Below are 57,671 nucleotides of genomic sequence, written 5' to 3'. Positions count from 1 at the left end.
AAACGCTGCTGATGGCTAACGCCAGCACAGTTTTAGTGTTAAACATTGAGACCCCTAAATGTATTGTTTTAATATTTGGTATTTAATTGATGCGCTTAGATGCTTCAAGGTGATATCACCTCGAAGACTGACGATACTATAGGCGGTCAAGGTTACAAATTGGTTGCATCAAAGTTGCAACTTAAGGTGGATATTATTCGCGCGATTTAGCGATCAGAACTAGGAAGAAAGCAGTACGGAAGATGCAGGCCGCACTACACAGTGCGGCTAGAGATAAATCGAGGTTAATCAAGTAAGCAGAACCAATGGATGACAATCCTGACACAGGGTTATAAGGGCTGAAGCTTTTCATCGAGTAAACTGACGAGCAGTAACTCACCTTGCAAATTCACTCTAAACTCACCGTATTTAGCTGCACTAAAATGATCGGCTTGTCCTTCTTCAAAGAAAAAGCTGTTCGATGCGAGCTTAATTTGATTACCACGGACACGAAACTGCACTCGTAGTTGATCTTTACCGAGTGCTTGGTCGGTATAAAAGTCCACAAAACGCGCCACTTTTTGCCCATCGACAGCCAGCAATAACTGGCCCTGCATTTGTTGCGGCGCTAAGGCACTACGCACATCGCGCGCAATGGCATATTCAAGCGCCATGTAATCACCCTGCATTAATGAGCGCGGATCGACCGGTGCTAATGCAAAACGCACCACTTGGCCGTGATTAAGCAGTTGTTCGAATTTGAAAATTCGCCAATTCACGCCAGCGAGAATCGTCACTGTTGTGAATAATACGAGCCCAAGCGCCCATTTATGTGAAGCCGACAGTTTTCCCATCACATAGTCTCCTTGGCATTTTCATTAGCAGGAAATAACCGCCACATCACTAACCTTGCCACTAACAGCAAGGCGCCTAAGCCCATCAAATAACCAGATTTAAGTAACAGAGTCGTCTCTAGGGAATAATAATACCCGCTGACAAATAACAGCGCCGACACCATTCCCATACCTTTCAACCAAGACTCGTTGCAATAATGACCAAGCAAGATCAATAGAATAGCCGTTGATAAACCCTGCATAGGTAAGGATAAACCGCTAACGATGACTAAACCGATAACACACCCCAGCGCCGCTGGTGAGCTTAGTGATTGCTGGCGCTCGCGCAAGATTGTCACCAATAAAAATCCGCAAATAGCGAAAATAATCAACAGATGAGTCAGTGTCAGCCACAGGCTTTGCTGCCAAGGGCTAAATAAGGCTTCAAAAATACTGTCCATACTAAAAGCGTGCATCAACTGCAACGAAAGCAACGCGAGTGCGAAACCATAGATGAGCATCCGAGCCCTGCGATAATGACGCCCGAACTGATTGATATTTAATAACACTAGACTAATGACTACGGCAAAAAGGCTTGGGCTAAAATTGAGCAGTTCAAATTTTGCCATCAGGCCAATCACGCACCAACTTAAGCAAAAAGCGAATACAAACTGGGCTAACCCATGGGCAATCAAGCCCCACAGTAACAATGTAATACCCGCCATACAGAGATACCATGTAAGGCTAAAATCATTGTTAATCAAATCAAATAATCCCCATGCCACACTGATCAAACCACTCAAACAGGCGGCAAAAGCAAATTGTTCAATAAAAATCTGTTGCCGCGGTAAAAAATACAGCCCAATCCCCAAGGCTAAATAGGTTAAGCCAATAAATAAAATGACATCTTCTTCAACATGCTCAAAAATGGCACCAAACACTGCCATCATGAAGCTCAATAAAAACAACGCCGCTATCCAAGCAGCAAACGCCTGCATAGTGGCAATATACCAAGGGGTATCATGGTCTTCTGGCATTTGAGCTGCACTAACATTGCCTTCGGCATACAAAGCTTGCCAGTGTTTGATTAGACTTAATTCACTCGAAGCGTCGATTGACGTAACACTATCAGTGCAGGGTCGAGTGATCATTTCGCTATCCTGTAAACCATTATTGTTGCTCATGAACATCTCCCACGCCCACGCTCCCTTGGGTGGCGATTCCTACAAACTGAGGTTTAAGTTTCCGGCTTAGCTCCCTCAACCAAATACTCAAACCTGTGCTTGCCAAAATGATATAAAGCCCAATAAACAAAAATCCACCTATGGGGTCATTATCCTCAAACATCAGCTTTATCAGTAACGCGGCGCCTACGGCAATCAGGCTAAAACCGCCCAAGGCCAAGGGATATATGCGTGGTAATCTATAACGAAAAATAACGAATCCGAATATCAGATGGGCAAAATAACCACAGAAAATCCCAGTGCTGAAGCTATCACGTTCAAGGAAATCGTCGAAAATAAGCCAAGTGATTAACCAAGTAAAACAGCCCATAGCAAACAATGAACAGGCATATTCAAGGATTGGCGCATGCCAGCGCCCCGCGACTTTGTGATCTAAAAGTACAAAAGCATAATAGATAACTAAATTCAAACAGATAAAGATCAGCAATTGTCCTTGAGCGCCCCAAAATAATCCCCAGAAATGGGAAAAGGAATCCAGAAATATCCCTATGCTGAGGTTTAGCAATCCCACCAGCAACAGCCACAAACCATCAAATCCCGCCACCCAAGCAAAGGGTAAGATAACGAATGCCCATAGCGCGAATAACTGCCAAGGATCGGCGCCCGTTTGATAGGTTTGCCCAACTAACGCTAATAAGCCACCAACTAACACACTTGCGGCCAGTAGCACACCATTGGCGGTCGTCGCACCAAAAGTGCTGTCTTTACGATAAGAACTAACAGGGGAATAAATGTTGGCACGATAATAGAGCCAAGCAAATGCGCTGATAGCGAGTATTATCGCCACTTCAATCAGTCCAAATTTGGCAAATCGCCCCAAAGATTGCCAATTATAGGCAAAGAAAAAAATCACCCCACAGGCAAAACTTAACGCACCGAACCAGAGTAATAAATGAGCGATTAAGCGACGCCAACTCGACCCATCCGGCAAGACTGTCACCTGTCGATAAAGCTTATTCGCCTGCTCTTGCGTGATATGTCCCTGTTCAACCCAACCACACACTTGAGATTTTATCTTGCTCAATGTGAAATCTCCCTCATCCTGTTTGCGCTAGCTTACTATGACAGATTTAAAATTCGCACTTTATCGACAGCATTGAACAAATTAAATTGTGTATACTTGTAAAAAATCATTCATGCTAAAAATAACAAGGGGTGACTATGATATTGAGCCAGTTGTGTCGCCTACTCTTTTGTTTAGCCTTAAGCATTAGCGCATTTACCACGGCTATCGCCCAAGATAAAGTTCAGTCGCCAGCGATTCCCGAGTCAATTCCGACAATTCATGTCGGTGGTTATCAATTTGCTCCCTATGTCCATCAACAACAAGACGGCCGTTACACAGGTCTCACACTCGATATCATTAATGCATTAAATCAAGTACAACAAGAAGTGGTCTTTAAATTTGCCGTCACCAGTATTGAGCACAGATATAAAGCCTATTCCTTAGGTCGCTTCGACATAATGCTCTTTGAGAATCCCGCTTGGGGATGGCAAAAAATAGCGACTCAGTTTATTCCGCTACATATGATAGATGGTGAAGTCTTTATTGCACTTAAAACTAAAGCTCATAACCAAAGCTATTTCAAAAACTTAACCAACAAGTCAATTGCGTTCATCAAAGGATATCACTACCAGTTTGCCCACTTTGAAACCGATGCGAATACGCTGGCAAAGCAATTTCGTCCCTTGTTCGTCAGTCACAATAACGCCTCTATCGAAAGCATTCTGCGTGAACGCGCCGACCTAACGCCCGTGACGAACTCTTACCTACAGTATTATTTAAAGGTTCATCCAGAAGAGAGAAAATTACTTTTAATATCAGATGAATGGGACCAAAAATACGCTAATGGCATTTTACTCAACCCCAGTTCACAGCTCGATAGCAAAAGGCTCTCACACTGGATTGAACTGCTCATCAATAATGGTAAACTCGCTGAACTCGCCGCCCAATACGGTATTCAATTAACCCCATAATTCGCTGTTTATTTTTTCAAACTCTGACGCTTCAATCGCGATGATTTATCAAGCTATCATGAGCAATTTACGCGGCAGACAAGAGTGGCCCTAGCATAGCCAAAATACCAATGAGTAAGAAAATCAGCGCTTGCACTATGATCATCTGGCCACTATTCGGTGGACTCAGAGTGGCAATATAAAACTGCCAAATCGCAAAGATCCCATAGTTCATCCCGAGGAATAACAACAGGCTAAAGGCATACATCCCAGGGATAACCTTTAGTGCACAGGCTAAAAGTGCAACCGTTGAAACCACAAAAAATACCGATTGGCAGTGAAATAAGCACAGTAGCATTTGCTTGCTTTGCTGTGACACATTTGCCTTCAAGAGTGGCGCCAATAAAACCCGCTTACCATAGATTAAATGGTACCCACAGACTCCAGCACTCAAGACAGTCGCTGCCATTATTGTTAATACCATAGTGCTCCTATTTAGTACTCATATTTGATTATCTTTGAATATCGTAAACTGAACTAAGAATTTAAAACTGAGGAGAATTTAAACCCAAGGCTTAAATACTTGACCATGTAACTAGGACCCTAAAAACTGCGGTTGAGTTTCAGCCGAGCGAAAATAAGCAACTTGGTTCTCAGCCCCTAAACCAAACGGGGCTAAAATCTATGGGGAAACCGACTCAATATGAATGCTCCATCAGCTCCTTAGTGATTGTACTTTAACGCAAAAAGGAGCCATCAGGCTCCTTCTCTTCACAATCCGTAAACGATTACCCTGACTAAAACCTACGATTACATAGTCGCCATAGTCCAATAATTTAAACGCTTTTGTGGATCGGCTAACAGGTTTTTACATTCTTCTTTATATTTACCCATTAACGCACCTAAGTTACTTGACCCCCCTAAGCTTTCGATTTGACGGGCTTTAGCATCGGCAACCGCTTGAGTGACCTCAGCTTCAGAGCTGTATTTCTTAGCTAAATTCTCAGACTCAATTTTAGAACTTTTTAAACGCTCACCCACGGCCTGCATTTGCGGTGCATTCATCGCCCCAATGGCTTCTGAGCTAATTTGATAGTAAGCGGCACATTCAATGGCTTCTTTACTAAACGCTTTTTCTGCTTCATCAGCCCAAACTGCAGTACTGGCACTTAAGACTAAACCACCTAATACTAACGTTTTTACCTGAGTTAACATGTTACTTTTCCTTTTAATCGCCATAAATAAACCTACTCAAGCCCTCGGTGGAGCTCAAGTTCGTAGATATAAAAATCTTGGTTACGCACAAAGCCTAAACCTTCATACAAGCCCTGCGCGCGCTGGTTTTTTTGCTGTGTTTCTAACATCAAATAACTCATATTATGCGCTTTGGCATAACTGGCGGCCTGTAGCACTAACGCCCGCCCAATACCGACACATCGGGCATGTTGAGTCACATACACATCATTGAGGATCAACATAGGGGCCAAACGTAACGATGAAAAACTGGGATACATTTGAACAAAACCTAATCCAAGCCCTTGATTATCTTTGGCTATAAATATCACCGATGAGCCATCTGACACTCTTGAATGAATAAACTGCTCCGCAGCCGCGAGATCATCCCTACGCCCATAAAACTGTCGGTACTCATTGAACAACACTGCAACCTCATGGACATGAGTCACATCTACTCGAGTTATAATGCTTGCCATGGGCCTTTCCTATTTATCATTAGAGTGTTGGCGGTCGTTGTCGCAATCGAAATTGCAGACTGTTTTTCACCGTTGGCCACTCGATATCAATAATGGAATACACCACGGTATCGCGGATCGTGCCGTCCTTAAGAATCTTATGATTTCGCAATACACCATCTTGCTTAGCGCCCAGTCTTGCAATGGCTTGTCTCGAAGCTTGATTATGCCAGTGAGTACGGAACTCAACGGCAATGGCGTCTAAGGTTTCAAAAGCAAAGGTCAATAACAGCAGTTTAGCTTCAGTATTAATCCCAGTGCGCTGGGCACGTTTAGCATACCAAGTGTATCCAATCTCAAGACGGCGATTATCAGACTCCCAGTTGCAAATTCGCGTGCATCCGACGATTTCCCCTGACACTCTATCCCGCACCGCAAAGGGAAAACTCTGGCCCCGCGCTTTTTCTTCGAGTGCTTTAGCCACATAGAGCTTCATCTCAGTTGGCTCAGGGACACTGGTAAACCATAAACGCCAAAGTTGACCATCTGTGACGGCTAGACTCAATGCCGCCACATGGGACAAAGATAAGGGCTCAAGTACAATATGCTCACCACTTAAACAACCTAAGTTATCTTCACAGCCCACAGTATCGCCTCCGTTAGATGATAGAAAAGTGTGTTGTAGCGCACGTTTTTATCTAGCCTAACATTAAACGAGAATAAAAAAACACCCTATTTTCAGCATGATTGGACAAATTCATTCCATTTTCGGCGGCTTAGATTACCTAAAGCTTAAGAGTGTAAAAAAATTTGAAAAAATGAGTAGAAGGCAGTTAACACAGGTTGGAATAAATACTGCTGCGGAAGAACACGCCGTGATGGCCAATCAATATTCGAGAAATAGGCAATGACATTGCGCAGTCGCGATAAGTGATTGGTGATTGGTGATGACCAAAAGTGGCAATCGAGAGCAAAAACACCTAAACCAGTGGGCAGCATTTAGGCGTTTGTTATCAGGTGAAGTTAAAAGCCATGCACGCTATTACTGACCCTAAACCAACCCGCAATGCTATTGCGCTGGGCCAAGGTTTTGGTCACTTCATGGGGAAAACGCTCACTGAGGAAAATCACAAAATGGCCCATTTTAGGCGCGATGCGTTCAATCTCAATGTCAGCTTCATCATAGATAATCAACTCACCACAATCTGCCGCTTTCCAGTCAGGATTTAAGAAAAACACTGTGGTTAAAATACGATTTTGGCTGCCCTTAAGTGCATCAACATGTTTTTTATAAAAGGCCCCAGGCTGATATACCGCATAATGGCTTTCATAATCGAATAAGCCCATAAACAAGCGACGATTCAAGCCATTTTTGAGTTGTGTCATCAACTCAAGATACTGGGCATCGGGCTCATTTTGCTCTTCTAGCCACTGTATTCTGTCACGACGAATGTCTGGATTTAAGTGCTGTTCAGAACCTCGACCAATAGAGGCAGCTTTTAATTCATATATTTCAGTTGATTGAATTTTTTCCAATAGTACTTGGCTAATACAGGAAGGAACTAAGTCAGATAAAAAGATATAGCCTTTGTCTACCAAGGCATCAGCGATCACGTCCAGCATTGCTTCACTTAATTGCGAAACCATTATGCTACATCCAAAAAAGGGCTACGCTTTTGCTGTACTCAAGGGCTCAAGGAGGGATTAAGTGAGCCTGATTTTCGAGGGGCGTCGATAAGAGATATGATTGCCATATCTCAACGATAAAATTTGCGAAATTCTAGAATAAAGAAGACGGAATTACAATAAAATAAAAACCTATATAAACAATACGTTAAGGTTGGCCAAACAGTTCAACAGGCGCATCATGATCACTAAGCTGCAAACAACGCTCAAAGTGTAATCCAAGTTTGTTCAGCAAAGCTTTTGAAGCACTATTATGGCTGCTAACAATCGCGACAATACGCTCAATACCTAAACTTTTACCTAAGTCAAAAGCGGCTTTAGCCGCTTCGAATGCATAGCCCTTGCCCCAATATTGCGGCAAAAAAGCATAACCTATATCGACATTGTCCAGTGTCGGCCGTTTGATTAAACCGCAGATGCCAATGGTGAATCCATTCTCGGCGAGTACTACAGCATAAAAACCAAAACCGCACTCGGCATAACTTTTTATCGGTCCATTGACGATATAATCCTTAGCCTGCACAAGTGTGCGTACTCCTCTATCCCCGATATTCTCTATAAAGCCTTGGCTGTTGAGCAAGACTAACATAAAAGAAGCGTCGGCTGGGGTTAACTGCCGCAGGATAAGTCTAGGAGTACGCGCAACTTGCATAGAATTTCTCCACTAAAAAAGAGGCGGATTTATAAATAACGGGCGTACTGACTGCCGTCCTTTTGCGGTTTCTTAGGAGCAGTAACGGCTGGCGTACCCACATACAAAAAGCCGACAATTTGATCGTGTGGCTCAAGACCTAAAGCAACATTCACATTCGCATCAAAGGCAAAATCCCCTGTACGCCACACGGCACCTAAACCTAAGGCGAAGGCAGCCTGCTGCATCGCCATGGTCGCGCAACCCGCTGCAATGAGCTGTTCAAGTACGGGGACTTTGGAATGTTGCTGCGTTTTCGCCACGACAGTAATCACCATAGGCGCGCGCATTGGCATGCCCTTAGCTTTATTGACAAAATCCTCATCGGCACCGCTCGCTTTCGCTGCCTCAACAAAGATATCTGCCAAGGTATCTAACCCTTGTCCTGCGGCAATAATAAATTCCCATGGCGCTAAGGCGCCATGATCTGGCACACGAATGGCTGCATCTAAGATGATTTTTAATTGACTCGCATCTGGAGCAGGAGCAGTTAATCGTGGAGTTGATTGGCGAGTGAGTAAAAGTTCAATAGCGTCCAAGTTCTTATCCTAGTTCGATATAAATTGCGCTCAAGCATAGCAAATTGCTGACAAAGAGGCATAAAAAAATCCCACCGCTTGAGTGGGATTTAACTTGTTGAGTGCACTTACCATCGAGTGTACTTAAAAATTAAATGCGCTTGAAAATCCGATGCAGTTAACAATTGAGCCCGCTTGAGAAAGACTTACTTAATCCTACAGCGCTTAGCGATGAAATAATCTAGGCTAGTGTAACGACCACCGCCTAAGGTAAAAAGTGTCAACAACATAATAAAATAGGTGATCGCAAACTCAATACCATTATTAAGCACAGCAAAATTACCTGAACTGGTCAGCCAGTCATAGTTACCGTGCTCCTGCAATAACTCTTTGGCTTTTATCAGTTTATCCCCTGCCTCAATCACTCTGTCATTCGCAAGCCAAGAACTACCATCGGCAATCGCTAACCAACCATTTGGCCAATGCACAGTCAATGCGGCGACCAACATAGTGACCATTAAAGGGATTGAAATCAGTCGCGTCGCGAGCCCAAGCAGTAACAAGATAGCGCCAAAGAACTCAGTTCCCGCCGCCAGTCCTGCCATTAACGCCGGCATTGGCAGACCTAAGCCCCAATCGGGATTGGCAAACCAAGCAACCGTATCTTCAAAGTGAGCGAGCTTGTTATAGCCTGCTTGCATTAACACAGGTGCAAGGTAAATCCTAAGGGCTAATGGCGCTAAGCCTTCGAAATAGCGGCTCATATTGAGTAGTTTCTGGTAAAGGGATACGAGTGGCATAAGGTCTCTATTTAGTCGTTAGTAGGCTGATTTATTGGCTTGCAGAAATAGACCCTAGCAAGGCAATAAATCTTTCATGACCTAGGCTTCTTTTTCAATCGCTTCCTGATTCAGTTCCTTGAGATCTTGAATGAGCCCACCTAACTTTTTATAAAAATGCTTAGACTGCTGCTCCGATAAGCTCGCATTCATCGCCAACAACAAAGTCCCAAATGCCTCAGTATTTTTACGTAAAAACACTTTATGTTGTTCTGACTTAAGCTCATCGGGCTGCGTCATCAGCAAGGTTAAACGCTCGGTTAATAATGTTTTATCGGCGCGCTGACCCAGTGCAACTTCAAACTGGCGTAACCATTCGTGTCTGTACTCAAGCCACATATCTAAGGTGGATAAACGCTGTTGATTATATTGGTGAATAAGCACTTTTTGCTCCACAGTTACACTTCCAAGCCAATCATCAAATTGGGTTTGAAGGTTTTCATCGGCATCTTTTTGTAACTGTTCAGGGGTTTTTCCCGCAAATTCTTTAACGAGCTCCTGCTCTTCCTCCCGTAATTTTGTGAGGATCTGCTTCACCTGTTCATCGGACAAAGACATTATGATAGGTAGAAGCTCGGGCAAGGCGAACTCAAACAATCGAAACCAATGCCGCTTAGCAATATTCACATGATCTGCCCATAGCACTGGCGTTAACGTATTGGTTTTTATGAGGCCTTCGACTTCGGTCAATTGCACCACATAATGAGCTAACTCTTTGGATTGATGCCAAATGACAAATTTTTCAATGAGGGCATCAAATGCCTTTTGCTGAGATTTATCTAAGGTAACATAATCCTCTTGCTCCCAGCCGATGGCCCAGTCAAGGAAATGGTAACTGAATTTAGTGGAGCAGGCGCTTAAGCCTAAGAGACACACAAGTAGCATCACGCCTTTTTTCATACTGAATAATCCATCCTAGAATTGTTGCTAATAAGACGCTTGAGACTATATAAAGTTGCTTTTTATATCAAACAAGTTTGTCTAATAAAGGTTTTCAGTATGTTCTACCCGCATGTCCCACCATAGCGCGGTCAATGCCATAAGGGAATGAACCATTATCATCAGATGGAAACTAAGCACACGCAATAATGACTATTTGGGGGTGATCAGCGGCCAGAAGCAATCAAACCAAGCAAGGTAGTCGGCGCTACGACTGGGTTCTGTTTGCGCTGCCATCAATAATGCCCAGTAGCAAGCAAATACCCAATACATGTCAATAGCGGCAGGCACTGCCGTTACGGCTTGTGCAGTAACATAAGGATGTCCACTCAGATACTGTTTCACCAAAACACTTTGCTGATAGGGTGTTAACGCATGGGTCGCTAACACTACAGCCAACTCACACAGTGGATGCGACGCCGTCGCATACTCAAAATCAATACAACACAAGCGGTTATTTTTAAGTAACAAATTATGGGGATTAAGATCGCGATGGCAAAACTGCGGCTTGATTATGCAGGCTGCTAACTCATCACACCAATGTTTAATTTCGATTTGAATTGCAAGCAGCTTAGCCACCCGCTCATTCCAATCGTGAGTATTGCTATCACCAATATCACTACCCTGCTTCAATGGCACAGCACGCCTTAATACTGGCTCACTAAATGTTGCAGAAACCTGATAGGCAAGCATTTGCTGGTGATATTCCTGCCACTGCTCAGTGATACTAATAGCGTAAGGCCCTGTAGGCAGATCGCGTAATTGCAGCAATAACGCCAATAGCAAACAATGGGCTTGGTTAGGGTGCGTTTCTTGTTCTGCTGCCGGATACTGTAAATAATTAAACGTCGATTGCCCCAGCACAAAATCAGCTGCACTCGTTTGGCGCTCTAACGCTGGCCAGTGGATTAAGACCTCGTTTTCAATATCGTCACTTTCAATATAATCACTTTCAATAAAATCACTGAGGTAATAACGCTCATCTTCGCTCACCCACAACAGTTCAGGAGCAAGTTTAGCTTGAGCCAATTGCTGCCAGTAAAAACGCTCCTGCTGGCGGTTGCAAAAACTGTCCGCCGCATCCGCATTCACCCGCAGCACATAACTGCCTGTGGGCGAAGTGATTTTATAGTTGTGATTACTTAAGCCGCCCGCAAGCTCATGAATACTTAACACGTTAACTAGCCCTGCACTTTTGAGTATGGGGTAAAGTGCTTTGAATGGCTCGCCTGCTGAGCGTTCCATCGAGGCGTTTATATCGAGCATTAACTGAGTAACTTCAAGGTATTAGCTTCACGGGCGTCGGCTAACGCGGTTCGCCACAGGAAATACCCCACGACCGCCAGACCCACATAAAGCACGAATAACAAGGATGTCAGCATCAAGCCTTTGCTGAGATAAAGGTAAATCGACACTATGTCGATAACCACCCAATAAAGCCAATTCTCAAGTACCTTTTTTGCCACTAAATAAGTCGTCATCACGGCGAAACAGGTTGTCGCCGCATCTAGATACGGGAATGCGGCTTGGGTATACGTCGCCATACCGTGACCAACCAAAAGCGAAATCACGCCCGTTGCTGCGATCAACTTTAAATGGGTTTTCAATGGCCAAGTGGTCACTTTTACGCCTTGATGCTTATCACCACCTTGGGTCCAGAGCCAATATCCATAGAGCGCCATCGCCATGTAATAGACGTTAAGCACAGACTCCATCAGTAGCGACACCTTCCAAAACAACACAGTGTAAATAGCGGTACTGGCAAAGGCCGCCGCCCAGCACCACACGCTCGCCTTCATAGCCAGCAGTAAATATGCCATCGCCAGCAATACCGCGAGGGCTTCCCATACGGTCATCACATGGACTTCACCAAAGGCCGTATTAACGCTCTCGACCAAGGTTAACCATAAATCTGTCATAGTGTTGTTCTCATTGCCTATTTGTCGCTTACATGGCGGTCAATCATTATTCGCTGTGGGCTAAATTCAGCTCACCACCGATAAACTTACACACAAATACTGCCTTGCCCCACTTCTCATGGGCTGCTTGCATCTCGGTCGCCAGCATAGTCATCACATCTAAATAATCGCCGCACACTTGAGTAGCCATCGCATTAGTCACGCGCTCGATATTGGGATAGCTATCCACGCGGCCAATAAACCACTTGATAGGATCGAGGTAATTTTCATTAAAGGGATACATGCTAATTTCTGCGGTCAGTTTCATTTTAATTCCTTGATATTCTGAAGTAAGGCTGTAGCCCAAACACTGGGCTACAGTTCAGTTACACTTAAATGATTGTGCTCACTTTAAAATGAGCTATTACATAAACTTAACGTTAAAGGTTACGCCAATCTGACGCGGATCGCCGTAACGAATATATTGCTTTTCCGCCCAACCGTTATCTGGCTCATTGCCAAAATAGAAGCCACGCACACCGTATTCTTCATTAAACAGATTGCGTCCCCATAAATATGCCGACCATGCGCTCGCCTCATAACCTACGCGGGCATTGACGATAGTGTAGGGCTCAGAGCGGGATTCATTGCTGTCTGAATAATAGAATTCACTCTTACCGCTAAGATTCAGGTTAGCAAACCAACCCGAATTGGCACGATAAGTCCCGCCAAGGCTGTAGGTAACGTGTGGAGAATGGGCTAGATCGCGGCCAGTTAAATCCACCTCAGTGCCATATTTGTCCTGATACTGATAGTCACCGTAGGCCGTTTCTAACCAACCTAAGCTTGAGTAAACTTGCAGATTATCCGTGGCATACCAGGTTGCATCTAACTCAGCGCCATAGTTATTCGAACTGCCTGCATTTTCAGTGAACAAGATAAAACGCTGTGGTTTATCGGGATCTTGCTGTGATGCAGCCACCTGTTGATCTTGTCTGTCCATATAGAACAGCGCCAAATTAGTATCGATAAGTCCCGCTAACCAATGGGATTTAAGGCCGATTTCATAGTTATAGAGCGTCTCAGTACTAAACTCTTTTTTATCGTTCAATTCGACTGGCAAAGTCATGTTGAAACCGCCCGCCTTGTAACCGCGTGCGACTCGGACATAAGCATTGTGTGAGTCGTTCAGCACTTTACTCACAGCAATATGACCGCCCCACATAGTTTCGCTCGGGTCGAAATTATCGTTATTCGTATCAGAGTAATGGCTGTTGCGACGCTCTAAACGTAGACCCACAGATAAAGCATAATTTGAGCCCAAATCCGTATCGAGCTGACCAAACAGTGCATAGTTTGTCGCCTCATACTCTGAGTCTAAGACTTCATCCGGCCAAGCATTGTATTCAGAATACAATTGGTTATCTTCTTTCAGATTCATGGCATACACACCAAGCAACCAATCAGTACTCTCTGCAAAAATACGGCCCTGCTCGGTAGAACTTAGGCGAAACTCTTGCGACGCGGTTTTACGCTGACCCGTTTTATCCCAAAAATAATCGTATTGACACGGCGCCAGATTGCCATTGTCATCATTGCATTGCTTAGAGGCCCAATATTCTGAGTTAGCCCAATCGCCATCGTAACTGTAATGGTGATCGGTATTCGCAAAAGAGGTTAACGAAGTTAATTCGAAGTTTTCGGCGCCGGAATAGGTCGCTTTAAAACCCGCGCCTGTGGTGCGTTGGCTATCGACACCCGGTTGATCCGATGTTGTCTGGGTTGGTGAATTGGTTAAACTCCACACATCATAGCCATTATCAAAATCGGCATGCAGCACAGTTAAATCAAACTGCAAATCATCTGTCGCATACCAGCGCAGCTTAGCGCGGCCGCTGAATTCATCGCGGCCATTGGTATCATCACGGTCTAAATACAGGTTATCGTGGTAACCATTTTGCTGGTGCTGCTGCATTGACACACGATAAAGCAGCTTGCCAGAATCCGTTAATGGGCCAGAACTGAAACCGCTAAACGTGCGCAAATCATCATCGCCTAACGACACTTCGCCGCCATGCTCAAACACATCAGTTGGATCGTTACTCTTCAGATAAATCAGTCCCGCTAAAGCATTCGCGCCGTAACGCGTCCCCTGCGGTCCACGAAGCACTTCGACCTGCTGTAAATCGTACATGCTCGACACCATACCAATACCGGATAAATCGATATCATCTATGATGTAACCCACGGAAGAATTAGGTGCGCCTTGGTATTGTTCCTGTTCCCCTACACCGCGAATTTGAAAATATTTCGGCCGAGAGCTTCCACCTGACCAGTTAAAATTGGCGATAGAATTAAGCAGATCTTCAAAGTGTTGCGCACTTTCATCTTGAATTTTTTGACTGTCGATAACGGTAATGCTTGAAGGCATTTTTTCTAAACTTGAGCTGCGAAAATCCGCCGTCACCACCATGACTTCCATCTCAGTGCTGGGATCGGGTTTATCGATAGCGTCGGTTTGTGCAAAAACAGGGGTGCTCAGCGCTGCGGCGATGGCAAATGCCAGCGGCGCTCGGGCTAAAAATAAGCTTGGCGATACGGTTGAAAATGGGGATTGATGGTTTGACGTTTTACGGTTTGACATAGGACCTCAAATATAATGTTTGAGATCCGGCAACGAATAAGCGATTCAGAAGTGTGCTGTTAATTGGCCCATTCCTACGCCGGTATTAGCCGGATCAGGTTCTAAGGGTTCGTCAGATGACATCTCAGTTTACAGCCGTTAACGTTAAAATCAGAGTAACATTAATGCACAACAAACACCCCTTGGCGGCGCCTAGTATACATGACGGAAATAAAAAGTGGGCACTCTTATCTCTGCGATTCAATTAAATGTCGCGAAAACCACTGCCCTTCAGTTCGTATGATGAAAATATCTTTAGTAGCCGCCTAAATCCTTTCGTCCATTTGACCGCCTATCATGATAATGCTATAGAAGGTCGCAATTTCGAACACAGTAAGAGGATCATAGTCGATGCAGCTAAAACCTTTATCGAAAGGACGTTATAGCCAGCGATGGGAGCAAGACTATCCACTTATTGAAGCGGTTGTACTTAGCTGTATCAGCGAAATAAAAATGCTCAAAAAAGGCGCTCACCTCATGACGCAGGGGGAAGCGATGGCATCACTTGTATTGGTGAAGCAAGGTCGCGTATCACTCGGCCATACCGCGAGAAATGGTCGGTGTTTTCAATTAGGTACTATTGATTGTGATTCACAGCTGTTTGGCGAAATGGAGTTCTTCACCCAGTACCACTGTCAACTAGACATTATTACCAGTGAACCCTTAGAAATCATGTTGATTAACGCTGAAAAACTGCAACATTGCCTCGGTCAGCATCCTCAACTCGCGCTATTTTTCGCTAGTGCAATTGCGATTGACTACCAAGACACAGTGGATATTTTTACTCGGCGACTGCTCTATCCCATCAGTTATAACGTGGCATTTGATATTTACCATGAATACTTAAATGACTTGCCCGTAGATGGCTTTAGTAAACGCTATTTAGAGGCTGAACGATTTGGCACTACCGACCGAGTCTACCGTCGGGCACTACAAAATCTTGAGGAACGAGGCTTAATTGAGCGGAAAAAAGATAGCATTCGGATTTGTGATCTCAACGCACTCAAGAAATTTGTTGAAGCAGGTATATAACCGCTTTCAACATAACCCACACTCGACTTAATTTAACAACCGAGTGTGGGATGGATGCACAGGTAAATTAACTTACCGATGGCGAGTGTTGTTCCATAGCCGGTTTCATCCGACTTGAAACGATCAATAGCATAAATATCGCTGCGTAAAGCAAAGGAATCACGTACATCACTGTTTGTAATCCGATAATACGTTCAAAGAAAGAACTGATGGCTGGGCTAAACATCGCCCCTGCACTTCCACTAATAAGAATATATGACACATTTTTGCTGCTGGCTTTTTTTACAAAAGACACGCCATAAGCAATAAATGCATTATAAAGCGCGGCACATACAAAACCATAACCATAGGTTAAATAAGCTATCCAATTAAGATTATTGGTACTGACAATGGCAGCGGTGATCACCATAGCTAAAGCAATAATACCGACTAAGAAATGGTGAATTTTTACACGAGTCACAATCACAGTCGAAATTAACGCCCCAATTAGCGCAGCGGACCAATACTGGGTAATAATATTACCGGCATCTTCAAACGGGATATCAAATTTTTGTTTTACAAATAAAGGTGCCCAAGTTAAAAAAGTATATAAAGCCAGCATTCCTAAGAATAAACCAATACCCCCACTAATAATGCCGAGATTCCATTCAGACTGTTGTTTCTCTTGTGTTGTAGAAGATTGCTCGCAAATAGAGAAATGAGTGAACAAGGTAATAATGACTGTACCGAACGCCACTAAACCCACGGCTAAATAACTATAACTCCATGATAATGAACTTGTTAATGCATAAGTCGTTATCAATGGAAAAATAACGCCTGCAATATTAAACGTCGCATCTTGCACCACTAACATTGTGCTTTGTAATTTCTCTTGCCACACAGACACCACAATCGTACCTGCAATACATAAACCGATACCGCCACAAAAACCAATTAAGGTCATTGCTACCATCACAACTTGTAGGGAACCGGTTAAATGTAAAGCCAGAGCAGAAAGAGCAACCAGACTGTAACTTATCAAGGTCATTCTTTTGATACCCATTTTTTCAATAAAGAAAAATGCTGCAATCGTCCCCGCGAGTGCACCACCATTGAGCAATGAAAAGATTGATGCAACTTCGTTAACATTAGCGGCAAATTTCTCAGCTATGGGTTCAATCAACATCCCAAATTGGGTCGCAAAGCCCGCCATAATAAAATTGGCGAGAAAACTGATGGCTGTTAAAGTAATTTTATTATTCATTATGTCATTCCATAAGTGAAATGCTAAGGGTTCAAAGGATGGCTTTAAACCTAATTGAGGGCGGTTTCTAACGCGAGCTCGATCATATTATTAAAAGAGAGTTGGCGTTCTTCGGCCGTTGTTTCTTCACCGGTTAAACAATGATCCGATACCGTTAAAATGGCTAATGATTCGATACCTTGTTGGTGTGACAATCCATAAAGCCCCGCCACTTCCATATCAATACCTAATACCCCAAAACGTTCAAGTGCAGGGATCATATCTTCATCGGGATCGTAATAAAGATCACCACTAAAGATATTGCCAACTTTTACACTAATGCCTTTCTCATTCGCTGTTGTATAGGCTTTATGCAATAAAGAAAAGGTCGCAGAAGTTGCCATTTGGTAGCCGCTACTACGCTTAGCGTTAGTAGGTGAATCCGTACCTGCGGCTTGGGCTAAAATAACATCTCGCATTTGTACATGTTTTTGTGTTGCACCTAAACTGCCAATACGAATAATGCGTTTCACGCCAAAATAATTAATCAGCTCATGGCCATAGAGCACCATAGATGAAATACCCATACCATGACCCATAACGGAAATGCGCTGTCCTTGGTAAAAGCCCGTGTAACCAAGCATATTGCGAACATTCGTGACTTCTACGGCATCGGTGAGATAGGTTTCAGCGATATATTTAGCACGGAGTGGATCACCCGGCATAATAACAGTTTCAGCAAAATCAGTAGGTTGAGCATTAATATGAGCAGTCATCTTTCTATCCTCATGTGGTAATATGCTGATAGTAGTGCCCAATCACTGAATGTATTTAGGACTAAAGTCCGGATTTCATCTTGCCGTAAACCTTTTTGCTTAAAAATGGGTAATTTATCGCAACTTTCAAGGTGAAAAAGACGAAAGCTAATAACATTTGAGTGACCTTAAGGTCATTGAAAGTTGATGTAAAAAGAATAAAAAGGCTTACTCCTTAAAAGAAGTAAGCCTTTTTAGAACGGGTTTAATATCAAAAAATCAATTAAACACGGAATAAACTAAACAGAAGTAAACTCAAGCTTAGTTTGAAAAGGTTTCACGCACGTATACATCAAATTTAACCACTTGGGCATTAGGTGCAACAGCGCCGACTTGCAATTGCTGTTTACCGTGTAATTTCACCGATTTCCAGCTGGTCGCTTCATCTTCGATAGTAAAACCGCTGGCATCGTACCAAGTGAATTTATATTGCACACGCATATCGGACGAGGATTTGCTAACAATCAACGCTGAGCCCTGCACTAAATCACCGACTCGGCGTGCATCCACACTCTGTACCGCAATATCTCGGGCAAAGCTGGAATTATCGACGCGGGTTTCACCCAGTGAACTCACTGAAATCCCTGCGGTATGTGAGGCACAAGCACCTAAGGTAAGCGCTGCGGCCAGTAATAACCCTGTATAAACTTGTTTCATATATTTCTCCTAGTCACGCCACAAAATACGCAGCTAGCGCATCATTTCCCATTAAACGACAAACTAATCGAACAGTGCTGAACTCATGCTTAATAACATAGGTTAAATAAAGCATTCTCAATCTAAAATAGTGAATCAGTCATGCTTCATCAATCTAAACTTAATCAGATTAATCAATCAAAAAATGTGCCCGTGCCGTAGCAATAAGCTGCTTACGATTGGTTTGCCAACAATCAATATTCACGTTGGCGACTCGTCGACCCTGACGGGTAATACGACACTCAGCAAAACTATCCTTGTGCAGACCTGCACGTAAATAGTCGATTGAAAAATCAACGACTTTAGGCACCTTTGCCGTTTGCATAAATACCATTAACTGCACTATCGCCGACATTTCCATAAAGCCCGCAATCACACCACCATGAATGGCGGGCAACACAGGATTACCGATATTGTCATCTTTAGCGGGCAATTTAAAAATCAGTTCATCACCAAAACGCTCCACCTTCATGCCAATAAATTTGGCATAGGGAACGTGCTCAAGTAAATGGCCAAAATCATTAAGTTCAGTGGCGCGTTTAACTATGCCTTGCACATCAATAGGCGCTTTAACCTGTGCGTTTTGAGTTTTACTGGCGGCATCTAGTATCGAATTATTTGCGCTCATCACTCTCTCCTATCGCAGGCACGGCTTCACCCATTAACGCTTGCCTAAAGGCATCACCGACCATTTCAGGGCTTATCCGCATAAAAGAGCCGACGGCATGGGCGATGGGATCGTCGATACTGTCTTGGTAAGCAATTGCACGGGTAAAGGCAATATTAGAAGACAACTTGTAGCATTCCGCAAATCCAAACACTGGCTTATGGGGCTGAGCGGGCTTCATGTAGTCCACCCGTAAATCGAGCGTAGGTGATATTTCTAATAATTTGAATTTATGGAAAATAGCGCTCACGACTGCACTGCCACACGCGGTATCCATTAAAGTAGTGATCACCCCGCCATGGATAACACCGGTATCGGGATACCCAATTAATTCAGTGCTATAGGGCAACTCAATCAACACATGGTGCTCACTCGCCTCCAATACGGTTAAACCGAGACGGCGACACTGGGCTAGTTGATCCACAAACCGCTGCGCCATTTGGGTCAGCGGGAAAAAATCCGAATTGACCTTCATTTGCCTTGGCTCAACATGGGCCCCAGAGGCTCCCCGCCCACAAGGTGGAAATGAATGTGATAGACTTCTTGTCCACCGTGTTGATTGCAGTTCATGATCAGTCGGTAGCCATCTTTAGCGATACCCGCTTCCGCCGCCAATTTAGCCGCAACCGTCATCATACGGCCAAGTACCGGCTCATCAGAGGCTTTCATGTCGTTCGCCGTTGGGATCAAGTGATTCGGCACAATCAAAATATGGGTTGGCGCCTTAGGGGAAATGTCTCTAAAGGCAGTCACAAGTTCATCTTGATACAGAATATCCGCGGGAATTTCGCGACGAATAATTTTGCTGAAAATCGTTTCTTCGGCCATGGGGCGTCCTCCTTGGGTTAGTTGGCATAGTATATACCCAAACAACTTGAAGATGCATGATTCAGCGGGAGTTTAACGCACTTTAGGCAAGGCGGTTATTTGCGGACCTAGTGGGCTAAGTTAAAAATAACCAACACAGCATAAAGTGCGTTAAAACCCGCCGGGACGGAGCGTCTAGGGTACTCCACTCCCGTGTTGCATCAATTCAAAAGGTGGCCGACATTCTGTCATTGATGCGCCTTGAATTGAAGCACCCTAGGCGCTCTGAACTCGTATCTTCAGGTTGCTTGGGTATATTAACAATTCAATACTTTGTGTCTGCAGATATTTTGCTTTTCATTTGCCAGTTGCAGTCATTTTTGGCAGCATGGCCACCATTAAAATACTCAGGTTTTGCAGGATAAATATGATCCATTACCAGATAATCCCCGTCGATCCGAAAGCCCATTTATTCGCTGTCACTATGACATTATCCCAACCAAAGCCAGTGCAGGTCTTTAGCCTACCCGCTTGGCTGCCTGGCAGTTATATGGTGCGTGACTTTGCTAAAAATATCATTGAACTCAAGGCACAAGATGCTAATGGCCAAACGCTCAAGCTCATACAGCTAGATAAGCAAACTTGGTCGGTTGACAATAATAGCAGCGAAATTATTCTGACTTATCAAGTGTATGCTTGGGATCTGTCGGTGCGCACCGCGCATTTGGACATGACCCACGGCTTCTTTAATGGCAGTAGCGTGTTTTTATCCGCCCATGGTTTTGAAGACACTTTACACACCGTCTCTATAGAGCCACCAACAGAGCCAACATTAAGTGACTGGCGCCTTGCTACCAGCATAACCCGCACCAGTGGTGACGATTTTGCCTTCGGCCAATTTTCAGCTAAAAGCTATGACGAGCTCATCGATCATCCGGTGGAAATGGGTTTATTCACCTTAGGGAGTTTTGATGCCTGTGGCGTGCGGCATGATATCGTACTCAATGGTCGCCACCGTGCTTGCATGCCAAGGCTCTGCCAAGATTTAAAGACCATTTGTGAGTATCAGATTAACTTCTTTGGTACACCTGCACCGTTTAAGCGTTATTTGTTTATGACCACAGTATTAGACAATGGCTTTGGCGGTTTAGAGCACAGAGCTTCTACTGCATTAATGTGTTCACGCAAAGACTTACCACTGTCGCTAGATATGCCAATCAATAATGACTATCGCACTTATTTATCCCTGTGCAGCCACGAGTATTTCCACAGCTGGAACGTTAAGCGCATTAAGCCTGAATGCTTTTTACCCTATAAACTTGAGGCCGAAACCTATACGCCACAATTGTGGGCCTATGAAGGCATCACCTCCTATTACGATGACTTTCTTACCTATCGTGCAGGTCTGGTAGATGAACAAAGCTATTTAGATATGCTGAGTGATACCTTCACCCGTGTCTATCGCAGCCAGGGGCGCTTTAAACAAAGTGTTAAGGACTCAAGCTTTAATGCTTGGACTAAGTTCTACAAGCAGGATGAAAACGCACAAAATGCCATCATCAGTTATTACACTAAAGGGGCTCTGTTTGCGCTGTACTTAGATTTAACCCTGCGCAGCGAAACCCAGGGCAAATACAATCTCGACCATGTTATGCAGATTTTATGGCAGGAATATGCTCTGCAAGATAAAGGCACCACAGATACTTGCCATCAAGCCATCGTTGAACGACTCCTTGGTCGTGATTGCCAAGATCTGTTTGCCTACTTAGATAGTACGGACGATATTCCGTTAGCGGCTTTACTCGCCGAATTTGGGGTCAACTTGAGTCTTCGGGCCAGCCAAGGTGCGCAAGATGTGGGCGGCGGGCAAGCGAAAGGTTATGAGATTGCATTCGGCGCGAAAACCCAAGCAGCACCTGTTGGATTAAAAATCGTGACTGTCACCCAAGGCAGCCCTGCACACCTTGCGGGGTTAAGTGCAGGTGATGTGTTAATTGCCGCGGATAACCTACAAGTCACAGGACAATTTGAGGCGCAGCTACAGCAGTATCCGCTGGGTGAATCGTTGAATTTACATTGGTTTAGACGGGATGAATTGATGACAGGTGAATTGATGATAACTGCCGCGCCTAAGGATACTGTCGCCCTATCCATTCGTGACAAAAGCAAAATAGCGGCTTGGCTTGGACGTTAATAGGCTTTCGGCTTAAGACTACTTTTGAGAAATAATAAAAGGGGCTTTAGCCCCTTTTATCTGAGATAAGACTTAACTTAAATGTATATCCGTGTGTATATCAATACTGATAGCGACTTAAACCACCACATCGTGCAAATAGGTTTGTGCCCACGCAATCGCTTGACCACGGCTAGACACTCCAATTTTACGGAATACTCGGTACAAATGGGTTTTTATCGTGCTTTCACTGACAAACAACTGATTGGCGATATCTAAATTAGTACTTCCCGTCAACAATGCTTGTAATACTTCACGCTCACGGATAGTTAACGGTTCAGTGTCTTCGAACAACCCAAAATCATCATTTACCCCATTAATGAGCTGAATTGGGATGACCCTATGACCTCGTAAAATATTCGAGAGTCCTAGGCTTATCTCAGTTAAACCTGCATCGAGATAAAACACCCCTGCAGTTGTGGCAGCTTGCATTAAGAAACGAGCATCCACTTGTTTAGGGAACTGTAAATAGACAACTCGCACACTCGGTTGCTCACGGGCAAGTAAACGCTGAAATTGGTGGGCTTTTTGAAGATCAACAGTCGCTAAATCGATCACGACCATGGAGGCATTATTATCTTTGATTTTCTCACACATCTCATCAGGGCTGACTTGGGTCAACTTAACGAGAAACTCCTGCGGCCAACGTCCTGCGAGCAATTCCATCAATACTTGCGATCGTGACACTACAATCCAATGTAATATTTTGAACATCCTGCTCACTCCCTGTCTGGTTAACGATTATTCACTTTAAGGATCTAAGATCCTCCAAATACGACTTCAACATCCGTTCAATAGACTTCCAAGTCTACCGTGGTCACGATATTAGCATTAGATAAAACAGATTAAAAAGACTTACGTAAAAAATATTTACCGTACGCAAATCAAAAACTTCTAACACTTTCGTTGACTACACTATCAATCAGAAGTCTTAATTGAAACTGAAAAAAATTACTGAAATTTTAGGATAAAAGCGTAAGATCATACCAACACAAAAAATAAGGAAATTCCATGTCCAGCAGTAACCCCACCGCTTTTGAAATAAAATCCTATCCTGTGTGGGACAAACCGACACGATTATTTCATTGGATTAATGTCATTCTTGTGCTCGCACTCATCTTAGTCGGTGGCATCATGATGTATCGCACTGAGCTAGGCATATCTGAGTTAACAGGTAAAATTGGCTTGAAAACTTTACACGTGTGCATAGGATATGCGTTTGCAATAAACCTCATCGTCCGCCTTGTGTGGGGTTTTATCGGTAACAAATATGCGCGTTTCAGCCACATGTTTCCCAATGCTAATAGCAAAAGCGAATTAATAGCTTATAAGACTGAATTAGCCGCGGGGAAAAATCCGCAGTATTTAGGTCATAACCCTAAAGGTAAATTTGCCGTGCTGGCCATCATGTTGCTATTAGTGACCATAATGATCACTGGACTTTTGCGTGCAGGTACAGATATTTATTATCCGCCGCTAGGTAGTGCTGTACAAAGTTATCTTGCTGATACCAATGTCGAACCAACAAGCTTAAAACCCTATGATGCAACGGGTGTGAACGCAGAAAAAGCGGATGCACTTAAACCAATGAAAGGATTGGCAGGTCAAGTGCACGTCTATGCGGTTTATCTGTTGTTACTGCTGATGTTATTACATGTATTCGCGGTGATTTATACTGAAGTAAAACGTCAACCAGGGATTATTTCAGCCATGTTTTCGGGTAAAAAAATCATCCAAGGCCAACCCAAAGATGAGTAATGAGTGACTTTAGTCATAAAAATAACGCCAGCATTTGCTGGCGTTATTTATTTAGATTTGAAGGCTCACGCCAACGTTTCTAACATGTTTGATTATTTTTTCAGAACAGTTGCTGGGGTACGACCATCATCATGGCAACTTTCACAGGTAGGTTTTTGACCGACATTCATATCATGTACCGCATGACAATCTGCACAGACTAAATTACCGTCATGTGGCTTATGCACAGCGTCCATTTCAGCATAGGTACCATGACAACTTTGGCACTGTGCAAATTCAAAGGCACCATCCGCAGAAGGTGTACCATCTTTATGACAGCTTTCGCATCCACCCGACTCAGCATGGAAATCAGACAATTTTTGATCTGCAGCAAATGCGGTTGGCGACAGCGCTAACGCTGCAAGACTTGCCCCGAAAAGCGCACTTAATAGTTTTTTGCTCACAATAGTATCCTCCAATGGCGATTGTCAGTGGAAATTCTTGTCAGGGTGACTTCCATCTCTCAACCAAAATAAATAGCACGACTCGATATAACTTAGCTAAGGATGAACGAATAAGCAAACCCAAACTAAGCGACACAACTTTATCAACATACTCAAGGGTAAAATGTGCGCTGCATCATGTAACCACATGCTTATATAAGAGTTTTACATCTACCTAACCTAGAGGCTACATAATGTAAATCCCTAAACTGGCAAGCGACAGAATAAATCCCCCTTAATCTAAAACTAAAAGCTCGATTCATGATGATACTTAAGACAAAGTGATAATAAAAAGGAATGACAATAAGTGAATGGGTACAGAGTACTAGACGAGGATGCTTTAAATTGTGAAGGCATAACATTCAACCCAAACGCCTCTGGCACTTAATTCAAATGCCAAGAGGAATTAGCGATAACGGTTAACTCGCCCACTATAACCAATAATACAAATAGCGGTTAGACAGGTAAGCATCAACTCGCATCAAGTTTATTGTCAGCCTCAAGCTCTGTTTTAGGCCAAGCGTTAATCACGGCTTTGACCAACGATGCCAATGGAATGGCAAAGAATACTCCCCATACACCCCATAAACCGCCAAAGACTAAAACAGCCGCTATGATGATCACCGGATGTAAATCCACCGCATCGGAGAACAAAATAGGCACGAGTAAATTACCGTCGAGCGCCTGAATAATACCGTAACCCAACATTAAATAGCCAAATTCAGAACTAAAACCCCACTGAAAAAATGCCACTAGGGTTATAGGTAATGTAACTAAGGTTGCACCGACATAAGGGATCAATACCGATAACCCCGTTAACACACCGAGCAAAGCCGAATATCGCAGTCCCATCAAGGCAAACAAAATATAAGTTGCAACACCAACAACCACGATTTCGATCACTTTGCCACGAATGTAATTAAAAATCTGTTGGTGCATTTCAAACCACACTTTACGGGCTAACTGGCGATTTACGGGAAAAAATCGCTTACTGCCGCTAATCAGTTGGTCTTTATCTTTTAAAAAGAAAAACACCAGTAAGGGCACTAAAATCGCGTACACCATCAAGACGAGTAAAGAAGCTGAATAACCGATTAATTGCTTAGCAATATCCAACACATGTTGAGTATCGAGCAGTTTTTTAAGCTCACCCACCATCAGATCTAACTGCTCTGGATTGATAAATCGTGGATATTGATTGATCAGCGTTTGTATTGTCAGCAGGCCTTTATCTATCATGCTAGGCAAGTCGGCAATTAAGCTAACACCTTGACGCCACACACTCGGAATTAAGCCAAATATCAGTAAAACCACGATTCCCAAAAACAACACAATAACCAAGGACGCACCAGCGGTGCGATTAATCCCCAATTTAAGCATTTGCGCCACAGGCCATTCCAATAGAAATGCCAACACAAGAGCGACCAACAGCGGAGCAAGTAAACCTGCCGCAAAATAAATCACTAGCGCGAGCCCGACAAGAATAGCCATTAAGGTCACAGCTTGTGGATCACTAAAGCGCTCTTGATACCAACGAGAAAAAACAGTAAACATGGATCATTCCAATAGTGATGGTTGGCGATGCTTCCCAAACGCTCAGGAAAGTTTATTTATCATGATGTTATTCGAGACTTTACTCAGTTAGACTTTCGCTTCTACACGTCAGCTAAATCAAAAAATCAACTGATAGGAGTAAACAACTTAGCCTGAGCGGCACTCTGGCTCAGAATTAGGCGCTTGATGCTAGTCTAAGAGGATTTAAACATAAAAATCCTCAATTTATCCCTGAGATAGATCAACTTTGGTGACCATCAAGGCTAACAGACCTGCATCATTACGCAACTCTTGCACGACATGCCCTTGTTTTTTTAAATATTGGGGAACATCTCGCCGCGAACCAGAGTCTGAGAGTAAGATATGCAACTGCTCACCCTCTCGCATTGGCTTCAATGCAAGCTTCACTTTCACTAAGGGTACTGGACAACGAAAGAGCGTTAAATCAATAAAAATCATAATGAACTTGCTATAGACGAACTTGGGCCATTATCCTAAGTTGCACCTCAAACTACAAGCTAAGTGCAGTATCTGCCTTTAGTTGAGATAATTAGAAATAAAAGGATCCGCTTGCGTAACTTGACTTTTTTGACTCGATTCAAACCTTTTGTTGCAGGCGCACTCTCCTTGATGCTGCTAACCTTCGCCGCCAAAAGCTTTGCCAACAATGACTTACCGGATTTAGGTACGGCCGCAGTTAACACCTTCAGCCTTGAAAAAGAAATGGTTTACGGTGATGCTTATATGCGCATCATTCGCTCATCGGCACCTATGCTAAATGACCCCGTGTTGAGTCAATATCTTACCGAGCTTGGCAATAAACTGGTCGCCCATGCCACAGGCGTAAAAACGCCGTTTTATTTTTTCCTATTACAAAATGATGAAATCAACGCCTTCGCCTTCTTTGGCGGCCATGTTGCCGTGCACACAGGCTTATTTCTCAATGCCGACAATGAAAGCGAACTGGCTTCAGTATTAGGCCACGAAGTGACTCACGTTACTCAACGTCACCTTGCGCGTTCGCTTGAAGCACAGCAAAAAAGTAATCCTGCAACAATTGCCGGTTTACTCGGCGCCATTTTGTTAACTATTGCAGTACCACAAGCAGGTATGGCGGCACTTGCGACAACCCAAGCTATGGCGACACAATCGAAAATCAACTACACCCGTTTGCATGAAAAGGAAGCCGATCGCATCGGAATGCAAATTCTAGTGGATGCAGGCTTTAATCCTAATGCTGCAGCGGATTTCTTTGGTAAATTAGCCAGTCGTTATCGCTTTACCACAACACCACCACAAATGTTATTAACTCACCCATTACCTGAATCGCGGATCACTGAAGCCCGTAACCGTGCCAAGCAATACCCTAAACGTTATATCCCTGATAATCTTAATTTTCAGCTAGCAAAAGCTCGTATTCAAGTCCGTTTTTCCAGCTATAGCGACGAAGCAGTATTAAGCATGTTTGATCGGCAGCTCAACAAACAGACCTATACCTTCAAAGAGGCAGCACTTTATGGCAAAGCGCTGGCTTTATATAGATTGAAGAAGTTTAATGAATCAGAAAAAATCGTCGATGAACTGTTAAAAATCGATAATAACAACCTGTTTTATATAGACACTAAATCTGATTTACTGATCGAACGTAAGGACTATGCAAAAGCGATTACTATGCTCGAAGCCCAGCGTAAAATGAAACCAACGTCTCAAGTGATCAATGCCAACTTAGCCAATATATATATCGAAGCCGATCAAGCCCCCAAAGCAATTCCTTTGCTGGAGGATATGATTTTCCTCGATAAACAAAATGAACTGCCCTATCAATTGTTGACTATGGTGTATAAAAAAACCGGCAACCAAGCATTGGAATATTTTTCCACCGCAGAGCTGATGGCCTTAGGTGCTAACTATAAGGGCGCAATCGATCAACTTAACTTTGCCTACCGTGCATCCGAAAATAATCCATTACAGCTTGCACGTATTGAAGCACGTATTCGCCAGTTTAAAATGGCTGATAAAGAAATGGATGCGCTTAAGTAATAAGTTGTTTTACAAATAGATTAAAGACAATAACCCATTTATGCGCCCCGAACACACTGACGGGGCGCGGTTTTTTCTGTTATTATCCGCGCCATTGTTATTTCAGCCCGTATTGAGCCTCTAGTACTATGACCCAAGCGACGATTTACCATAACCCACGTTGTTCAAAAAGCCGTGAAACCTTAGCTTTACTCGAGCAACAAGGCTGCGACATTACCCTAGTGGAATACTTAAAAAATCCCCCTACGGCTAAAGACATCGGCGACATTCTGGCTAAACTAGGCATAAGTGCTCGCGAATTAATGCGCACCAAGGAAGCAGAATATCAAGCCTTGGGACTTGCAGACTCATCACTAACAGAATTGCAGTTGATTGAGGCTATGGTCAACACTCCTAAACTCATCGAACGGCCAATTGTGCTCGCCAATCAAAGCGCAGCCATCGGCCGTCCCCCTGAGAATGTGCTTACTATTCTTTAACCCATAATTTTTAAACAAAAATGGCTTTTATTTTCAACCCTTAGGTAGACTTATGACGTCCAACACCTTATTTATCCTTAGCCGTTTAGGCTACTTTGCGCTAGTGCTGCTGTTAGGCGGTTGGTTTGTTGGCCAAGGGATTAGCGGTGAATACACCCTGCTATTTAGCCTCTTATGGATAGTGCCGTTATTACTACCCGCAAAGGGTGTTTTCCAAGGTAATCCATACACTTACGCTTGGGCAAGTTTTATTCTGTGCTTATATATGTTACATGGGCTCACCCTGCTTTATGTCACCAATGACGCCTTCGCTTTTGCCTTAATCGAAGTATTATTGATTGGCGTACTGCTAATCGCTTTCCCATTTTATGCCCGCATACGTGGTCGTGAACTGGGATTAGGCCTGAAGAAAAAATCTAAAGAATAGTCAGTTCAATGTATTTTCAGTGCCGTTTAACCTTGCTGGGTATGGCGGCATTTTTTATATTAAAAGGCCAAACCTTGGCTCAAATATCCCTTATGATCTCAGTCTGAATATCCATTTCAACCTTAGTTTCAACCTCTGTTCCGACGTCAATTCCCATCACGACAAAATTAACACTTATTATACTTACACTGACTTTTTGCAACTAAGTACCCGTGCTATAGTCAGTTTCTCACAGTATAAGCGTCCCATGACGCCACAAAAGTCTAAATAGCACAGCAGAGTTAGCAAGGGAGAATGGTGTAATGGGAATGTCGATACCACTGAAATTTTTCGGATTTATGGCTTGCTCTGGCCTACTTGCGGCATGCGGGGGCGGTGGTGATAGTAAACCAGATGATAGTGTAGTCACGCCCCCCTCCACCTCACTAGCACGCTGCACAGATAGCATTTCGCCACTCATTACCACCACGTCATCCTCAATTCGCTTTCAAACCGAGCAAAATTATGTGGCGGGTCAATCTAGTACTATCATTGCCAATATCCTAAATCGTGACAGCCAAGACTTAACCTTCCGTTGGCAGCAAATCGATGGCCCTAACATAGCACTCGTCAGTCAAAACAGCCCGGTATTAGCCCTTGATACTCCCACCACAGGCGGCTACCGTTTTAGCTTGCATGTGACGGGCAGTAATCTAGATGTCTCCGGAGAAATTGGTATTAATGTCGATCCCGCATCGACGGGTATGCTAAACGTCCGTCAAGATCACCAAGTGGTTGAAGGCAATAATGTGAGTTTAAGACTCGGGCAACAATCGGAATTAAGCGCAGCAAATATCTCTTGGTGTGTAGCATCTGGCCCAGATTTAATGGTCGATGTGAGCGATCCGTTTAGACCCTTGTTTACCGCGCCAACGGTCACTCAGGATACAATCACTCGCCTCAAAGTGAATGCCAACGTCAATGGCAATCAGCTTAGCGATGATGTCTTTGTGCTAACAACCTCAGCGCCAGCGATCAGCTCACCATACTTCGATACCCCAGTTGCGCGCACCCATGCCTATCGTCCGGATTCACCTTACGCCAATGTGCTAGCAAACTGTGTTTACTCCAATCAGCTTAATGATAGCTGCACTATCAATACCTTACCTTTGATAGGTCAAACCTCAAGCGATCTCAATCACGAGACGATTCTAAATCGAGTACTGGTTTCCCACGATTGGATGGGTGATAACTTTGCCGCTTTCTTAGCCCAGATGGACCCTAATAGCGATTTTGCCCGCCTGTTACAATCCGTTACAGCCGTGGTGATTAGCTATGATGTACGCCCTTCTTTTTATTGGGTAGTCACAGGGGCGATTTATCTCGATCCCAATGATTTATGGCTTACACCTACCCAGCGCGACACTATTAATGAAGCGCCGGATTACCGCAGTAATTTTGGAAATGATCTTAACTTTGTGATGCCTTGGCGTTATGTGAAAGATAACCAATATGCCTCCCTTGGCGTGCCTATCACAGTCAGAGCAAACCGCACATTAGCGCAAATCAATCCCGATCTGGCCTCCTTGTTGTACCACGAGCTCGCCCATGCCAATGACTTTTTTCCACGCAGCGTGCATGCCACACTCACAGGGCCAAGACTGTTAGATGACTACAGCCGCCGCAATACCAACAAGAGTCTAATTTCAGATCAAGTCAGTAAAACCTACCCATTAACGAGCACTGAAATGATGGGACTTGCCAATGTTAGTTTCCTCGGCGCAGCGGCGAGTAATGTGCAAAAGACCTATCAAGCATCGGATGTCAGTACTTTCTTTTCTACCGATATCGCCAGCGACTTCTATGCCTATTCCAGTACCCGTGAAGACACGGCCATGTTATTTGAGGAAGCCATGATGAGTTATCGCTATCAAATATTGCGTGATGTCGCCGTCACCAATAAACCTGCGATTTTAACTGCGGATTCGCTGATTATTGACTGGGGACAAAGGGGAAGAATTGCAAAAGACAGTCTAGAAAATCGCGCTGCGTTGGTGATTGATGAAATGCTGCCAGAGCTTAATGGGATCAGTCTGGTCGAAAGCCTACCCGAGCCAATTAATATGGTGCAAGGTCAAAGCTGGCGTCAAACATTGGCAATATCGCCTGCGAATACACAGCTCAAAGGCCAAAGCAATGCAGCTGCAATTAATGCCGAGTCTCGTTTTGAAGCCGAACTTCGCTTAAGTGGTGACCGTCACCAACATCCACAACAATAGCGTTTTAAATTTTAGATAAACAAAAGCCCGTATGTATTCAACATGACGGGCTTTACTCTTTTTGGCTTTAATGCCAGTAGGTTTTGTATCTTCAGAACGAACACAAACCATGCAGTATCTAAAGGTGTAGCATCTCTTTGGCAAACGGAATCGTGAGCTTACGCTGATGCACTAATGAGGCTTTATCTAACTTATCCAATACATCAAACAAGGTACGCAAATCCCGCGCCATACGGTTCAGTAAAAAACGCCCGACATCTTCCGGTAATTGCAGGCCACGCATAGCGGCGCGGCGTTGCAGTGCGGCAAGTTTTTCATCATCTGCCATGGGTTGCAGTTGGTAATTCAACCCCCATTGCATACGTGAAACAAGATCTGGCAAGAGGAACCCAGCATCCGCAGGAGACGAGCTGCCGCTGACCACTAAGGCGCAATTCTTATTTTCTGCGACGCGATTGTAGAGATCAAAAATCGCCTCTTCCCAAACGGGGTGGCCGGCGATGGCATCGACATCATCGATACAAACCAAATCCAACTGTTCTAGGCCTTCAAGCAATGCGGTCGAAATACTCGCATGTATGCCTAAGGGAATATAAAAGCTGCGACGCTCCACTTCATTAGCGTGCGCGCAAGCAGCGTGCATTAAATGGGTTCGACCCGATTTAACTGGGCCCCACAAATAGATGGCGGCTTCACCATGCCCTTCGGCATTCGCTCTCAATTTTTGAATAAGTTCATCATTACCCGCGGCGGGGTAATAACTATTAAAGGTTTCGTCGTCTGGCAAATGCACAGGTAACGAGAGTTGCAGAGGTGAGTTTAAGGGCACTCGGTCTTCTCAATATTAAATAAAAACAATGCCGTGCTTAACTAAGCACGGCCGATAACATCTTAATGTAAACGCCATTCATACACAGGTTTGCCAGTTTGATTAGAGACAGGGCTAAATTCACCTGCACTCACAGGTGCGACCACAGAAATACGCGGCTCTAAGCTTAATAAGCGTTGTAAATCCGTCTCTGAGCCAAATAAATCTAACGATAAAGTCACAGTATTACCTTGAATATGCGTTAACGTGGCATTTTTAATCGCGCTGAGTTGCTTCAAATATTTTTCAACTTCAACTAATTGCGCCATTTTTTGGATATTAACGAAGGTAACACTCGCACCAAGCTGAGTACCAGTATCTGCAATCGCATACTTAGTAAAATAGTATTCACCTAACGCCGCCATCATAGCGGTAATCGCTTGGGTCGAATTTTCAGCAATACCGTTGTAACTGAATAACGGTGGCGTCAAAGAGTCAATGGTAGCCTTAGTATAAAGATTTAAACGATAACGAACCTGATTCCCGGCGGCATCAATTGCCACTAGCGCCAAAAAGTCAGCTTGATAGCGGCCAGATACACTCGCCACGATGTCGGCAAACATCCCTTTAATATCGTTAGGATTAATACCCATCAACTCATCAAGATCTAAGATAGGCAAGAGTACAGGTATACCGCGGGCATAGGAAAAATCGCTAAAAATCTTACGTTCGGCTAACGCAGATGAGTCACCCAATATCATAGTGTCGCCATCACCAGGCATAGCGACCCAAAATAAGGTCAGCGGGCGTTGAGTTCCCCAAACAGGCAATTGTGCCTGACGCAGTAACGCCACTATGCGGCGGTGCTCAAAACTCGCGGTCAACAGCAATTGGCCATTTTGCTCGATATAACCATACTGGCTCAGCAAGGTATCAGGATTACTGAGCTGAGATTGGATTAGGCTGTTATCGAGGGATCGCGCAGTCCCAGTGTTCTTGATAATGACTTGCTCAAGTGCACTTTTTAAGGCTTTGTCGCGTTCAGCAACTGCGCGCGAAGACACAGGCACATTGGCCTCATCTAATTTACTCACCTCAACAGCATTGACGCTATTAATCGTGAACAGACAATATAGAAATGCAATTAAGCTCGGCTTCAATAGGAATTTCAGCATCTTTGAGTAGTTGAAGTAGCGTCAGATGAGGCAAATTGTACCATAGTTAGCGCCTTAAGCGAGTCTTGCCAAAATTTAGCCCCATTTCCGTGCCAGCCATAGCACAGAAAACCCAAACAGTGATCAACGTCGGCAAAACAGGCGATTTTCTCCTGCTCAAAATCCAACAAACTGTTATCATTTGGCGGTTTACCCTAAATTAACGAGAATAATAAATGAGACGACTCGCTATCCCCTTACAGGGCGCGCAAATGCTATTTGTGGCCTTCGGTGCCCTAGTACTAATGCCGCTACTTACAGGGCTCGACACCAGTGTGGCATTGTTTACCGCAGGTATCGGTACCCTACTCTTCCAATTGATTACTAAACGCCAAGTGCCTATCTTCCTCGCATCTTCCTTCGCCTTTATTGCCCCCATACTTTATGGCGTGCAGACTTGGGGAATTCCATCCACAATGGGCGGCATTATGGCCGCGGGCGTGGTCTACGTCATGCTCGGCGCCTTAGTTAAAGTGCGCGGCACTGACTTTATTCACAGACTATTGCCCCCAGTCGTAGTGGGACCTGTGATCATTATTATCGGCCTTGGCTTAGCCCCCGTGGCAGTGAATATGGCATTAGGCAAGAGTGGTGATGGTAGCTTGACTTTAGTCGCTACAAATACGGCGTTATTTATTTCGCTCGCATCGCTTGGTACCACTATCGCGGTGGCGATTTTCGCAAAGGGCCTACTCAAAGTGATGCCGATTTTAGCAGGTATTATAGTAGGTTACAGTTTAAGCCTAGCCTTTGGTATTGTTGATTTTGCCGTCGTGACCGCTGCAAGCTGGATTGCTATTCCTAAATTTGTCGCGCCAGAATTAAACTGGTATGCCATCGCATTTATGATCCCAGTGGCAATCGCCCCTGCGGTAGAACATATAGGTGATATTCTGGCGATATCCAACGTCACGGGTAAAGATTTTATGAAAAAACCCGGCCTGCATCGCACGCTAACGGGTGACGGGATTGCCACAATTGCAGCCGCAGCCTTTGGTGGTCCACCGAACACAACTTACTCTGAAGTGACAGGTGCAGTAACCTTAACCCGAAATTTTGATCCTAAGATCATGACTTGGACTGCCATTACCGCCATCACTTTAGCCTTCGTTGGCAAACTAGGTGCGCTGATGCAAACTATCCCCGTCCCAGTGATGGGCGGTATCATGTGTTTGCTATTTGGTTCCATTGCCGCAGTTGGCCTCAACACCCTTATTCGTAATCATGTGGATTTATCAGAGCCACGTAATTTAAGTATTGTCGGTGTTACCTTAGTCTTTGGTATCGGCGGCATGGCATTTGGCATAGGTTCATTCAGTCTGACTGGTATTAGCTTGTGCGGTATTGTCGCTATTACCATGAACTTACTATTACCCGCGACTAAGCCACACAATAAACACCACGAGTCTGATGTGACGCCTCATTAATCACGGCTTGAAGACTCGATCAATTTCGAAGTAGGTCGTTGAAAAATGACCACTTTATAAAATTGATCGTTTCTTAAGAAACCACCATAAAAAAGCCGCCGTGATATCAATCACGGCGGCTTTTTTATGAAGCAATATTTTTATGAAGTAAGAATTAACTCTTACTCTTCAGTCTTGATCTTAGCGGCAGCCGCTTTGATCAAAGGTTGTAATTCGCCTTTTTGGAACATGTCCACTACGATATCACACCCACCGATCAACTCGCCTTCAATCCACAATTGTGGAAAAGTCGGCCAGTTAGCAAACTTAGGTAATTCTGCGCGAATGTCTGGATGCTGAAGAATATCCACGAATGCAAACTGCTCGCCGCAGTTAATCATGATCTGAGCTACCTGTGACGAGAAGCCACAGCTTGGTAACTTAGGAGAGCCTTTCATATAAACAATGATAGGGTTTTCCGTGATCTGCTGCTTAATTTTCTCTACTGTTTCCATTTTGATTCCTAAGTAGGATGACGTTGACTCAATGCGACTATTGTACGTCAGCTAGACGCAGAACAAAATCCCACAGTTTGTAAGGTTATGTCGACATTTGATTTTTCGATGGCGTCTATCTAGTCAATTAGCTAAACAATGATTCACATCACAAATTTTATCGGTACAATAGTCCTAAGTGAGCACGTTTAAGAAACGATAACCTAAGACCATGGAGAGATACTAATGGCTTTCGAATTACCCGCATTACCATATGCAAAGAACGCACTAGAACCACACATTTCTCAAGAAACCATAGAATACCACTACGGCAAGCACCACAACACTTATGTTGTGAAACTAAACGGCTTAATCGAAGGAACTGATTTCGCTGGCAAATCTTTAGAAGATATCATCAAGACTTCTACGGGTGGCGTATTTAACAACGCAGCTCAAGTGTGGAACCACACTTTCTACTGGAACTGCTTAGCCCCTAATGCTGGCGGCGAACCAACAGGCCCAGTTGCTGATGCAATCAATGCCGCTTTCGGTTCATTCGACGCATTCAAAGCGCAATTTACTGATTCAGCAGTAAACAACTTCGGTAGCGCTTGGACATGGTTAGTGAAAAAAGCCGATGGCACTCTTGCTATCGTTAACACTAGCAATGCAGCGACGCCACTGACTGACAGCACAGTAACGCCAATCATGACAGTTGACGTGTGGGAACACGCTTACTACATCGATTACCGTAACGTGCGTCCTGACTATCTTGCCCACTTCTGGCAATTAGTTAACTGGGACTTCGTTAACCAAAACTTCGCAGGTTAATTCATTTAACCTAACGTTGTTTACTGCCGAATGAGCAGTGGGTTAATCCCAGTAAAAAGAGCCCTAGTGGCTCTTTTTTTATGCCCCTCGTTTGCCGCCCATCCCTTATCCTACCGATTCATCCTCCGCTAACTACAAGTGCAATAATTGCGTTTGCAACTATTTGTTATTGTTTTTATTTGATATTTTTTTGACACAGATAGTGAGTTTGTGTCTAAGATTAGAGTAGGAGGCTGGCTAGCCAGTTATCCGTTCCATGACATCACTGGCGTTTCAGGGGGTTTATATGGGCATTTTCGAGCATTACCAAAAGCGCTACGAACAAAAACTCGATGAAGAATATTCTTTGCAGGAGTTTCTGGACATCTGCAAGGGAGATCGCAGCGCTTACATGTCAGCATCAGAGCGACTACTGCTTGCAATTGGTGAAGCAGAAGTCATTGATACCGCAAAAAATCCAACACTTAGCCGTATTTTTTCGAATCGACTTATTTCACGCTATCCCGCATTTAAAGATTTCTTCGGCATGGAAGACGCCATAGAGCAAATTGTGGCTTACCTAAAGCACTCGGCTCAAGGATTAGAAGAATCCAAACAAATTTTATACCTACTGGGCCCAGTGGGCGGCGGTAAGTCATCGCTCGCCGAAAAACTCAAAGCCCTAATGCAAAAAGTACCCATTTACATTCTGAGCGCAAATGGGGTACGTAGCCCAGTCAACGATCACCCCTTCTGCCTGTTTGATGTGGAAGAAGATGGACAGCTGTTAAAAGATGAATTCAACATTCCCAACCGTTATCTGAAAACTATCATGTCGCCTTGGGCGGTAAAACGTCTGCATGAGTTTGGTGGCGATATCTCCAAATTTCGCGTGGTAAAAGTCTTTCCATCCATTCTGAACCAAGTGGCAATAGCGAAAACTGAACCTGGTGATGAAAACAACCAAGATATTTCGTCCCTTGTCGGTAAAGTCGATATTCGGCAACTCGAACATTTCTCCCAAGATGATCCCGATGCTTACGCCTATTCAGGCGCATTGTGCCGTGCAAACCAAGGGGTGATGGAATTCGTCGAGATGTTTAAGGCACCAATTAAAGTGCTGCATCCACTACTGACTGCGACGCAAGAAGGTAACTATAACGGCACAGAAGGCTTATCGGCCTTGCCCTATAGCGGGATTATTCTGGCTCACTCAAACGAGTCCGAGTGGTCAACCTTCAAAAACAACAAAAACAACGAAGCCTTCCTCGACCGTGTTTACATAGTCAAAGTGCCATACTGTTTACGGGTCTCAGAAGAGCTGCAAATCTATCAAAAACTGCTAATCAACTCTGAGTTATCGAAAGCGCCCTGCGCTCCCGGCACCTTAGAAACCTTAGCGCAATTTAGTGTGTTGTCACGCATCAAGCCGCCTGAAAACTCCTCCATCTACTCTAAGATGCGGGTATATGACGGTGAAAGCCTGAAAGATACCGATCCTAAGGCTAAGTCTTACCAAGAATACCGTGATTACGCAGGTGTCGATGAAGGCATGAATGGACTATCCACCCGTTTCGCCTTTAAGATTTTGTCGCGGGTATTTAACTTCGACCATTCAGAGATCGCCGCCAACCCAGTACATTTATTCTATGTCCTCGAACGACAAATTGAACAAGAACAGTTCCCCGGCGATACCGCCGAACGTTATCTTGAATTCCTAAAAGGTTATTTGATCCCTAAATATGTGGAGTTTATCGGTAAAGAGATTCAAACCGCTTACTTAGAGTCTTACTCTGAATACGGCCAAAATATCTTCGACCGCTATGTTACCTACGCCGATTTTTGGATCCAAGATCAAGAATACCGCGATCCAGAAACAGGCCAGCTATTCGACCGCGCCGCCCTCAATGCTGAACTTGAAAAGATTGAGAAGCCCGCGGGGATCAGCAATCCTAAAGATTTCCGTAATGAAATCGTTAACTTTGTGCTGCGCGCCCGCGCGAACCATGAGGGTAACAATCCGCTCTGGACCAGCTACGAGAAACTTCGCACTGTGATCGAGAAGAAAATGTTCTCCAACACAGAAGATTTACTGCCTGTTATTTCCTTTAACGCCAAAACGTCGAACGACGATCAACGCAAACACGATGATTTCGTCAATCGCATGATGGAGAAAGGCTATACCAAAAAACAAGTCCGACTCTTGTCTGAGTGGTATTTACGAGTTCGTAAATCTTCTTAAACTTGCGCTAACTAAGTACAGGGCTTTGGTGTTGCCAAAGCCTTCGCTGGGTTTTGGGAGGTGCGTATGGCGAACTTTATCGATAGACGGTTGAATGCGAAAGGAAAAAGCACAGTCAACCGCCAACGCTTTATCAATAGATATAAGCAACAAATTAAAAAAGCCGTCAGCGATGCAGTGACTCGTCGCAGCGTAACGGATGTAGATAAAGGCGAAAAAATCAGTATCCCAACACGGGATATCAGTGAACCTATGTTTCACCAAGGCAAAGGCGGTGTCAGGGATAGAGTGCATCCCGGTAATGACCAATTTACCCGTGGCGATAAAATTGACCGACCACCTGGTGGTTCAGGCGGCGGTTCGGGCAAAGGCGAGGCCTCAAACTCGGGTGAAGGCGACGATGACTTTGTGTTCGAAATCTCTAAAGACGAGTATCTAGAGTTATTGTTTGAGGACTTAGAACTCCCCAATCTACAAAAAAATCGCCTCAATAAACTGGTGGAATACCAAATCTACCGTGCTGGGTTCACCAATGATGGCGTCCCCGCTAACATCAATATTGTCCGTTCATTACGTTCATCCCTTGCTCGTCGCATTGCGATGTCGGCCAGTAAAAAGAAACTATTAAAAGAGTTAGAACAAGAGCTTGCTGAACTGGAAAATATTCCAGGCACTAAGGCCGAGTTGATTTTGGATTTAAAAGCCCAAATTGAGGAGTTAAAACAAAAGATTGCCAGAGTGCCGTTTATCGATACCTTCGATCTATGCTTTAATAACTATTCCAAAAGGGAAATCCCTTCTAGTCAAGCTGTGATGTTCTGTTTAATGGATGTGTCTGGTTCTATGGATCAGGCAACTAAAGATATGGCAAAACGCTTCTATATCTTGCTGTATCTGTTCCTCACTCGTACCTATAAAAATTTAGAAGTGGTTTACATTCGCCACCATACCCAAGCCAAAGAAGTCGATGAACACGAGTTCTTTTACTCCCAAGAAACGGGCGGCACCATAGTGTCCAGTGCATTGAAATTAATGCATGAAATTCAACAAGCATGCTACCCCGCCGATGAATGGAATATCTATGCGGCACAAGCATCCGACGGGGATAACTGGGCCGACGATTCACCTACCTGTAGGCAATTATTAGAACAAAAAATATTGCCACTGGTGCGCTACTACAGCTATATCGAAATCACCAATCGCGCCCATCAAACCCTGTGGCGCGAATATGAATCCCTGCAACAGCATTACGACAACATCGCCGTGCAGCATATACGTCAAGCCGAAGATATTTACCCTGTCTTTAGGGAGCTATTCAAGAAACAAGCGGTTTAAGGGGGCACTATGGGGATAACTAAATCAACATCTTGGACACCACTGAGCGATGGTCCCGACTGGAGCTTCGAGCTACTTCAGGACTACCTCAAGGAAATTGAGCGGGTGGCAGCGCTCTATAAACTCAGCACTTACCCAAATCAAATTGAAGTCATCACAGCAGAACAGATGATGGATGCGTATGCTGGCATAGGCATGCCCATAGGTTACACCCATTGGTCTTTCGGCAAACGTTTTATCGAAACCGAGCAAGGTTACAAACGTGGCCAAATGGGGCTCGCCTATGAAATTGTGATTAACTCTAACCCCTGCATCGCTTACTTAATGGAAGAAAACACCATCACAATGCAGGCGCTGGTGATAGCTCACGCCTGTTTCGGACATAACAGCTTTTTTAAAAACAATTACTTATTTAAGACATGGACAGATGCGAGCTCGATTATTGACTACCTTGTCTTTGCTAAAAACTACATAAGTGACTGCGAGCAAAAATACGGTGTAGAACAAGTCGAAAGCGTCATAGACTCCTGTCATGCGCTAATGAACTACGGTGTCGATCGTTATAAACGTCCCTCTGAAATCTCATTCAGGGAAGAACAAGCAAGACAAAAGGATCGCGAGGCTTACCTTCAAAGCCAAGTAAATGATTTATGGCGCACGATTCCGACCCATCAACATGAGCAGTCTCAATCGAAAAAACGTCGTTTCCCCGCCGAACCGCAGGAAAATATTTTATATTTCATCGAGAAAAACGCTCCTTTGCTTGAACCATGGCAAAGGGAAATAATCCGTATTGTGCGTAAAATGGCGCAATATTTTTATCCGCAAAAACAAACTCAAGTCATGAATGAAGGCTGGGCAACCTTCTGGCATTACACTATCTTGAATCACTTGTACGACGATGGCGTGGTCACTGACCGCTTCATGATCGAGTTTTTGCAAAGTCATACAGGCGTTGTGGCCCAACCCGATTACAACAGTCGTTATTACAGTGGCATCAACCCATACGCCTTAGGTTTTGCCATGTTCACCGATATTCGGCGTATTTGTGAAAATCCAACCGATGAAGATAAAGCTTGGTTTCCCGACATTGCTGGCAGCGATTGGATTGAAACCTTACACTTTGCGATGCAAAACTTTAAAGATGAAAGTTTTATTAGCCAATATCTCTCACCTAAAGTTATCCGCCAATTTAAATTGTTTGGTATCCATGATGATGAGAAACGCAATTATCTTTCGGTATCTGCAATCCACGATGAACGGGGCTATCAAGATATTCGCCAGTTACTATCACAACAATATAACCTGTCTAATATTGAGCCAAATATCCAAGTACATAATGTGGAAATCAACGGTGATCGATCCTTAACCTTACATTATGTGCCAAATAACGATATTCCCTTAGCCAATAGCCATAAAGAAGTATTAAAGCATTTACATCGATTATGGGGTTTCACTGTCACCTTAGAGCAAAAAAATGCAGATGCGAGTATTAGCGTCTTAGCATCCTGCCCTGAAGCCAATAAACCAGAATAATAAGCACAATAAAAAGGCCGTTTCCAATTGAAACGGCCTTTTTGTTTATTTAGCGCTATCTTAACGCAATATCACTCACAGAGATTAATGATCTTGAGCAATAGAAGCTGGCATATCTTCGCGTAATTGTAACCACATCTTACCGCTATTCATGCCATAGGTACGCATTAGCGCAGAGACATCGAGGTAATTTTTCGCCTGAGCCAACAGTTCTAATTCTTTGTAAAAGTTCAATGCTAATAAACGCGCATCTGAGCTGGTAAAGTAATAACGACCAACTCGACTATACAAACCTTTAAATCCGTTTAATATCAAAACGTAAAGTGGATTTCCAGACGAAAACGCTAAGGTGTGATGCAGTAAGTAGTCAAATTCAGCATAGGATTCAGCCGTATCTTCAAGCTGGTGAATCTTTGCAAGTACCTCCACAGCGGTATCCGGGTTATAACGCAAAGCACCGCGAAAATAGATAGCACTGACGTTCGTTCTAGCTGACAAGAGTTGGTCAACCAATACCGGAAAACCCTCGGGATTCAAATCAGCAATAGTCTCAAGGATGTTTAAGCCTGAAGTTTCCCAAAAGTTGTTAACCCGTGTTGGTTTGCCATGCTGAATTTTCAACCAACCGTCACGCGCCAAGCGCTGTAGCACCTCACGCAGAGTGGTGCGAGTCACACCAATCAATTCTGAAAGCTCACGTTCAGCCGGTAAAATGGACCCTGGAGGAAATTTGTTTTCCCAAATTGATCTCACAATATACTTCTCTGCAAAACTTGCAGGTCCTTTGGCATTGATAATCATCAGCCCACTTATCCAGTTGTTGTGCGTCGTAATGGTCACTGATCATACCAGAGCGGTAAAAAATGGAAACCATTCACTTAAAATCACTGTGTTATCGCCGTGTAAATGTCACAGAATCGTTCAAAAAAACGACCAAGGTCAATACAGGATGGGCCAATTTTGCCGCTTAGCTCCGCTTTTTGAAATGTCGGTATCAGTAACTCATTACATTAGCTTTCTCTTTAGGCTAGACTCATTTAACTAACGCAGGTATTGATAATAATCACGTGCAATTTTTAACATAATTAGAAGAGAGGCTGCCATGCCGGCGACAATGAGTCAGGCGTTTATTGGGAACTTCTTAGGAAATTCTCCTAAGTGGTACAAAACCGCAATACTGTCATTTTTAATTATCAATCCAATACTCTTTTTCTATGTCGACCCCTTTGTGGCTGGTTGGGTATTGGTGCTTGAATTTATTTTTACCTTAGCAATGGCATTAAAATGCTATCCATTACAGCCCGGCGGATTATTGGCAATTGAAGCCGTCGCGATCGGAATGACATCGGCAAGCCAAGTCTTACATGAAATAGAAGCCAACCTCGAAGTATTATTACTCTTGGTATTTATGGTCGCTGGTATATATTTCATGAAGCAATTGCTGCTATTTGGCTTCACGAAAATCATTACTAAAGTGCGCTCTAAAATTTTAGTGTCATTAATGTTTTGTTTGGCTTCAGCCTTTTTATCAGCCTTCTTAGATGCGTTAACGGTTATTGCCGTCATTATCGCGGTCGCTGTGGGTTTCTATTCTATTTACCACAAGGTCGCTTCTGGAAAAGATTTCGGCGCCGATCACGATCATACCTCTGAAGGTAAAAATGATGATGGTGAAGATCAGTTAAACGAAGAAGAACTCAGTGCATTCCGTGGTTTCCTACGTAATCTGTTAATGCATGCGGGTGTGGGTACTGCGCTGGGCGGCGTGTGTACTATGGTCGGTGAACCACAAAACCTTATTATCGCCGCGCAAGCAAATTGGCAATTTGGTGAATTCGCCGTGCGTATGTCACCCGTTACTGTTCCAGTATTAATCTCGGGTATCTTAACTTGTTACTTAGTTGAAAAATTTGGCATTTTTGGTTATGGCGCTAAGTTGCCAACGGCCGTTCATCGGATCTTATGTGAATATGCCGCCCATGAAGATGCGCGCCGTACCAATAAAGACAACATGAAGTTAATCGTCCAAGCCTTAGTGGGTGTCTGGTTGATCGCAGGACTTGCATTACACTTGGCTTCTGTGGGCCTAATTGGTCTTTCTGTGATTATTTTAACCACAGCCTTTAACGGCGTTACCGATGAGCATGCCCTCGGTAAAGCTTTCGAAGAAGCACTGCCTTTTACCGCGTTATTAGCTGTCTTCTTTGCGGTTGTTGGCGTGATTATCGACCAGCACTTATTCGCACCAGTGATCCAATGGGCACTGAGTTATCAAGGCAATACTCAGTTGGTGATTTTTTATATCGCCAACGGATTGCTGTCTATGGTGAGTGATAACGTGTTCGTCGGCACTGTGTACATTAACGAAGTGAAAGCGGCATTGATTAACGGTCAAATCAGCCGTGATCAATTCGACTTGCTGGCCGTTGCGATTAATACTGGAACTAACTTACCTTCGGTTGCCACGCCCAATGGTCAAGCGGCGTTCTTGTTCCTACTAACCTCAGCCCTAGCGCCACTTATCCGCTTATCCTATGGCAGAATGGTATGGATGGCATTACCTTACACTATCGTGCTGTCTATTGTAGGTGTCATGGCGATTCAAACGGGTTTCTTAGAACAAGCCACCCAATATTTCTATGATTCCCAGATAATCATCCATCACAGCGCTAGTGAAGTTTTAGAGCCGATGACTGGACATTAATCTTCTTTATTGACTGAACTTTATTTAATAAGTAGAGTCCAAAAAACGCCCCATGTCTGAGGGCGTTTTTTGTTGATATGGAGCTCACTTTGACTGTAATGACTCGCTTTGCCCATTCCCGTTCATCTTGGTTTATTCTCGCAGGCACAGCCCTTGGGTTAGAAGCAGCCGCCCTGTATTTTCAATATGTCATGAAACTGGAACCCTGTGTCATGTGTATTTACCAAAGACTCGCTATTTTTGGTTTATTGGCAGCAGGCCTCATTGGCATGACAGCCCCAAAATATCGAATAGTAAGGATCTTAGCTGCCGTGCTCTGGGCCATCAGTGCAACTTGGGGATTAAAACTAGCTTTATCGCTCGTAGATATGCAAGCCAACCCATCCCCTTTTTCAACCTGCTCATTCTTACCTGAATTTCCAGCTTGGATGCCATTACACGAATGGTTCCCTGCCGTTATGATGCCTACTGGCATGTGTACTGATGTACCTTGGGTCTTTATGGGTGTAACGATGCCCGAATGGATGGTAGTTGCCTTCAGTGGCTTCTTAGTCGCTTGGTTACTCTTTATTGTGCCTGTCCTAAGTGGTTCAAATAAACCGTCTCTTTATAAATAACAAGTTTGAGATAAGGCAGGCATAAAACCTGCCTTTTTATTGACGATTGTATTCCACTTATCCCATTCAATCCTCGCAACTTAAACATATGCCAATAGCAAAACAGTGAGAAAGCGCTACACTGGCTCAATGAAAAGTGGTGATTTGGAAACTGGGGATTATGGGAAAAAGTTCGACATCTGAGCCACGCACGCCATTAACCCAATGGCAAAACAGTTTGCCATTCAAATTTAGCCTTATTCAGCTCGTCATTGCCGCTATTTTGATTTGTAGTACAGCTTGGGTCATGCTGAGCATTCAACGCCAACAAGTTCTTGATCAGCAAGCCGTGTTAAACCAAAACTATGGCCAGTTGATTATCGCCAAACTGCAAGAAATGACTTCACAGGTTGAAACCGTAGTCGACTCTATTTCCAGTATTGCCAAACTTTACCGCTATGATCATGAGCAACTGGTGAAAACCATTCCCACGTTGCTGAAACTCGATAGTCAACAACGCATCATCTCTGGCGGTGGCGTCTGGCCGGAACCCGGCGCGTTTAATCAGCAAAAATTTCGAGATAGCCTGTTTTGGGCACACAATGTAAACGATGAATTAGTCGCCATTGATTCCTATAACAAAGACACATTCCCAAGCTACCACACCGAAGAATGGTATCGCCCGACGCGCTATTTTCCTGCTGGTAAAATTTTCTGGTCAAAATCTTATTTCGATCCGACAACCCATGAGTCAATGATCACAGCCTCAGGCGCTATGTGGATGGACCATCAGTTTATTGGTGCCGCCACTGTGGATATCAGTTTAGAAAAGCTCAATGTGCTATTACGCAATACTATGATTAATGTCAGAGGCTATGTCATAGCCTTAGATCATCAAAACCAAGTACTCGCCTATCCAGATGCCAATAACGATCTTAAGCATCAAACCAATACCAATCATTCTTTCGTCACCTTCAATCATCTCACCAGCCAACAGCCAGATTTCAGCCCCGTCGAAGTCGCATTACAGAGTGCAGATAAAGCCTTTATAGAAGCGGCGATTGCCGAGCGCGTTTTTACCCAAGAACAGATGCAGCATCTAACGAGACTAAGTCATCAAAATGAGCGTGACATGTTAGCGGCCATCGTAAATAACAATGCCTTAAATCATTTTACTGTCCCGAAATTACTGACGTCGGTAACTTTGACCCATGATCCAATCCTTAAAACGGCATCTCTCGTTTCGGTATTTCTCATGCCAAATACCTATTGGAAGGTACTTGTCGTCACCCCAATTTCACCGCTGCAGGATACCGCTAAACATTTAATCGAAAAGGTCGGCGTTTATTTAGTCTGTATTCAACTATTAGGCTTAATTCTATTATTCTTACTCCAGCACCGACTATTTATCACCCCCATTATTGAAATCGTCCAAGCCTTAAAACGTAATGATTCCGCCTCTATCGAACTCAAAGCCAATAACAGCCATGACGAAATTGGCTTATTGGCAAAAACATTCCTATCGCGTACTCGACAACTTGAAGTGGCAATGGCGAGCTTAGATGCGAGTAACCTGGCACTAGAACAGCAATTGCAGAGCCAAAATCTGTTTCAACTGGAGTTAAAGCGCCATAAAGAACAATTGAGGGCTTTGCTTAAATTTTCTCAAAATCTCATCTATATCAAAGATCTTCACGGTAAATATATTCTAGTCAATGACAAATATTGTGAAATCTTAGGTATAGAACGCAGATGCATTATTGGCACCTCTGATTTTGAGATATTTCCCAGCCAATTTGCCCACGAGTATCAACAAAATGATCGACGCGTTCTGCATAATCATGAAGCCATAAACTTCGAAGAAGCTATTCCATCGCCCCTAGGCAATCTTATTTATATCGTGACTAAATTTAAGATCAAAGATGATGACGATACCGTTATTGCAGTCGGTGCTATCGCCTTTGATATCACCTTACAAAAAATTAAAGAGCAAGAACAAGAAAAGTTACTTTTAGGGCAAGTCGAGGCGCTTAATCACCTACAAGAACAAGTTCGCCTCAGTAATCAACATAACCATGAACTCTATCTGCTCCAAGACAAATCAACCCAATTGCTTGAGAAACATCATCAACTCAATCTCAGTCGTGAACAAAGCCAACAGCTAATGCAAAATTTTCTAGCTGAAATGATGACGCAAATTATGCATGAGCAAGATCAGCTACTCGCCAAAGTGTGCCAACTTCAGCCAATAGATAATGCTAACGACCAAAATCAGATCACCGAAATCATGGTGACTCAGGCAGATAAATTGCGACATATTGCCCAGTTATTAACGAATTATCAAAATGACATTCGGCCACTGCATCTCGCACAATTTATGCGCCATCTCTTAGGGTTGCTAAAGGTACAATTAGCTAAAACAAATGTGGAAATAGCGTTAAATTGTGAAGAAAATATCATCATTGATGGCCCTTCATGGCAATATTTGCAGCTGTTTTATCGTCTAATCACCAACACGTTGAATCATGCATTTAAAGCTCACAATGAACAGCGTGAAATAACCATTAATATCGACAAGTCGAGCGAAGAGTTACACATCAGTATTATCGATAATGGGATAGGTATGACAGAGCCGCAACTCGCACAGTTACGGCAAGAACTAGCGCAAGAACTCTGCCTTGGAACGCTGACCTGTATAAATCTGTGGCTTAAAAATGATCTCAATGGCAGCCTTAGCATCAGTAGCCACTTGAACCAAGGCACACACATTCAATGTCGTTGGCCACTGAGTACAGATTTAGAACCGCAATAAACAAAGGTGCGTTATTGATCTAACCATGCCTTGGCTTGGCTATGTTCATCGGCGGTAAATACCTTTACCGGACATGGCAGCATGCAGGCTAGTGCATTAACCATAGCATTTGTTTGAGTGGCATTGGCAATCATCACGACCCTTGAAAAATCACTTAAATGAAATAAACCTAATACCGCATCATCCCACAGGGCCCCAACGGATATACCTTCAAATTCAGGGGAAAACTCGTACCAAAGGCGAATGCTGGCGTGGTCTTGCAGCTTGGCTTCTATGGCGGGAACCAAATAGCCTTCAACATCCCCATGGTTAACACGGCCAGATGCGACCACTGCCAATATATCATCAGCATGACCCGAAGAAATCGTTAGCATTGAACACTCCTTATCAATACATGAAGGGAAAAATAGTTAAAGCTCATACACTAAAGATACACAGACAATGACATAAATGCGGGAAAGATGGGCTTTTTATTTTAAGCTAACACCATTTTATACATACACATCAGCAATGCAAATGACGCCAAAAGGAGCGAATCCACAGCGATAACTCGCATAACCCAGTAACAAAACTTAGTCGCAGAACTCGATGAAAAATGGTGACCATACGAAATAACATGAGGTGAAGCAAAGAGAAGATATTTACCTCACACTCAAGGCTGCTACTGCTCGAGGTTAACAATAAGTGTGAGGAAACACATGGTACTCAAACGATGGTGATTTACGCTGCTAAAAAATAGTATTAGTCCTGACTTACCTAAAATCATGCATTAATAAATAATCTAATTGCTATTCTGACTAAGCACTCACTTGAAGTTTAGCGATTTCTTGATCGAACAAATTCTTAATCAAACTAGAAAACTCAGTAATAAATAAAGTCTGTGCGGGAGTCGCTTTATGGTTGGCAACTGAAGCTAAAATCTCTTCTAAATCATACACAATTGCATCCACTTCACGGATAATCACATTACGTTGCGTAAAAGACAACGATGGATTTTGGCCACACACCATAATGATCTGTGCCGACAATTGCTCTTCAAATAATTCCATCACAGTATCGTCTGAAACTACCTCTGAACTTGGTGTTTCAAATAAGCCAAGATGTTCAGTTAAATACTGGACCAAATGCATGTAACCATCTTTATCTGTGACCATTTTTTACCCTTTAAACTCATTAACTTAATATCTATTGTGATGCTATTAATAGCACATCAGAAAATATCAAAGAAGCCAAAAGCTCGGCTTCTTATCAAGATCTCGCATACGCCACTTATTTAACTCTAGCCTATCTTCGATAACAGACGTATTGATCTATACCAATCTTATTGAAGTTACTGAGTTAAGGTTAGTACAAATGACACAGGAACAGCTTGACTAATGCTCGATAAACCCGCAATTTCACGTAATTTATCAATCCCAGCAACAAGATCAAACTCATTGGCATTAACAATTACCGGTTGAAAACTGTTCACTAAAAGTTTGTTATCAGAAACTTTAGTGATAATCACCGAAAAAACCTTAGTTTGCGATTTGCCGTGTAACGCAATTTTTCCATCAATATCAAAAACTTTACTCTCACCGACGCCAAGATTTTTTAGTATCTTAGGGTCTACTTGTGATGACAGTTTCAGCTCTGGATACAAAGACACTTCAAATAACAAATTTTGCATCCGCTCATCGCGGACATCAATACCCGTTGCCACACCGATTAGTGGAATTGTTAATTCAAATTGACCGTTATCTTTTAGCGTACCTTTGAGTTGTTTAAAGTGATGGACTTCACCTATATCACCTTTCTTTACCGAAATAAAACTGACTCGCGAATCTTGTTCCATCACTTGCCATTGCGCGGCACAGCTAAAACTGGCCATAGCAGATAAGGCGACAATTCCCATCCATTTCTTCATCATATCCGTCCTTAAAGAGTGAGTTTAAAAGCCATGTCGTAAAGAAATTCGACATCCGCAACAGGCTAAAATCCTGCCCAGTTAAACGTGATCAACATCACCTAACTTAAGCTAAAGATACTCTGTTTATCCATTAGCGACCAGTAAACTATGATTCATACGCGCACTAACCATTTATCTAAGCTATTGGCAAAAGCCTGTTTATCTGCTTGAGAAAACGAATCAGGCCCGCCAGTGTGCACGCCAGAACCGCGCAAATCTTCCATAAAATCGCGCATCGTCAGCTTTTGTTTTATGTTATCGACGGTATAAAGCTCGCCACGGGGATTGAGCGCCAAGGCGCCCTTTTCAATGATTAAAGCCGCTAAGGGAATATCCGCGGTGATCACTAAATGCGTCGGTTCAACATGATCGACAATATATTGATCGGCCACATCAAATCCCGCACCGACTCGAATTTGGCTGATATAGGGAGATGGCGGTACGCGGATCATTTGATTAGCCACCAGCACCAGCGGCAGGGCTTTGCGCTCCGCCGCCCGAAACAGGATTTCTTTGATAGGATTAGGGCATGCATCCGCATCAACCCAAATTTTATAATCACTCAATGTCTTTTAACTCTGTTGTTAGGTTCACGAGCTCAGTTTTATGCCGAGCTATCGTACTATGCACCGTACTAAGGCGCTAAACGATCGATTTCCCACTCGGCATCATGGCGGGTATACATAAAACGATCATGCAGCCTATGTTCTCCACCCTGCCAAAACTCGATACTCGAAGGTCTCACTAAGTAACCGCCCCAAAAACTGGGTAAAGGCACATCGCCCTTGGCGAACTTAGCTTTCATTTCGAAGAATTTGCCTTCAAGGACTTGTCTAGCGCTGAGTTTACTCGACTGCTGCGATACCCAAGCCGCAATTTGGCTGTCCTTAGGACGGGTCATAAAGTATTTAAGCACTTCAGCGGTGGACAGTGCCTGCGCTTCTCCGAGCACCGATACTTGACGCTCTAGAGGATGCCAAGGGAAATGCAAACTGACTTTATTATTAGCAGCAATTTGCTGTGCTTTGCGGCTGCCAAGGTTAGTAAAAAATACGAAACCTGTGTCATCAAAACGCTTAAGTAATACTATTCGTTGAAAAGGTTGGCCGTGCTCATCCACCGTCGCCACACACATGGCGGTGGGATCGCTAAGCTCTGCATCCCTCGCCTGCATCATCCACAGTTCAAACAAATCCATCGGATTTTGCGGTAAGTCGGCACGTCTTAAGCCGCCTTTGGCATACTCGCGGCGGATATCACTGAGATCTGTCATAGGGTTTCCTTAAGCAAACGCCAAAAAATTCACATGAGTTCAGGGATCAGCACTTCAGCCTGAAGCTGCTGATAGTGGCTAAAACCAATGTCATAACCTTGCTCGGTCGTTAATGAACACCGCCCTAAGCATAAATGGGCAGGAAATCCCTGCGTTGAGTCGTCGGTATTAAAGCGGATTGTGTCCCAACTGACAGGAGCAAACAAGGTTAATAGACGCCCCAATAGATCTTGCGGATACTGTGCTAAATCCAGATTCGTTTCAAAGCTCACATAGGAGCTAGCGCACGCATTCTCGCTTTGAGGCGTAATATGCAAGGTAACATAATATTTGCCCCAAATACCGTTCATCGAAAAGCCTGACGGATCAAATAAATGGGCGTCAATCTCAAATTCAGGGAGTAAATCGTTAAGTTCGAGTGCAGCGCAAATCTCATCTTTACTCTGCGAGCCGCCATTAAGATAGTCGGCAAATTCGCCACGAATATGGTACATCAACAGCTCACTGGTTTGATCATCCTTTGGTGCTCGATAATCACTGTCAGAGCAAAAAAAATAGTGATGATGGCTGTCGAGATGACCCACTCGAAAGGCTTTACCGGTGATACGTTGGCGCAGTTTGCCAATATCCTCAGCAAAACTCGTGGTTTGCAGATGAGCTTGGTATTCGTTTTTACGCTGATAACTCACCAATGCCATGGCAGGCACGCCAAGCGCGCCGATAAAGTAACAAGCGGCGTCCACTAGGGTACTGTTACCACAGGTGAGCATGACAAATCTGTCGTGCCATACAAACAAGCTGGATTCACTCAACAGATAAGCATCACAGTCCGCATTACTTAACTGCGACAGTATCTCGGCGTGGGCACAGTTGACTAAGGCAGACCAAAAACTCACATCGAGTTCTCGTAAATTCGGCGCAGACGCCGTCACGATAATCTCGAGTTTTTTTTCTGAACCTTCAAAAAACATCAACCCTTTGACCTCATGATCGTCACTCATCCTTTACTTGATCCTAGAACAACGCGATTTTACACGACTAAAACGGCAATAAAAATGAAAAATCTGTCCTTATAAAAACAAAAATCAGCCGAGGTTACCCAAGGCTGATTTATTTTAACACGCTAGAAATTAAGAAAAATCTTCTAAATAGGTATAGCCTTTCAGCCCTAGTTGCAATTCTTCTAAAATTTGTGCGCGTTCACCTTCGGCGATATGCAGATTCACTAACTCTTCATAAGTGCGCATAAAGGCCACCGCATCTAAGTTAACGTAACGCAATACGTCAGCAACCGTGTCACCCGCCAATACAGATTCGATATTAGTCACACCATTATCTTCGATGCGAACCACTGCTGAGTTTGTATCACCAAACAGGTTATGCATATCACCCAAGATTTCTTGGTATGCACCCACAAGGAAGAAACCAATCAGGTACGGGCTATCCGCACTCCATGCTGGCACTGGCAGCGTGGTTTCAATCCCTTGACCATCAACGTATTGATCGACAATACCGTCAGAGTCACAGGTGATATCGAGCATGACAGCACGGCGCTCAGGGGCTTTATCTAAGCCCGATAACGGCAATACTGGGAACACTTGGTCAATACCCCAAGCATCCGGTAATGACTGGAATAATGAAAAGTTAACAAAGAACTTATCAGCTAACTTTTCATTGAGTTCATCAATGATAGGTCTGTGATAACGGTTTTTCGCACTCAATAGCCCTTGCACTTCATGACACACGCGCAGGTTAGCTTGCTCAGCCCACGCACGCTCCGCTAAGGTCAATTGACCTAAAGCGAATAGCGAATGCGCTTCTTGTAAGTCACTTTGACTATCGTGGTAAATCTCAATCAAAGCACGTTGATCGGCGCGGCCGCTGATCTCAGACCATGAATGCCACATGTTATGCAATAACTGTGGTGAATCTTCCGCTGGCGGTTGAATATCTTCAGGCTGATAAGCTTCAGTACCGATAACATCGGTGATAAGCACAGCATGGTGCGCCGTTAAGTAACGACCCGATTCTGAAATAATACGTGGCATAGGTTGCTCGTATTCATTACAGATGTCAGTCAATACGTTAACTATGTTGTTAGCGTATTCAGTCAGGCCATAGTTCATCGAGTTATTACTTTGGCTACGAGTGCCATCGTAATCCACCGCTAAACCACCACCGACGTCGAAGCAGTTAACGCTTGCGCCTAATTCACGTAATTCACAGTAGAAACGACCCGCTTCACTCACACCTTGGCGAATATCACGGATATTAGCGATTTGCGAACCTAAGTGGAAATGCAGCAATTGCAGCGAATCCAGCATATCGTGTTGCTTAAGTTGCTCTACAACCAGCAAAATTTGCGCAGCAGATAAACCGAACTTAGATTTCTCACCGCCGCTCGCCTGCCACTTGCCTTTGCCTTGGAATGCTAAACGTGCACGTAGACCTAAACGCGGTGTCACACCCAGACGTTTAGATTCCGCTAACACCATTTTCAGTTCAGACAGTTTTTCTAAAACGATGTAAACCTTGTGGCCTAACTTTTCACCAATCAGTGCTAAACGGATATATTCATTATCTTTATAACCATTACATACAATGACTGAACTGGCTTTTTGCGCCATGGCTAACACAGCCATCAGCTCAGGCTTACTGCCCGCTTCTAAACCCAGTTGTGGTACTTCTTTTGATGCCTGACTCGCCAGGATCTCTTCCACCACAGTTTGCTGTTGGTTTACTTTAATCGGGTAAACCAGCAAATAGTCCGCCTGATACTCGTACTTCTGTATCGCTTGGTCGAATGCTTGGCACAAACTGTTCACTCTGTGGTGCAGGATCTGCGGAAAACGAACTAGTACAGGTAAAGCGACTCCCGCCTTAACCATGTCTTTGGCTAGCTCATTTAAGCCAATCTTGTAATCAGGATTTTTGGGGTCCGGTGACACAGTCACCTCACCTTGATCGCTAATCCCATAAAAACCTTGGCTCCAGTGAGTAACATTGTACCCAGCACGAGCATCATCAATAGACCAATCATTCATTATTATTTAGCCCGTCTATTAAAAAATGGGTTAAACGGTTATGGCTTAATAGCACAACCGCCCGTTCGACAAACCCAGGCAAAGGGACACCTTACCTGACATACACGAAGGTAGATTTTACCTTCTCCTTAATGCCGCAACGTCACGCTAGTGTAAGTGACATTGCTGCGATTTTCATTAATAGCGCTAGAGACAACTCATCTTAGCGCAATACATCGTATCATATTGACGGGAAAGCTGATTCCCTTACCTCAGTAAAGCTATCTTTACTTGCCTCGCTTGCATTTATCCTCAGGCTAAAGGGCGAAAATACCGCCAAAAAGCCAAATAAGATCCTGAGTCGCATCCTTAAAACATCAAGCTAATAAGTAGCTTAAAGACGTTCAAAAGAGGTTAAGACCTTCAGAAACCGATAACACAAGTAGAAAACGAAAACCGATAACACTGAACTAGCGAAAACGCCAAACCAGCTTATCGCTAGGCAAGATTATTTTAACAGGGGACTATTGGCTTCTTCGCGGCCAGAATTGATGCGGATCAACGTGAGATGCTTAAGGCCAGTATCATCGTATGGTACGACAATCGAGCGTTGGCATTGTGACACTTTTAGGCAAAGTGCAAAAAATGGATGCTTGTGCATTAGCTAATAAAAACCCTCTTAACCCCATGTAACTACATCTACTGTTAATTACACGGTTAATGACTGGTGAACCATAAAACCTTTATTACTCACGTAATATTTGTAATGTCTGCAACGAGCGGAATCGTTGAACGGCGCAATTAAACCGCGCAATGTCACAGAATGCAAGCAAGAATCTCATTTAATCTTTTACATTAAAATATAATAAACACCTGCTTAACAATCACCCGCCACCCATTGGTTTTAAATAGAGTAATATTAGTTAGTTAACCCATAAACGTCGTACGAGTCTGTTCAATATTTTTTATATCACCTTTGTCACTTTTATTGACATTTACCCCTGTAAATATCCCTGATTTTTGTGTGTCACTCAAGTGATACACATTTGCCAACATTAAGCGAAGCCAAACAACCAATATCACGGCGCCAAACCCGCCACAAATCAGTGGTTCCTCCGAGACACAATGCGTGGTCAAGCCTGCGCTAAGTGGCGACTCACACACGCTAAGATAAAGCTCAAAGACAATAATGCTGCAGTTTCAGCACCGAAGTGTATAATCGCAACCGAATCACATTCCATTATGCACAGAGAGATCCATGGTACAGATAGGTAAAACCTGCAAACTTGAGGTTGTAAAACAAGTCAGCTTTGGCGTGTATTTAAACGCCCACGAATTAGGGCAAGTACTGCTGCCAAACAAAGTCACCCCAAAAGACTGCCAAGTCGGTGATCTGCTTGACGTGTTTCTGTATCTAGATTCTGAAGATATCGTGATTGCTACCACTCGCCGTCCATTGGCACAGGTAGGCGAATTTGCCTATTTAAAAGCCGTTGCAACCGGCCCTTATGGCGCCTTTTTAGACTGGGGCTTAGATAAAGATTTATTACTGCCCTTCGGTGAGCAACATAAGCCTATTGAAGAAGGCCGCTCATATCTGGTCTATGTACACGCCAACCGCGCCGATGAACGCATCATGGCCTCATCAAAAATCGATAAGTTCCTCGATAAGACTGAGCCTGAGTACACAGTTGGTGAGCAGGTCGATTTATACATCGGCGGCACCACAGATTTAGGCTACAAAGCCATTATTAATCATGCCCATTGGGGCGTGATTTACGAAAACGAAGTGTTCCAAAAACTGCGTTTCGGCCAAAGACTCAAAGGTTTCATCAAACAAGTGCGCCGCGATGGCAAAATCGATCTTGTGCTGCAACAAGGCAGTAAACAAGAGTTAGATAAGCACGCCCACATCATTCTGATCAAACTCAAACAGGCTGGCGGTTTCTTAGCCCTGACCGATAAAACCGATGCTGAAATCATTTACGATCAGCTTGGTATGAGTAAAAAAGCCTTCAAAAAAGCCATAGGTGGCTTATTTAAGAATGGTCAACTGAGCATAGATAATGATGGTTTGCGTTTGACTGAAACCGCAGAATAATCAACTCTATTCAGTACTTAGCGTTAAAATTGTACAGTTTACCATCACTAAGGCTGAGTTTGACTGACAACTCCTAGGATATTAAGCATGGCTCTGTTATAAACAAAGCCATGCTTTTTTCTTTGGAGCTTATATGGAACTCACGTTACACGAAGCCAGAGTCATCGGATGCCTGCTTGAGAAAGAAATCACCACCCCCGAGCAATATCCACTCTCGCTAAACTCATTGACCTTAGCCTGCAATCAAAAAACCAGCCGCGAGCCCGTACTCGAACTCAGTGAAACCCAAGTGCAAATCGCCGTTGATTCCCTAAATCGGAAACGTTTGATCAGCGAACAGTCGGGATTCGGCAGCCGCGTCGTTAAATACAAACACAGGTTCTGCAATACCGAATTCAGCGAACTTCAACTGTCCCCCGCCGCACTCGCCATCGTCTGTTTGTTGCTATTACGTGGCCCGCAAACACCGGGAGAACTACGGACCCGCAGCAACCGCCTACACGAATTTAAAGACGTGATCGACGTGGAAGATTGCATCCGTCAATTAATGAGCCGTGAAAAGCCCTTCTTAAAACAATTACCCAGAGAAGCTGGTCGCCGTGAATCCCGTTATGTGGAATTATTCTCTGCCGCCTCATCGCAACTCGAAACTGCGAGCCAAACCGTCGCCCATGTCGCTGTGTCTGTAGACGCAGAGCCACTTGAATTAGTGAGCAGAGTGACAGAGCTTGAACAACAAGTCGCCGAACTGACGCAAAAGCTCGATGAATTAATCGCCTCATTGAGCTAATTAGCGATAGATAATGACTGATAAATACCGATGGATAATAAGTGCTATGTGGGCAACATGGCACTTATGGACCAATCCACTGTCTACCCAAGGGTGAGAAACTGAACCGCACCAACATAGTCGCGCCAAGCACCATAGCCCCTGAACCTAGCGCAAAAAAGAATAGAGACAGCACATGACCAATAATCCACCCAGCAGTTTCAACAACATGTTTATTATCGCCATGTTTGAACTGCGCAAATTTTTATTTAATACCCGCGGGATCATCGCCTTGGTCGCCTTTGGTTTAGTTTGGGGTGTACTTCTGCTTTACCCCATTCAAAGTGCATCGGCCATGTTATTGCAGCCCAATGTAAAAGATATCATCGACAGCTTATTTGGTGCCAATACCCTCAATGTGCTCTTTGAGTGGCCCGTAGCCGAAATGGCGGTGTTTTGGTGTTTTGCGCTGTATTTGTTTCCACTGTTCAGTATTCTTATCGCCGCCGATCAGTTCTCATCGGATAAAACCCGCGGCACGCTGCGCTTTTTAACCATACGCACTAGCCGTGACAGCTTATTGTTCGGGCGTTTCCTTGGCCAAATCCTGATCCAAGGTTTACTGATCCTATTAACGATTATCGCCACTGTCGCCCTCGCGCTCAGCCGCGACAGCCAACTGTTTTTATCTGCGTTAACATCTGGCGCCTTGGTGGGTCTTAACCTCATCATAGTGATCTTGCCCTACACGGCTGTGATGACTTTATTGTCCCTGTATGCGCGCACGGCACGCCAAGCTATGGTGTTTGCCACCATTTTATGGACAGTGATTTCCATCACTATCGTGGTGTTAGCGAATCAATCTAGCCTACTCGCACAACTCCAGTGGGTATTACCCGGTGCTCAACTGTCGAACATGCTCAATACTGAAGAATCCCCTGATGATTTACAAATAAATCATCAAATTAGGGTGGAAGCGCATCTTGTTGCATGATCAAATGGTTTCGCTAAAAACTACACTTGGACAACAAGATGCGCGAAGCCAATATCCTACAACATTCTTTACACCAATACTGCCCAGAACTTCACCTAAAACGATTAAACAGCTTGATGCTGGCCTCTAAGGCACTGATTGAATGTAAGACACTGACCTTGACTGAGTTAGGTCGAAAT

At 43.9% G+C, this 57,671-nt stretch carries 58 protein-coding genes, 1 pseudogene and 1 riboswitch (1 of these 60 running past the window's edge); of the genes and pseudogenes, 20 read left to right on the top strand and 39 right to left on the bottom strand.

What is annotated here, in order from left to right; genetic code table 11:
- From L5M10_RS12145 to L5M10_RS12130, 4 genes are all read right to left on the bottom strand, one after another.
- A protein-coding gene (locus L5M10_RS12145; protein WP_263255318.1) for an ExeM/NucH family extracellular endonuclease crosses the window boundary here: on the bottom strand, positions 1 to 46 show its 5' end (the start). It extends 2,789 nt beyond the left edge of the window; only the first 46 of its 2,835 coding nucleotides appear in the window; the start codon lies at positions 44 to 46; the stop codon falls past the left edge of the window.
- 283 nt (positions 47 to 329) lie between these two features.
- Positions 330 to 833, bottom strand: coding sequence for a GDYXXLXY domain-containing protein (locus L5M10_RS12140; protein WP_263179628.1), 504 nt, complete (start codon positions 831 to 833; stop codon positions 330 to 332).
- Positions 833 to 1,996 (bottom strand): DUF4401 domain-containing protein, encoded by a 1,164-nt coding sequence (locus L5M10_RS12135; protein WP_263255317.1) that lies wholly within the window; start codon positions 1,994 to 1,996, stop codon positions 833 to 835. Before L5M10_RS12135 ends, L5M10_RS12140 begins: the two co-directional genes overlap by 1 nt.
- Positions 1,983 to 3,080: a DUF2157 domain-containing protein gene (locus L5M10_RS12130; RefSeq protein ID WP_263192794.1), complete on the bottom strand. Its 1,098-nt coding sequence runs from the start codon at positions 3,078 to 3,080 to the stop codon at positions 1,983 to 1,985. The genes L5M10_RS12135 and L5M10_RS12130 overlap by 14 nt, the downstream gene beginning before the upstream one ends.
- A gap of 137 nt (positions 3,081 to 3,217) precedes the next feature.
- Here L5M10_RS12130 and L5M10_RS12125 point away from each other — a divergent pair, with 137 nt between their 5' ends.
- The gene (locus L5M10_RS12125; protein ID WP_263255316.1) at positions 3,218 to 4,033 is read left to right on the top strand and encodes a substrate-binding periplasmic protein; all 816 of its coding nucleotides are present in this window, start codon (positions 3,218 to 3,220) and stop codon (positions 4,031 to 4,033) included.
- A 67-nt stretch (positions 4,034 to 4,100) separates the two neighbouring features.
- Here L5M10_RS12125 and L5M10_RS12120 read toward each other — a convergent pair whose 3' ends face one another.
- The 13 genes from L5M10_RS12120 to L5M10_RS12060 all read right to left on the bottom strand — a co-directional run bounded on the left by L5M10_RS12120 (position 4,101) and on the right by L5M10_RS12060 (position 14,918).
- Positions 4,101 to 4,496 carry a hypothetical protein gene (locus L5M10_RS12120; protein WP_113938740.1) on the bottom strand — a complete coding sequence of 132 codons (396 nt, stop codon included), beginning with the start codon at positions 4,494 to 4,496 and terminating at the stop codon, positions 4,101 to 4,103.
- Between the two features lie 326 nt (positions 4,497 to 4,822).
- Positions 4,823 to 5,227 (bottom strand): hypothetical protein, encoded by a 405-nt coding sequence (locus tag L5M10_RS12115; protein ID WP_105252762.1) that lies wholly within the window; start codon positions 5,225 to 5,227, stop codon positions 4,823 to 4,825.
- A gap of 32 nt (positions 5,228 to 5,259) precedes the next feature.
- Positions 5,260 to 5,724, bottom strand: a complete 465-nt coding sequence (locus tag L5M10_RS12110) for a GNAT family N-acetyltransferase (RefSeq protein ID WP_028760288.1) — start codon at positions 5,722 to 5,724, stop codon at positions 5,260 to 5,262.
- A gap of 19 nt (positions 5,725 to 5,743) precedes the next feature.
- Complete coding sequence (locus L5M10_RS12105) at positions 5,744 to 6,349, bottom strand: GNAT family N-acetyltransferase (RefSeq protein ID WP_263255315.1); 606 nt, start codon at positions 6,347 to 6,349, stop codon at positions 5,744 to 5,746.
- A gap of 377 nt (positions 6,350 to 6,726) precedes the next feature.
- Positions 6,727 to 7,350, bottom strand: coding sequence for a 2OG-Fe(II) oxygenase (locus L5M10_RS12100; protein ID WP_028760290.1), 624 nt, complete (start codon positions 7,348 to 7,350; stop codon positions 6,727 to 6,729).
- A 187-nt stretch (positions 7,351 to 7,537) separates the two neighbouring features.
- A complete protein-coding gene (locus L5M10_RS12095; RefSeq protein WP_263255314.1) occupies positions 7,538 to 8,041 on the bottom strand; it encodes a GNAT family N-acetyltransferase in 504 nt (167 codons plus the stop codon).
- A 29-nt stretch (positions 8,042 to 8,070) separates the two neighbouring features.
- A complete protein-coding gene (locus L5M10_RS12090) occupies positions 8,071 to 8,619 on the bottom strand; it encodes an NAD(P)H nitroreductase (protein WP_263255313.1) in 549 nt (182 codons plus the stop codon).
- A gap of 185 nt (positions 8,620 to 8,804) precedes the next feature.
- Positions 8,805 to 9,398, bottom strand: a complete 594-nt coding sequence (locus L5M10_RS12085; protein WP_263181024.1) for a DoxX family protein — start codon at positions 9,396 to 9,398, stop codon at positions 8,805 to 8,807.
- An 81-nt stretch (positions 9,399 to 9,479) separates the two neighbouring features.
- Complete coding sequence (locus L5M10_RS12080) at positions 9,480 to 10,337, bottom strand: DUF6279 family lipoprotein (protein ID WP_263138252.1); 858 nt, start codon at positions 10,335 to 10,337, stop codon at positions 9,480 to 9,482.
- A gap of 192 nt (positions 10,338 to 10,529) precedes the next feature.
- The gene (locus tag L5M10_RS12075) at positions 10,530 to 11,642 is read right to left on the bottom strand and encodes a phosphotransferase (RefSeq protein ID WP_263255312.1); all 1,113 of its coding nucleotides are present in this window, start codon (positions 11,640 to 11,642) and stop codon (positions 10,530 to 10,532) included.
- On the bottom strand, positions 11,642 to 12,295 hold the full coding sequence (gene pnuC / locus L5M10_RS12070; RefSeq protein ID WP_028760296.1) for a nicotinamide riboside transporter PnuC: 654 nt from the start codon (positions 12,293 to 12,295) through the stop codon (positions 11,642 to 11,644). The genes L5M10_RS12075 and pnuC overlap by 1 nt, the downstream gene beginning before the upstream one ends.
- A gap of 46 nt (positions 12,296 to 12,341) precedes the next feature.
- The gene (locus tag L5M10_RS12065) at positions 12,342 to 12,602 is read right to left on the bottom strand and encodes a hypothetical protein (RefSeq protein ID WP_028760297.1); all 261 of its coding nucleotides are present in this window, start codon (positions 12,600 to 12,602) and stop codon (positions 12,342 to 12,344) included.
- A 96-nt stretch (positions 12,603 to 12,698) separates the two neighbouring features.
- Positions 12,699 to 14,918 carry a TonB-dependent receptor gene (locus L5M10_RS12060; RefSeq protein ID WP_263255311.1) on the bottom strand — a complete coding sequence of 740 codons (2,220 nt, stop codon included), beginning with the start codon at positions 14,916 to 14,918 and terminating at the stop codon, positions 12,699 to 12,701.
- Positions 14,919 to 14,972: 54 nt separating this feature from the next.
- Positions 14,973 to 15,111, bottom strand: a riboswitch (TPP riboswitch).
- A 197-nt stretch (positions 15,112 to 15,308) separates the two neighbouring features.
- Here L5M10_RS12060 and L5M10_RS12055 point away from each other — a divergent pair.
- A complete protein-coding gene (locus tag L5M10_RS12055) occupies positions 15,309 to 15,989 on the top strand; it encodes a Crp/Fnr family transcriptional regulator (protein WP_263255310.1) in 681 nt (226 codons plus the stop codon).
- A 67-nt stretch (positions 15,990 to 16,056) separates the two neighbouring features.
- Here L5M10_RS12055 and tsgA read toward each other — a convergent pair whose 3' ends face one another.
- The 6 genes from tsgA to hinT all read right to left on the bottom strand — a co-directional run bounded on the left by tsgA (position 16,057) and on the right by hinT (position 20,217).
- Positions 16,057 to 17,232 (bottom strand): MFS transporter TsgA, encoded by a 1,176-nt coding sequence (gene tsgA / locus L5M10_RS12050; RefSeq protein ID WP_263255309.1) that lies wholly within the window; start codon positions 17,230 to 17,232, stop codon positions 16,057 to 16,059.
- A gap of 50 nt (positions 17,233 to 17,282) precedes the next feature.
- Positions 17,283 to 17,987: a purine-nucleoside phosphorylase gene (gene deoD, locus L5M10_RS12045; protein WP_012196924.1), complete on the bottom strand. Its 705-nt coding sequence runs from the start codon at positions 17,985 to 17,987 to the stop codon at positions 17,283 to 17,285.
- A gap of 300 nt (positions 17,988 to 18,287) precedes the next feature.
- Complete coding sequence (locus L5M10_RS12040; RefSeq protein WP_028760301.1) at positions 18,288 to 18,683, bottom strand: YcfL family protein; 396 nt, start codon at positions 18,681 to 18,683, stop codon at positions 18,288 to 18,290.
- Positions 18,684 to 18,852: 169 nt separating this feature from the next.
- Positions 18,853 to 19,350 (bottom strand): PaaI family thioesterase, encoded by a 498-nt coding sequence (locus tag L5M10_RS12035; RefSeq protein WP_172481184.1) that lies wholly within the window; start codon positions 19,348 to 19,350, stop codon positions 18,853 to 18,855.
- The gene (locus L5M10_RS12030; RefSeq protein WP_028760303.1) at positions 19,337 to 19,864 is read right to left on the bottom strand and encodes a PaaI family thioesterase; all 528 of its coding nucleotides are present in this window, start codon (positions 19,862 to 19,864) and stop codon (positions 19,337 to 19,339) included. Before L5M10_RS12030 ends, L5M10_RS12035 begins: the two co-directional genes overlap by 14 nt.
- Complete coding sequence (gene hinT / locus L5M10_RS12025; RefSeq protein ID WP_006081303.1) at positions 19,861 to 20,217, bottom strand: purine nucleoside phosphoramidase; 357 nt, start codon at positions 20,215 to 20,217, stop codon at positions 19,861 to 19,863. The genes L5M10_RS12030 and hinT overlap by 4 nt, the downstream gene beginning before the upstream one ends.
- Before the next feature lie 406 nt (positions 20,218 to 20,623).
- Here hinT and L5M10_RS12020 point away from each other — a divergent pair, with 406 nt between their 5' ends.
- On the top strand, positions 20,624 to 22,390 hold the full coding sequence (locus L5M10_RS12020; protein ID WP_263255308.1) for a M61 family metallopeptidase: 1,767 nt from the start codon (positions 20,624 to 20,626) through the stop codon (positions 22,388 to 22,390).
- Positions 22,391 to 22,507: 117 nt separating this feature from the next.
- Here the strand turns inward: L5M10_RS12020 and L5M10_RS12015 are convergent, their stop codons facing one another.
- Entirely contained in the window at positions 22,508 to 23,143 is a 636-nt protein-coding gene (locus L5M10_RS12015) for a LuxR C-terminal-related transcriptional regulator (RefSeq protein WP_028760305.1), read from the bottom strand.
- A 297-nt stretch (positions 23,144 to 23,440) separates the two neighbouring features.
- On the opposite strand from L5M10_RS12015, the gene L5M10_RS12010 reads away from it, so the two are divergent.
- Entirely contained in the window at positions 23,441 to 24,187 is a 747-nt protein-coding gene (locus L5M10_RS12010) for a cytochrome b/b6 domain-containing protein (protein ID WP_263255307.1), read from the top strand.
- A gap of 92 nt (positions 24,188 to 24,279) precedes the next feature.
- Here L5M10_RS12010 and cctA read toward each other — a convergent pair whose 3' ends face one another.
- The 3 genes from cctA to L5M10_RS11995 form a co-directional block, all read right to left on the bottom strand.
- A complete protein-coding gene (gene cctA / locus L5M10_RS12005) occupies positions 24,280 to 24,630 on the bottom strand; it encodes a tetraheme c-type cytochrome CctA (protein WP_105252823.1) in 351 nt (116 codons plus the stop codon).
- 510 nt (positions 24,631 to 25,140) lie between these two features.
- A complete protein-coding gene (locus tag L5M10_RS12000) occupies positions 25,141 to 26,223 on the bottom strand; it encodes an AI-2E family transporter (protein WP_263255306.1) in 1,083 nt (360 codons plus the stop codon).
- A 225-nt stretch (positions 26,224 to 26,448) separates the two neighbouring features.
- Positions 26,449 to 26,682, bottom strand: coding sequence for a sulfurtransferase TusA family protein (locus tag L5M10_RS11995; protein ID WP_131523892.1), 234 nt, complete (start codon positions 26,680 to 26,682; stop codon positions 26,449 to 26,451).
- A 111-nt stretch (positions 26,683 to 26,793) separates the two neighbouring features.
- Between L5M10_RS11995 and L5M10_RS11990 the strand changes: the two genes are divergently transcribed.
- From L5M10_RS11990 to L5M10_RS11975, 4 genes are all read left to right on the top strand, one after another.
- Positions 26,794 to 28,263, top strand: a complete 1,470-nt coding sequence (locus L5M10_RS11990) for a M48 family metalloprotease (protein ID WP_263255305.1) — start codon at positions 26,794 to 26,796, stop codon at positions 28,261 to 28,263.
- A gap of 128 nt (positions 28,264 to 28,391) precedes the next feature.
- The gene (gene arsC / locus L5M10_RS11985; protein WP_105252827.1) at positions 28,392 to 28,742 is read left to right on the top strand and encodes an arsenate reductase (glutaredoxin); all 351 of its coding nucleotides are present in this window, start codon (positions 28,392 to 28,394) and stop codon (positions 28,740 to 28,742) included.
- A gap of 52 nt (positions 28,743 to 28,794) precedes the next feature.
- A complete protein-coding gene (locus L5M10_RS11980) occupies positions 28,795 to 29,169 on the top strand; it encodes a DUF2069 domain-containing protein (RefSeq protein WP_028760312.1) in 375 nt (124 codons plus the stop codon).
- A 302-nt stretch (positions 29,170 to 29,471) separates the two neighbouring features.
- Positions 29,472 to 31,427 (top strand): hypothetical protein, encoded by a 1,956-nt coding sequence (locus L5M10_RS11975; protein WP_263255304.1) that lies wholly within the window; start codon positions 29,472 to 29,474, stop codon positions 31,425 to 31,427.
- A gap of 118 nt (positions 31,428 to 31,545) precedes the next feature.
- On the opposite strand, the gene hda is transcribed toward L5M10_RS11975, so the two are convergent.
- Both hda and L5M10_RS11965 read right to left on the bottom strand, forming a co-directional pair.
- On the bottom strand, positions 31,546 to 32,256 hold the full coding sequence (gene hda / locus L5M10_RS11970; RefSeq protein ID WP_168823935.1) for a DnaA inactivator Hda: 711 nt from the start codon (positions 32,254 to 32,256) through the stop codon (positions 31,546 to 31,548).
- Positions 32,257 to 32,318: 62 nt separating this feature from the next.
- A complete protein-coding gene (locus L5M10_RS11965) occupies positions 32,319 to 33,410 on the bottom strand; it encodes a DUF2066 domain-containing protein (RefSeq protein WP_263255303.1) in 1,092 nt (363 codons plus the stop codon).
- A gap of 215 nt (positions 33,411 to 33,625) precedes the next feature.
- On the opposite strand from L5M10_RS11965, the gene L5M10_RS11960 reads away from it, so the two are divergent.
- The gene (locus tag L5M10_RS11960) at positions 33,626 to 34,876 is read left to right on the top strand and encodes a uracil-xanthine permease family protein (RefSeq protein WP_028760316.1); all 1,251 of its coding nucleotides are present in this window, start codon (positions 33,626 to 33,628) and stop codon (positions 34,874 to 34,876) included.
- 161 nt (positions 34,877 to 35,037) lie between these two features.
- Here the strand turns inward: L5M10_RS11960 and grxD are convergent, their stop codons facing one another.
- The gene (gene grxD / locus L5M10_RS11955; RefSeq protein WP_011846572.1) at positions 35,038 to 35,370 is read right to left on the bottom strand and encodes a Grx4 family monothiol glutaredoxin; all 333 of its coding nucleotides are present in this window, start codon (positions 35,368 to 35,370) and stop codon (positions 35,038 to 35,040) included.
- A 225-nt stretch (positions 35,371 to 35,595) separates the two neighbouring features.
- Here grxD and sodB point away from each other — a divergent pair, with 225 nt between their 5' ends.
- The 4 genes from sodB (at position 35,596) to L5M10_RS11935 (ending at position 41,272) form a co-directional block, all read left to right on the top strand.
- On the top strand, positions 35,596 to 36,180 hold the full coding sequence (gene sodB / locus L5M10_RS11950; RefSeq protein ID WP_028760317.1) for a superoxide dismutase [Fe]: 585 nt from the start codon (positions 35,596 to 35,598) through the stop codon (positions 36,178 to 36,180).
- Between the two features lie 286 nt (positions 36,181 to 36,466).
- Positions 36,467 to 38,401: a PrkA family serine protein kinase gene (locus L5M10_RS11945; RefSeq protein WP_263255302.1), complete on the top strand. Its 1,935-nt coding sequence runs from the start codon at positions 36,467 to 36,469 to the stop codon at positions 38,399 to 38,401.
- Between the two features lie 66 nt (positions 38,402 to 38,467).
- A complete protein-coding gene (locus tag L5M10_RS11940; RefSeq protein WP_263255301.1) occupies positions 38,468 to 39,736 on the top strand; it encodes a YeaH/YhbH family protein in 1,269 nt (422 codons plus the stop codon).
- Positions 39,737 to 39,745: 9 nt separating this feature from the next.
- Entirely contained in the window at positions 39,746 to 41,272 is a 1,527-nt protein-coding gene (locus tag L5M10_RS11935; protein ID WP_198572694.1) for a SpoVR family protein, read from the top strand.
- 84 nt (positions 41,273 to 41,356) lie between these two features.
- Here the strand turns inward: L5M10_RS11935 and fadR are convergent, their stop codons facing one another.
- Entirely contained in the window at positions 41,357 to 42,073 is a 717-nt protein-coding gene (gene fadR, locus L5M10_RS11930; protein ID WP_028760321.1) for a fatty acid metabolism transcriptional regulator FadR, read from the bottom strand.
- A 301-nt stretch (positions 42,074 to 42,374) separates the two neighbouring features.
- Between fadR and nhaB the strand changes: the two genes are divergently transcribed.
- The 3 genes from nhaB (at position 42,375) to L5M10_RS11915 (ending at position 47,384) form a co-directional block, all read left to right on the top strand.
- A complete protein-coding gene (nhaB, locus tag L5M10_RS11925; protein ID WP_028760322.1) occupies positions 42,375 to 43,976 on the top strand; it encodes a sodium/proton antiporter NhaB in 1,602 nt (533 codons plus the stop codon).
- Between the two features lie 89 nt (positions 43,977 to 44,065).
- Positions 44,066 to 44,593 carry a disulfide bond formation protein DsbB gene (gene dsbB, locus L5M10_RS11920; RefSeq protein ID WP_028760323.1) on the top strand — a complete coding sequence of 176 codons (528 nt, stop codon included), beginning with the start codon at positions 44,066 to 44,068 and terminating at the stop codon, positions 44,591 to 44,593.
- A gap of 160 nt (positions 44,594 to 44,753) precedes the next feature.
- Positions 44,754 to 47,384: a PAS domain-containing protein gene (locus tag L5M10_RS11915; protein WP_263138243.1), complete on the top strand. Its 2,631-nt coding sequence runs from the start codon at positions 44,754 to 44,756 to the stop codon at positions 47,382 to 47,384.
- An 11-nt stretch (positions 47,385 to 47,395) separates the two neighbouring features.
- Here the strand turns inward: L5M10_RS11915 and L5M10_RS11910 are convergent, their stop codons facing one another.
- From L5M10_RS11910 to L5M10_RS11875, 8 genes are all read right to left on the bottom strand, one after another.
- On the bottom strand, positions 47,396 to 47,758 hold the full coding sequence (locus L5M10_RS11910) for an STAS/SEC14 domain-containing protein (RefSeq protein ID WP_028760325.1): 363 nt from the start codon (positions 47,756 to 47,758) through the stop codon (positions 47,396 to 47,398).
- A 423-nt stretch (positions 47,759 to 48,181) separates the two neighbouring features.
- Positions 48,182 to 48,538 carry a DUF3802 family protein gene (locus L5M10_RS11905; RefSeq protein WP_113938764.1) on the bottom strand — a complete coding sequence of 119 codons (357 nt, stop codon included), beginning with the start codon at positions 48,536 to 48,538 and terminating at the stop codon, positions 48,182 to 48,184.
- A gap of 176 nt (positions 48,539 to 48,714) precedes the next feature.
- Positions 48,715 to 49,290, bottom strand: a complete 576-nt coding sequence (locus L5M10_RS11900) for a YceI family protein (protein ID WP_263255321.1) — start codon at positions 49,288 to 49,290, stop codon at positions 48,715 to 48,717.
- A 155-nt stretch (positions 49,291 to 49,445) separates the two neighbouring features.
- Entirely contained in the window at positions 49,446 to 49,898 is a 453-nt protein-coding gene (locus tag L5M10_RS11895) for a YaiI/YqxD family protein (RefSeq protein ID WP_006081277.1), read from the bottom strand.
- A 68-nt stretch (positions 49,899 to 49,966) separates the two neighbouring features.
- Positions 49,967 to 50,605, bottom strand: coding sequence for a pyridoxamine 5'-phosphate oxidase (pdxH, locus tag L5M10_RS11890; protein ID WP_028760328.1), 639 nt, complete (start codon positions 50,603 to 50,605; stop codon positions 49,967 to 49,969).
- Positions 50,606 to 50,634: 29 nt separating this feature from the next.
- A complete protein-coding gene (locus L5M10_RS11885) occupies positions 50,635 to 51,576 on the bottom strand; it encodes an S-adenosylmethionine decarboxylase proenzyme (RefSeq protein ID WP_263255320.1) in 942 nt (313 codons plus the stop codon).
- Positions 51,577 to 51,735: 159 nt separating this feature from the next.
- Positions 51,736 to 53,649: a biosynthetic arginine decarboxylase gene (speA, locus tag L5M10_RS11880; RefSeq protein ID WP_028760330.1), complete on the bottom strand. Its 1,914-nt coding sequence runs from the start codon at positions 53,647 to 53,649 to the stop codon at positions 51,736 to 51,738.
- 487 nt (positions 53,650 to 54,136) lie between these two features.
- Positions 54,137 to 54,289 (bottom strand): hypothetical protein, encoded by a 153-nt coding sequence (locus L5M10_RS11875; RefSeq protein ID WP_011846564.1) that lies wholly within the window; start codon positions 54,287 to 54,289, stop codon positions 54,137 to 54,139.
- A 597-nt stretch (positions 54,290 to 54,886) separates the two neighbouring features.
- Between L5M10_RS11875 and L5M10_RS11870 the strand changes: the two genes are divergently transcribed.
- The 4 genes and pseudogenes from L5M10_RS11870 to L5M10_RS11855 form a co-directional block, all read left to right on the top strand.
- The gene (locus L5M10_RS11870) at positions 54,887 to 55,729 is read left to right on the top strand and encodes a S1 RNA-binding domain-containing protein (RefSeq protein WP_006086322.1); all 843 of its coding nucleotides are present in this window, start codon (positions 54,887 to 54,889) and stop codon (positions 55,727 to 55,729) included.
- A 133-nt stretch (positions 55,730 to 55,862) separates the two neighbouring features.
- Positions 55,863 to 56,519: a YceH family protein gene (locus tag L5M10_RS11865; protein ID WP_263255300.1), complete on the top strand. Its 657-nt coding sequence runs from the start codon at positions 55,863 to 55,865 to the stop codon at positions 56,517 to 56,519.
- 175 nt (positions 56,520 to 56,694) lie between these two features.
- Positions 56,695 to 57,492 carry an ABC transporter permease subunit gene (locus L5M10_RS11860; protein ID WP_317630141.1) on the top strand — a complete coding sequence of 266 codons (798 nt, stop codon included), beginning with the start codon at positions 56,695 to 56,697 and terminating at the stop codon, positions 57,490 to 57,492.
- Positions 57,493 to 57,530: 38 nt separating this feature from the next.
- Positions 57,531 to 57,671, top strand: a pseudogene (locus L5M10_RS11855) (IS4 family transposase); the annotation flags it as partial.

The sequence above is a fragment of the Shewanella sp. SM32 genome, from assembly GCF_025654235.1.
Classification (GTDB): Bacteria; Pseudomonadota; Gammaproteobacteria; order Enterobacterales; family Shewanellaceae; genus Shewanella; species Shewanella oncorhynchi.
This window is presented reverse-complemented; position numbering and strand designations above follow the sequence as displayed.

What these genes read in the sequence shown, in the direction of transcription:
- L5M10_RS11995 (WP_131523892.1), bottom strand. Translation starts at nt 26,682, where the DNA reads ATGATTTTTATTGATTTAACGCTCTTTCGTTGTCCAGTACCCTTAGTG.
- L5M10_RS11910 (WP_028760325.1), bottom strand. Translation starts at nt 47,758, where the DNA reads ATGCTAACGATTTCTTCGGGTCATGCTGATGATATATTGGCAGTGGTC.
- L5M10_RS11875 (WP_011846564.1), bottom strand. Translation starts at nt 54,289, where the DNA reads ATGCACAAGCATCCATTTTTTGCACTTTGCCTAAAAGTGTCACAATGC.
- L5M10_RS11940 (WP_263255301.1), top strand. Translation starts at nt 38,468, where the DNA reads ATGGCGAACTTTATCGATAGACGGTTGAATGCGAAAGGAAAAAGCACA.
- L5M10_RS11965 (WP_263255303.1), bottom strand. Translation starts at nt 33,410, where the DNA reads ATGCTGAAATTCCTATTGAAGCCGAGCTTAATTGCATTTCTATATTGT.
- L5M10_RS12115 (WP_105252762.1), bottom strand. Translation starts at nt 5,227, where the DNA reads ATGTTAACTCAGGTAAAAACGTTAGTATTAGGTGGTTTAGTCTTAAGT.
- tsgA (WP_263255309.1), bottom strand. Translation starts at nt 17,232, where the DNA reads ATGAATAATAAAATTACTTTAACAGCCATCAGTTTTCTCGCCAATTTT.
- L5M10_RS11945 (WP_263255302.1), top strand. Translation starts at nt 36,467, where the DNA reads ATGGGCATTTTCGAGCATTACCAAAAGCGCTACGAACAAAAACTCGAT.
- L5M10_RS12010 (WP_263255307.1), top strand. Translation starts at nt 23,441, where the DNA reads ATGTCCAGCAGTAACCCCACCGCTTTTGAAATAAAATCCTATCCTGTG.
- L5M10_RS12080 (WP_263138252.1), bottom strand. Translation starts at nt 10,337, where the DNA reads ATGAAAAAAGGCGTGATGCTACTTGTGTGTCTCTTAGGCTTAAGCGCC.
- L5M10_RS12015 (WP_028760305.1), bottom strand. Translation starts at nt 23,143, where the DNA reads ATGTTCAAAATATTACATTGGATTGTAGTGTCACGATCGCAAGTATTG.
- L5M10_RS12135 (WP_263255317.1), bottom strand. Translation starts at nt 1,996, where the DNA reads ATGAGCAACAATAATGGTTTACAGGATAGCGAAATGATCACTCGACCC.
- L5M10_RS11860 (WP_317630141.1), top strand. Translation starts at nt 56,695, where the DNA reads ATGACCAATAATCCACCCAGCAGTTTCAACAACATGTTTATTATCGCC.
- arsC (WP_105252827.1), top strand. Translation starts at nt 28,392, where the DNA reads ATGACCCAAGCGACGATTTACCATAACCCACGTTGTTCAAAAAGCCGT.
- L5M10_RS12040 (WP_028760301.1), bottom strand. Translation starts at nt 18,683, where the DNA reads ATGAAACAAGTTTATACAGGGTTATTACTGGCCGCAGCGCTTACCTTA.
- L5M10_RS11900 (WP_263255321.1), bottom strand. Translation starts at nt 49,290, where the DNA reads ATGAAGAAATGGATGGGAATTGTCGCCTTATCTGCTATGGCCAGTTTT.
- L5M10_RS11975 (WP_263255304.1), top strand. Translation starts at nt 29,472, where the DNA reads ATGGGAATGTCGATACCACTGAAATTTTTCGGATTTATGGCTTGCTCT.
- pdxH (WP_028760328.1), bottom strand. Translation starts at nt 50,605, where the DNA reads ATGACAGATCTCAGTGATATCCGCCGCGAGTATGCCAAAGGCGGCTTA.
- L5M10_RS12075 (WP_263255312.1), bottom strand. Translation starts at nt 11,642, where the DNA reads ATGCTCGATATAAACGCCTCGATGGAACGCTCAGCAGGCGAGCCATTC.
- hinT (WP_006081303.1), bottom strand. Translation starts at nt 20,217, where the DNA reads ATGGCCGAAGAAACGATTTTCAGCAAAATTATTCGTCGCGAAATTCCC.
- L5M10_RS11905 (WP_113938764.1), bottom strand. Translation starts at nt 48,538, where the DNA reads ATGGTCACAGATAAAGATGGTTACATGCATTTGGTCCAGTATTTAACT.
- fadR (WP_028760321.1), bottom strand. Translation starts at nt 42,073, where the DNA reads ATGATTATCAATGCCAAAGGACCTGCAAGTTTTGCAGAGAAGTATATT.
- grxD (WP_011846572.1), bottom strand. Translation starts at nt 35,370, where the DNA reads ATGGAAACAGTAGAGAAAATTAAGCAGCAGATCACGGAAAACCCTATC.
- L5M10_RS11980 (WP_028760312.1), top strand. Translation starts at nt 28,795, where the DNA reads ATGACGTCCAACACCTTATTTATCCTTAGCCGTTTAGGCTACTTTGCG.
- speA (WP_028760330.1), bottom strand. Translation starts at nt 53,649, where the DNA reads ATGAATGATTGGTCTATTGATGATGCTCGTGCTGGGTACAATGTTACT.
- L5M10_RS12095 (WP_263255314.1), bottom strand. Translation starts at nt 8,041, where the DNA reads ATGCAAGTTGCGCGTACTCCTAGACTTATCCTGCGGCAGTTAACCCCA.
- L5M10_RS11935 (WP_198572694.1), top strand. Translation starts at nt 39,746, where the DNA reads ATGGGGATAACTAAATCAACATCTTGGACACCACTGAGCGATGGTCCC.
- L5M10_RS12110 (WP_028760288.1), bottom strand. Translation starts at nt 5,724, where the DNA reads ATGGCAAGCATTATAACTCGAGTAGATGTGACTCATGTCCATGAGGTT.
- L5M10_RS12030 (WP_028760303.1), bottom strand. Translation starts at nt 19,864, where the DNA reads ATGAAGGTCAATTCGGATTTTTTCCCGCTGACCCAAATGGCGCAGCGG.
- L5M10_RS12125 (WP_263255316.1), top strand. Translation starts at nt 3,218, where the DNA reads ATGATATTGAGCCAGTTGTGTCGCCTACTCTTTTGTTTAGCCTTAAGC.
- pnuC (WP_028760296.1), bottom strand. Translation starts at nt 12,295, where the DNA reads ATGACAGATTTATGGTTAACCTTGGTCGAGAGCGTTAATACGGCCTTT.
- deoD (WP_012196924.1), bottom strand. Translation starts at nt 17,987, where the DNA reads ATGACTGCTCATATTAATGCTCAACCTACTGATTTTGCTGAAACTGTT.
- L5M10_RS12120 (WP_113938740.1), bottom strand. Translation starts at nt 4,496, where the DNA reads ATGGTATTAACAATAATGGCAGCGACTGTCTTGAGTGCTGGAGTCTGT.
- L5M10_RS12100 (WP_028760290.1), bottom strand. Translation starts at nt 7,350, where the DNA reads ATGGTTTCGCAATTAAGTGAAGCAATGCTGGACGTGATCGCTGATGCC.
- L5M10_RS12020 (WP_263255308.1), top strand. Translation starts at nt 20,624, where the DNA reads ATGATCCATTACCAGATAATCCCCGTCGATCCGAAAGCCCATTTATTC.
- L5M10_RS12065 (WP_028760297.1), bottom strand. Translation starts at nt 12,602, where the DNA reads ATGAAACTGACCGCAGAAATTAGCATGTATCCCTTTAATGAAAATTAC.
- L5M10_RS12055 (WP_263255310.1), top strand. Translation starts at nt 15,309, where the DNA reads ATGCAGCTAAAACCTTTATCGAAAGGACGTTATAGCCAGCGATGGGAG.
- L5M10_RS12085 (WP_263181024.1), bottom strand. Translation starts at nt 9,398, where the DNA reads ATGCCACTCGTATCCCTTTACCAGAAACTACTCAATATGAGCCGCTAT.
- L5M10_RS11960 (WP_028760316.1), top strand. Translation starts at nt 33,626, where the DNA reads ATGAGACGACTCGCTATCCCCTTACAGGGCGCGCAAATGCTATTTGTG.
- nhaB (WP_028760322.1), top strand. Translation starts at nt 42,375, where the DNA reads ATGCCGGCGACAATGAGTCAGGCGTTTATTGGGAACTTCTTAGGAAAT.
- L5M10_RS12060 (WP_263255311.1), bottom strand. Translation starts at nt 14,918, where the DNA reads ATGTCAAACCGTAAAACGTCAAACCATCAATCCCCATTTTCAACCGTA.
- L5M10_RS12035 (WP_172481184.1), bottom strand. Translation starts at nt 19,350, where the DNA reads ATGAGCGCAAATAATTCGATACTAGATGCCGCCAGTAAAACTCAAAAC.
- L5M10_RS11865 (WP_263255300.1), top strand. Translation starts at nt 55,863, where the DNA reads ATGGAACTCACGTTACACGAAGCCAGAGTCATCGGATGCCTGCTTGAG.
- L5M10_RS12000 (WP_263255306.1), bottom strand. Translation starts at nt 26,223, where the DNA reads ATGTTTACTGTTTTTTCTCGTTGGTATCAAGAGCGCTTTAGTGATCCA.
- L5M10_RS12140 (WP_263179628.1), bottom strand. Translation starts at nt 833, where the DNA reads ATGGGAAAACTGTCGGCTTCACATAAATGGGCGCTTGGGCTCGTATTA.
- L5M10_RS11915 (WP_263138243.1), top strand. Translation starts at nt 44,754, where the DNA reads ATGGGAAAAAGTTCGACATCTGAGCCACGCACGCCATTAACCCAATGG.
- L5M10_RS11885 (WP_263255320.1), bottom strand. Translation starts at nt 51,576, where the DNA reads ATGTTTTTTGAAGGTTCAGAAAAAAAACTCGAGATTATCGTGACGGCG.
- L5M10_RS11870 (WP_006086322.1), top strand. Translation starts at nt 54,887, where the DNA reads ATGGTACAGATAGGTAAAACCTGCAAACTTGAGGTTGTAAAACAAGTC.
- sodB (WP_028760317.1), top strand. Translation starts at nt 35,596, where the DNA reads ATGGCTTTCGAATTACCCGCATTACCATATGCAAAGAACGCACTAGAA.